Source organism: Limnohabitans sp., from assembly GCF_046052765.1.
In the GTDB taxonomy this organism is placed as follows: domain Bacteria; phylum Pseudomonadota; class Gammaproteobacteria; order Burkholderiales; family Burkholderiaceae_C; genus Limnohabitans.
The window spans coordinates 1-42,873 of record NZ_JAVLFQ010000033.1 but is presented as its reverse complement, the minus strand read 5'-3'; the positions used below and the strand labels follow the sequence as shown (position 1 = coordinate 42,873).

Sequence of the window (42,873 nt, the reverse complement as noted above, 5' to 3'; positions counted from 1 at the left end):
CAGCCAGCTAAAGACCGAGGAAACACATTTGGGCAGGTAGGTAACAAACGCTTGGTTTGATCCGGCCCCAGCAGAAGCGCTGATGTTGAAGCAACTGGTGGCGTCAACTGGTGTGTATTGTGGCATGAAAGTGCCCGAAGACATTCTAGGGTCTATGGGTCAAGTCAGCGGTACCTGGAAAAGCTCAATGCTTGGTGTCTGGCAACTGAGATTTGCTTGCAATCTAAGCCGAGTTTCAACTTGCCTTTTACATAGTGCCCTCGAGTGAGTTGATTCAAAACTACTCTGCAGACTGATAGAAAACCTGATGGCTCAATGTTTGTAATGATGCTGTATTCGGCTTATTTATTACTTGCCGCTGCTACAAATTCACTCCAAACATAAAGCCTTCACTTGAAGCAGAGATAATCCCCAGTTACCCGCCGCCACGCTGTGTGGCGCACCGTCTAGAGAGTCATTCCATGTCCCAATACGTTTTCACCATGAACCGGGTCGGCAAAATCGTCCCGCCCAAGCGCCATATTTTGAAAGATATATCGCTCAGCTTTTTTCCCGGCGCCAAGATCGGTGTGCTGGGTTTGAACGGTTCGGGTAAGTCCACGCTGCTCAAAATCATGGCCGGTATCGACAAGGAAATCGAGGGCGAGGCCCAGCCCATGCCAGGTTTGCGTATCGGTTATTTGCCGCAAGAGCCGAAGTTGCGCCCTGAACAAACCGTGCGCGAAGCGGTGGAAGGCGGTATGGAAGAAGTGATTCAAGCCAAGCAGCGCTTGGAAGAGGTGTACGCAGCCTATGCTGAAGAAGATGCCGACTTTGACGCTTTGGCTGCCGAGCAAGGCCAGTTAGAAGCCATCATCGCCGCCGCTGGCAGCGACAACAGCGAGCACCAGTTGGAAATCGCAGCCGATGCGTTGCGCTTACCGCCGTGGGACGCCGTGATCGAGCATTTGTCCGGCGGTGAAAAACGCCGAGTAGCCTTGTGCCAGTTGCTGCTCTCCAAACCCGATATGTTGCTGCTGGACGAGCCGACCAACCACTTGGACGCCGAGTCTGTCGATTGGCTGGAACAGTTTTTGTCGCGTTTTTCCGGCACCGTGGTGGCCATCACCCACGACCGCTATTTCCTTGACAACGCTGCCGAATGGATTTTGGAACTCGACCGCGGCCACGGCATTCCCTACAAAGGCAATTACACGACCTGGTTGGAGCAAAAGCAGGACCGTTTAGAGAAAGAACAAAAAGGCGAAGAGGCACGTGCCAAGGCCTTGAAGAAAGAACTCGATTGGGTGCGTCAAAACCCCAAAGGCCGTCAGGCCAAGAGCAAGGCGCGTATTGCACGCTTTGAAGAGTTGTCAGATTTCGAATACCAAAAGCGCAACGAGACACAAGAGATTTTCATTCCCGTGGCCGAGCGCTTAGGCCATGAAGTGATCGAATTCACCAATGTCAGCAAATCGTTCGGTGACCGTTTGTTGATTGACAACCTGAGTTTCAAAGTACCAGCGGGTGCCATCGTTGGCATCATCGGACCCAACGGCGCCGGTAAATCCACCTTGTTCCGCATGATTGCAGGCAAAGAGCAGCCCGACAGCGGCGAGATCAAACTCGGCCAAACCGTGAAGATGGCTTTTGTCGACCAGAACCGCGACGATTTGGCGAATGAAAAAACCGTGTGGGAAGACATTTCCGGCGGCTTGGACATTCTGACCGTTGGCAAGTTCGAGATGGCCAGCCGGGCGTATTGCGGACGCTTTAACTTCAACGGCGGCGACCAGCAAAAACGCGTGGGCACGCTCTCCGGCGGTGAGCGCGGGCGCTTGCACTTGGCCAAAACCTTGATTGCTGGCGGCAATGTGTTGATGCTGGACGAGCCGTCCAATGACTTGGACGTGGAAACCTTACGCGCGTTGGAAGACGCTTTGCTCGAATTCGCCGGCAGCATCATGGTGATCAGCCACGACCGCTGGTTCCTCGACCGCATCGCCACCCACATTCTGGCTTGCGAGGGCGATTCGCAATGGACCTTCTTCGACGGCAATTACCAGGAATACGAAGCTGATAAGAAAAAGCGTTTGGGCGAGGAAGGTGCCAAGCCCAAACGCATGCGTTACAAGGCGCTTAAGTAAAATAACAACACTTTTTTTGGCTTTCAGTTGAGGAAATCAAGAAATATTTTATTAATTCTTAAAAATTAATAAAATGGAGATGTTTTCATTTAAATTACAATTAAAATATTCATTTTTAATGACAAACATCTTTCTTGGTTAAACCAAGCTCAGCGGAGACTCCATGAGCCACAAAGCAATTCCTGATTCATCTGATGAGTATTGCGGAACCAGTTACGCTGCCAAATTGCTCAATTTGTCAGTGGGTTCTATTCAATCTCTGGTGGAAAAAAATGAACTCATCGCCTGGAAAACACAAGGTGGGCACAGGCGTATTTCCATTCAGTCTATTTACGAATACCAAAACCGGGCCAATATTTCCCCCAAGGCGCAAAGCCATCAAGGCAAATTTCTCAAGGTCATGGTGGTGGAAGATGACGACAACACGCGAGCCATGTACCAAGCCCACTTTGACGCCTGGGATTTACCCCTAGATGCCATATTGCAAGCGTCGGCCATAGAGGCGTTGCTCGATATTTCAGTGGTCAATCCTCAAGTTTTGTTGACCGATTTACGCATGCCAGGCATTGATGGTGTGGCAATGTTGCGCCAACTCAGCGCCCATCCCCAATACGCTCACATGTCCGTGATCGTGATCACAGGCTTGAATGAGGCGGAAATCAAGGCATATGGCGAATTACCTCCAGGCACGCATTTGTTGCAAAAGCCCATAGACATGGGCTGGCTCAAAGGGTATTTTGAAGCCATGTTGAGCTTGCGCACACCTGCCAAAAAACCGTCCATACAGCTCGATATCGTCTAAATCCAGCTTCATCACCCATTGTCAAGTCCGGCCTTGGTTATTGGTCTTGTTGCAGCAGTCATGCAGTGACCTGCTGGCGACATGTACTCAGTGCGTTTACTCTTGCTACTTCTGTCCACTGCCGCTAGCCTTGGCAGACATGAAAACTCACTACGCACATTGGCCGCTTCGCGTGCCGCACAGCTTGACACCTGCCCACACCACTTTGTGGGACAACCTAGAGATCAGCGCGAGACGTTTTCCTGACAAGGATGCGTTGGTATTTCTTGGCACCCGCCTCAGTTACAGCCAACTGGCACAACAGGCCGAGCGCATAGCCGCGTGGTTGTCCAGCTTAGGTGTTAACAAAGGAGACAGGGTATTGCTTTACATGCAAAACTGTCCTCAATGGGTGGTCGCACACTTTGGCATATTGCGAGCCAATGCAGTGGTGGTGCCTGTCAATCCAATGAACCGCGCCAAAGAACTTGAACATTACATCACCGATGCAGGTGCGGGCATTGCGATTACCACGGCTGATCTGGCGGGCTATATGGCGATGGCCAGCAACGATGTCGGAAGCCCTGGTTTGAAGCACATGTTGGTGACACATTACACCGATGCTTTTGATCCTCAGCATCAGTCAACTGAGCAATGGCCTGCAAGTTGGCAATCATGGTTGACTGCTACTCATGAGGATTTTGATTTCAAGCTTGGCCAAATTCACAATTGGCAAACGGTGATGGCGAATACAGCGTCTGCGCCTGACTACAACGTAAGGCCAGATGATTTGGCGGTGTTGCCCTACACCAGCGGCACCACGGGTTTGCCTAAAGGCTGTATGCACCCGCACCGCAGCATCATGCACAACGCCATGTCTGCCACCATTTGGCATAACGTGACGCAGGAAAACATCGCCTTGTGCGTGGTGCCTTTGTTCCACATCACCGGCATGGTTGCTGTGATGCACACCTCCATTTATGCCGGCGTCACCCTGGTGCTCATGCCGCGCTGGGACCGCGATTACGCAGGGCATTTGATTTCTAAGCGGCGCATCACCCATTGGACCAATATTCCCACCATGGTGATCGACCTGTTGGGCAGCCCTACGTTTGACCAATACGATTTGTCATCGTTGATCGCTATTGGCGGCGGCGGTGCTGCCATGCCGCAAGCGGTGGCCCAGCGTTTGCTGGATTTGTACGGGTTGCGTTATGTCGAAGGCTATGGATTGACCGAAACCGCCGCGCCTTCGCACAGCAATCCACCAGACCGGCCCAAGCAACAGTGTTTGGGAGTTCCGTTTATCGGTGTGGATGCCCGCGTGATTCATCCAGACACTTTGCAAGAAGCGGCGGTCGGGGAGCAAGGTGAGATCATCATGCGCGGTCCACAAATATTTGACGGTTACTGGCAGCGGCCCGACGCAACGCAGGCGGCTTTCATGGAGTTGGAGGGTCAACGTTATTTCCGTTCAGGCGATTTGGGTCATGTCGACGAGGAAGGGTATTTTTTCATCACCGACAGGCTCAAGCGCATGATCAATGCGTCAGGCTTCAAGGTCTGGCCAGCCGAAGTTGAGGCCTTGATGTTTCGCCATCCCGCAATTCAGGAGGCCTGTATCGTCTCTGCGCGGGACAGCTATCGCGGTGAAACCGTCAAAGCATTTGTGGTGCTACGCCAAGGTCAGCAAGGACAGGTGAGTGAGGCCGACATCATGGCTTGGTGTCGCGACAACATGGCAGTGTATAAAGCGCCTAAGTTGGTGGAATTCACAGACGCATTGCCTAAAAGCGGTAGCGGCAAAGTCATGTGGCGCAGTTTGCAGGAAGCGGAGATGGCCAAGACCGCTTAATCATCGCGACAGGATTACTGAATCGGTTTTCCGCTGCTGATCCATTCGTCAATTTGTTGTTCTAAGGTTGCACTGGTGGCCGAATAAGGATCGAACTCCGGATGTTGCATGACCACCATCGGGTCGGTGTCAGACAAGTTAATCAATGCCATGGACCATTGGCTGAATTTTCTTTGTTTAATTTCTTCATACTTGACCAGTTCCACGTCTTTGTGGCGCGAGTCCCGCACGATCCGTCCATACAACTGATTGACCACACCGCGATCGCCTTCGAGCATTTGCAGAAAAAAACCGTCGCCTTGACAAAGCACGCCGCTGATTTGGTTCACCCGGTTAAATACCATGGCCGTTTTGAGAATGGAACCTGTGACCACACTGGTTTGTGGACCGGCGCTGCGACTGATGTAAAAAGCTCTAACCAGCATGGATAACTCCTTTGATACTCCAACGAGAAATGAAGCTTCCGCTGTACAAGCGCATAGTAAACGCAAATGCAAGACTCAAAAGGGCAGGAAAGCCCTTAGTTAAATTGCTGTCCAAGGGATTGAATGACCTGAATTTGCAGACAAAGCTGCTTGCGTATGATCAATCCCATGTTGAAACTCTCTGTGCTTGATCAATCTGTCGTTTCTCACGGGCAACCGCAAGATGCCTCCATTCGCCAGACGCTGGCTTTGGCGCAGCGTTGCGAGGAATGGGGCTATGGGCGTTTTTGGGTCAGCGAGCACCACAACCTGCCCAGCATCGCAGGCACCGCGCCTGAGGTGTTGTTGGCGGCGATTGCGGCGCGCACCACGCGCATAAGACTTGGCAGCGCAGGTGTCATGCTGCCGCATTACGCACCATTCAAAGTGGCCGAACAATTTCGTGTTTTGGATGCGCTGGCCCCTGGTCGCATAGACCTGGGATTAGGACGCGCACCTGGCAGTGACGGGCGAACCTCGCAGTTGCTCAACCCGGACCGCTATGCCTCCGAGCGTTTTCCGCAACAGGTGATGGAATTGCAAGCTTGGGTCAGCAACCATGGTTTACCGGCGGGTCACCCTGGCCACGGCGTCATTGCACAACCGACCAGCGACACCACCCCTGCGCTTTGGATATTGGGCAGCTCCAACTATGGGGCGCAACTCGCAGCACACTTGGGTTTGCCTTATGCGTTCGCGTATTTTTTCAGTGATGGTGTTGGCTGTGAACAAGCGCTGGATTTGTACCGCAGCCAATTCAAACCCAGCGCATATTTGGACAAACCGCAAGCCACGATTTGCGTTTCTGCGCTGGCGGCTGACACCGAAGCGCAAGCGTGGTTCCAGTTTCAAAGCCGCGCACGTTGGCGACTCGAACGCAACCGGGGCAGGGTGACAGCTTTGCTGCCGCCAGATATGGCAGTAGCAGATTTGAGCCCGCAAGATGCTTTCGCCATGGAAGCCATGTGCGACGATGCATTGGTTGGAACTGCCGCCCAAACCGCTGACAAAATGCGCGCGTTGGCGGCGCATTTGGCACTCGATGAACTGGTGGTCTGCACTTGGGCGCACGACCCGCAAGTGCAACTGCGTTCATTTGAATTGTTGTCGCGGGTATTTTCTTTGACCGAAAGGGCGCATTGCTCGCCTGAGGTCGCGCTGGTTTGATATTTTTATAACGGAGACTTTCCATGTTTGCAACATCAATTGCGGGCAGCCTGCCCAAACCCGAGTGGTTGGCTGAAACGCAAAAACTCTGGCCGCAGTGGAAAGCCGAGGGCGATGCACTGCGTCAAGCCAAGGCAGATGCCACGCTGTTGTGGATCAAAGCGCAAGAAGATGCAGGACTGGACATCATCGGCGACGGCGAACAGGCGCGGCAACATTTTGTGCATGGTTTTTTAGAGCAAGTCGAAGGCATTGACTTTGAAAACAAAGTCAAGATGGGCATTCGCAACAACCGCTACGACGCCATGGTGCCGCAGGTGGTATCAGCCTTGAAACTCAAAGGCCGTGTGCACGCCATGGAAGCGCAATTGCTGCGGGCGCATACAAAGAAAAAAATCAAATTCACCTTGCCCGGTCCTATGACGATTGTCGACACCGTGGCCGACCGTTTTTATGGCGAAGGAAACGCTGGCCGCGTCAAAATGGCGATGGCTTTTGCAGAACTGTTAAACCAAGAGGCGTTGGCGTTGCAAGCCGATGGTGTGGACATCATTCAGTTTGACGAACCGGCTTTCAATGTCTACATGGAGGAAGCCGCTGACTGGGGTGTGAAAGCGCTGGAGCGTGCAGCCCTTGGTTTGACTTGCACGACGGCTGTCCATATTTGTTATGGCTACGGCATACAAGCGAATGTAGATTGGAAAAATACACTTGGCCATGAATGGCGCCAATACGAAAAAATATTTCCAGCTCTGGCCAAAAGCAGCATTGACCAAGTGAGTTTGGAGTGTTTCCATTCTCACGTGCCTATGGATTTGATTGCTTTGCTCGAAGGTAAAGACGTGATGGTTGGCGTCATCGACGTGGCGGCAGACGCGATTGAAACGCCCGAGGAAGTGGCCGACACCATCGGTAAGGCGCTGAAGTTTGTCAACAAAGAACGCTTGTTTCCATGCACCAATTGCGGCTTGGCGCCGATGAGCCGCGAAGTGGCGTTGAAGAAACTGGAGGCGTTGGCTAAAGGGGCGGCACTGGCCAGAGAGCGGATGTGATTTTGGACAGCCGAAAACGCTTTGGCGTGGCAATGGCTCGGCCGCCGAATGCAGCGAGTACATTGCCTTGTTGTAGCTCCCTCTCTCACCCCGGATAGCTACACTTAATTACCTAAATGCACAGATCACCGAGCAACATCTGCATCCACCAACAAATACCCCGTACTGCGTCCCGCCCCGTTTGACTTTTGCAGCACGCCAAGTGTCATCAGTTGGGTGATGTCGCGCAGTGCAGTGTCAGGTGAGCATTTAGCGATAGCCGCCCATTTGCTGCTGCTGAGTTTGCCTTCCAAGCCGTCGAGCATTCGGTTGAGCAGTTTCACCTGTCTTTCGTTCAACGCGACGCCTGCCAAACGTTGCCAGAAAAGCGCTTTGACAAGCACCTTTTCCAGCGTGGAATGCGAGCTCTCTATGGCGCGGTAGAGTGTGACCAGAAACCATGTCAGCCATTGGGTGACATCCAGGGTTCCTTTTTGTGTGCGTTCCAAGATGTCGTAATAGTCTTTGCGTTCTCGCTGTATTTGTGCGGACAAGCTGTAAAAGCGTTGCAGGCTGCTGTCTGCGCGAGCCAAGAAAAGATCGCCCACGGCGCGTGCCATGCGACCGTTGCCGTCATCAAAAGGATGCAAGGTGACAAACCACAGATGCGCCAAGCCTGCTTTGACCAGTGCAGGTTCTCCGGTGGCTGCATTAGCCCATGTGATGAAGTCTGCGGTTTCTTTGGGCAATGTGTGTGCGGGGGGTGCTTCAAAGTGAACCTTGCGCCGTCCCACTGGACCAGAAACCACTTGCATCGGTCCATCTGAATCATTCCGCCATTGGCCGGTAGTGATTTTGTTCAGCCCCGAATAACCGGTGGGGAACAATGCAGCATGCCAGCCAAACAGTCGCTCAGCGCTCAGGGGTTTGTCACTGTTCAGGGTTGCGTCGAGCACCATGTCGACCACGCCATCTATATGCCGATCTACCTGTGCCACTGCTCCGATGTCCACGCCCAGACGCCGCGCGACGGACGAGCGCACAGAGTCTGCGTTAAGCACTTCGCCCTCGATTTCGCTGGTCTTGACCACCTCATCTGTCAATGTAGCGATGCCGGCCTGATCTCGCACAGCCATGCCTACATCAGCCAATCGGCCCATCAGCAGACCTTGGGCATGACTGACGGTAGTCAATTGATTCGCAATTGCTGACAGGTCGTAGCGCCAGTTCGGCCAGGCATCTGATTGCCAGATATAGGTTTTTTCTCCGCTATTCATACGGAGATTAAGCACCATAATGACTGAGATAGCAAGTTATTTACCGTATAAATTGCGGTGAATAGACCGATTAATTGCCGCAATTAACTCTTTCGTATGAAAAAAAGGGCCCTCAGGCCCTTTTTTTTAAGCACGGAAATATCAAACCTGCGAACTGGCCTCATCCAAAGGCACGCCGCATTCACCGGCTTGCACGCCCTCGGGCAGCACCTGGGGTTTGTGCACGATGCGGGTGACCGGGTCGTATTGCACTTCTTTCAAAAACATGGCCAGTACCGCGTCCATGCTTTTGGCGTGGCCGTCAAACCATACGGCAAGTTCGCCGGTTAGTTGCCGCACCAGTTTCAAGTTGCCGTCTTCCTGACCGCGTCGCAGTGCTTCACGCATGACTTTCAAAATCATGTCGTGCTCGTCGGTATGGCAGCCGCCAGGTCCAAAGCTCACATCTTGCATCCATTGGTTTTCGCCGTTGAAATGCTCTTCGGTGTGGGCGATCAACTCGATGAAACTGTCTATCAACTTGTCTTCGGGGGCCAGTTCAGTGGCGGCCAGCAAGTCAACAAACTCGCGGTGCGTCTGGTCCATTTTGTCCATGTTCATCACCAAGTCGTCAGACCAGGTGAGCGTGGGTTGTTCGTCTAAGGTAGTCGTTTGAGTGTTCATGTTTTTAAATCCTTGGGTGGATGATAAACGCCTGAATTAATTGGAGTCTGACCCCAATTAAATATCCCTGACGTCGGCCACCGGGTTGTCGCCGAAGTCGGGGCGTTGCAAATAGGCCAATATTTGGGCTGCTGCGACTGTTGGCGTGGTCAAAGCACCGGTATCTTTCATCTGCACAAAACGGGTTTGGTCAGGAAATCCTGCACCGGTGGCTGAGCGCAGTTCGGTTTGCATGTCGGTATCTATCACGCCCGGGGCCAAAGACACCACTTTGGCAGGATTGGCGTGCAGGGCTTCGTCCAGCGCCAGACAGCGGGTGAAATGGTCTAACCCGGCTTTACCGGCGCAATACAAAGCGCTGGCAGCCATGGGGCGGCGACCCAGACCGGAAGAAATATTCAAGATCTTGCGCGGCATTTTCCATGTACGTGTGTGTTTCAAAAACACCGAACTCAACAACACCGGCGCTTGCAAATTGACGGCTATGCCTTGCAGCAAATGCTCGGCTGATGCATCGTTAATTGGCCCCAAATGCCCGATCAGACCAGCGTTGTTGATCAAGGTGGCTGATGCGAATTCTTCGGGATTGAGTGCGTCAAACCAATGCGACAGCTTCTCAGACACGGTGGCGGGTTGCGCCAAGTCGGCTTGCCACTGCACCAAGTGTGCGCCGTGTTTGTCGGCGATGGACGTCAACGCGTCGGACTGACCGCGCGATATGCACAACACCCATTGGTCGGCATGACAAAGCTGCTCGGCCATGGCCAAGCCCATGCCGCGTGAAGCGCCGGTCAGGATGGTGAGATGTTTTTTCATGTGGATGCTCCGTTAATTCAGTAGATTGTGGCAGTTGTTGTGAGCAGAGTGTGAGGGCGCTTCGCATGCGTCTTAAGCGCAAAGTCTGCAAAGAGTGTCAAACCGGCCAGGGTGGTTCGCATTGCCATTGCAAAGCTTGCTGCGTCAACGGGTGTATCAACCCAAGACGGCTGGCATGCAACATCAAGCCATGGTCACTGACGCAAGCTGGGGCGTACAACGCATCCCCAAGTATGGGGTGACCGATGGCCTGCATATGTACCCGTAACTGGTGACTGCGTCCGGTCAACGGGTGTAATTCCAGCAAAGAGGTGCTGCGATTGGCATGGTGTTTCAAGCAGCGCCATTGCGTCACACTGGGTTTGCCATCGGTATCTATTTTTTGCAACGGACGGTTGGGCCAATCGGCCATCAAGGGCAGGTTGATGGTTTGCCAACCGTCAGTCAACGGCAGCAAGCCGTCCACCCATGCCAGATAGTGTTTCTCTACTTGTCGTGCTTCAAACAACATGCTCAAGGCACGTTGGCTGTCGCTGTGCAAGCCAAACACCATCAAGCCAGAAGTCGCCATGTCCAGTCTATGCACCACCACGGCAGACGGGTGCATGACTTGTAATCGCGTCAGTACGCAATCTTGTTTGTCTGCGCCGCGCCCAGGCACGCTGAGCACACCGCCTGGTTTGTTCAGCACCACGAAATGCGCGTCTTCAAATAATACATTCATTGGTTTGTCAAAGCACTGACAAGCGCTTGAGTAATGCTTGCCATTGCTTTGGCAAATCGGGCTGGTCGCAGTTCAACACATGGCGATGCGGCATGCTGCGCAGCCAAGTCAATTGTCGCTTGGCCAATTGGCGACTGGCAGCCACTCCCGTCTCGCGCAGTCTGTGCAAGTCGTGTGCAGAGGGTATTTCGTTCTGAATGGTTTCCAGCAGATCCCAGCATTGGCGGTAACCGACACAACGCATCGAGGGTAATTCGCCATGCAAGTTCCCGCGCGCGCGTAATGCGCGCACCTCATCAAGCAAACCGAGTTGCAACATGTGATCAAAACGTTGTTCAATGCGCTGATGCAGCCAAGTGCGTTGTACGGGTTCGAGTGACACAACTGCAATCGCTGGACCTGCCTCTCGCGTCGCACCGAAAAATGAGGACAAGGGCTTGCCGCTGACACGCCACACCTCCAGCGCACGCGATATGCGTTGCGAATCGTTGGGCGGTAAACGCTGTGCTGTGATGGGATCTACCCTTGCTAGTTCGGCATGCAGTGAAGGCCAGCCCTTTGTCACTGCCTGCGCTTCTATTTGTGCTCTGACCGATGGAGAGGCCAAGGGCAAATCGTCCAACCCATCGACCAGAGCCTTCAAATACAGCATGGTGCCGCCGACCAGAAGAGGCAGTTTGCCGCGTTGTCGAATCTCTTTGATCAAGCGGGTGGCGTCGCGCACAAACTCGGCCGCGCTATAGCTTTGTGTGGGGTCGCGGATATCGATCAAGTGATGGGGCACCGATTTCATTTCATCGCGCGAAGGTTTGGCCGTGCCAATGTCCATGCCCTGGTAGACCAACGCTGAGTCCAGGCTGATGATTTCCAGAGGGATTTCTTGAGCCAGCGATAAGGCTAATGCGGTTTTACCGCTGGCGGTCGGTCCCACCAGCGCCAGTGCCTCATGCGTGGATTCAATCGGCCTTGACGGGTTCACCATGCCATTGCACCAGGGTCCAAGCGGTCAACGCCAACACCGTACCCCAAAAAGCCACACCATGCGCCAGAGGAAATAAAGTGCCGTCGATGCTGTGGCTGAGCCAAGCACCGGTGGCGAATGCGGCAAGCATCATCAAAAAACCATTCATCGCAGACGCAGCGCCGGCTGACAAAGGGAACGGGCCGACAGCGCCGCTTTGACCGATGGGTTGGTGCACACCATGGGCAATGATCATGGGGTACATGCCCAGCACCAGACTGACAGCGCTGGCCCAACCACCATAAATCATCCATGTCAACAGCAAGGCACTGGAGGCGCTGGATATGCCAGCCAATGCGATGGTGCGACGCATGCCGATTTTGCGAAGCAGGAATCGGCAAATGATGGTGCCTGTGATGTACATGATGGACATGGAAGACAGTATCCAGCCAAGTTGCAGGCTGGACAAATGCAGCACTTGAATAAACACAAACGAGGAAGTCGCCAGATAGACAAACAACACACCATAGCCTGCCAGCGACAAAAGCGCGAATGCGCGAAAGGTCGGATGGCACAACACCTGCCACCAGATGCGCAACATGGTCGGCAAATGCAAGGCTTGTGGATTGGGTTGCGACAAGGTTTCTTCAAACCGCCACGCCACCAAGCACAGCGTAGCGACAGCGTAAATCACCACTGACATCAATGCCACTTGCCAGCCCCAGTGTTGGCTGAGAAAACCACCCAAGGGAGGACTGGTGCAGGCCATCAGACCCAGACCAGTCATCGCTTTGGACATGACACGTGCGCCGGTTGCGGGTTCGTACAAATCGCGCACCACGGCACGCGCACTGGTGATGACTGCGCCCATGGAAGCGCCTTGCAAAATACGCCACGCCACCAATGTGTCAATGCTGGTACTCAGCACACAACCGATAGCCGCCACCAAATACAAACCCAATCCCAACAGCATGATGGGGCGCCTGCCCACCTTGTCGGAAAATGGTCCCCATAGCAACTGAGATGTACCGAAGGCCAGCAACAGTCCTGTGAGGGTGTACTGAACCATGCCGACACTGGCTTTCAAATCGGCTGCCAAACCGGGCAAGCTAGGCAAATACAAATCGGTAGATACCGGTTGTAAACCGATGGCCAATGCCAGCAGCAAAATCACCAGATTCGCATGCATCAGCGACCCCGTAAAAACAAGGCGTCAAGTTCACGCATGGTCAGTAGTCGCCAGGTGGGGCGTCCGTGGTTGCATTGATCTGCACGTTCGGTGACTTCCATTTGCCTGAGCAAAGCGTTCATCTCTTCTATCGTTAATTGACGGTTGGCCCGCACTGCGGCATGGCAAGCCATGGCGGCCAGTACGTCGTCGCGCGCACGTTGCAAAACCTGATGGGCATCGTGTTGCGCCAACTCGGTGAGTACGCTGCGAGCCAATGCGACGGCGTCGCCTTGTGCCAGCGATGCTGGCACTCGTCGCACTGCCAATGATTGGGCAGACAAAATCGAAATATCCAGACCCAGCGCAGCCAACACCTCGGCATGGCTTTCGGTGGTGGCGATTTCTTCGGCAGTAGCTGTGAAAGAAGCGGGGATCAACAGGTTTTGGCTTTGTAAAGAATGCTCGGCCAGTTGTGTTTTAAGGCGTTCGTAAACGATGCGTTCATGTGCGGCATGCATATCTACCAGCACCAAGCCTTGGGCGTTCTCAGCGAGTATGTAAACACCTTGTAATTGCGCCAACGCTTTACCCAGCGGCCATTCACCTTGAGGTAAAGGTAAAGAGTTGAAGGGCATGTAAGGCGATGGCTGCTGCTCAGTGGCTTTGACCGCCGAGGGTTGCCACAGTTGTCCCAGATCTTTCAAGGGTTGGCCAGACTGGGATTGCCAGGGCAGACTGGTCTGCTCTTCAAGCCGAGGGGTTGGTTCACCAAAATGCTCCAAGCGTGAGATGGCTTGTTGCCTGTCTTGCACAAAAGTATTTCTGGTTGACGCTTCGCTGTGGGCCATACCGTGTGGTGTTTGACCTGCACGCGACACAGACAGTGCACCAGTCAAGGCGTGTTGCACCGCTTGATGCACTTCACGACTGTCTCTGAAGCGCACCTCAATTTTGGTCGGATGCACATTCACATCGACTCTTTGCGGATCAATCTCCAGATAAAGCGCATACACCGGTTGGCGTTGACCATGCAACACATCCTCGTACGCACTTCGTGCCGCGTGAGACAGGACTTTGTCACGCACATACCGGCCGTTCACATAGGCATACTGTTGATCTGTTCGCGCACGTGCCACGTCTGGCACACCGGCGCGTCCACGCACACGTACCGCGCCGTGCTGGTGGTCTATCAACAGCGATGTCTCCAGAAAATCTGCACCCAGTACATCAGCTAAACGTAAATCCAAGCCTTTTTCATGCGCCTGCGCTCGCCATTGCGCAATGATTTTGCCGTCGTGCCACAAAGCAAAACCCACATCGGGGCGGGCAAGTGCATGACGCTTGAGCGATTCAAGGCAATGCGCCAATTCGGTGGCTGTGGACTTCAAAAATTTACGTCGCGCTGGTGTGCTGAAAAACAATTCCTTGACCTCGACGCTTGTGCCTACGGAACGTGCCACGGGTCGCAACTCGCCGCTGCTCGCGTCGAGTTGCATGGCATGTGCTTGTTCAGCGGTGCGTGAAAGTAGGCTCAGTTCGCTAACTGCTGCAATCGCAGCCAAAGCCTCGCCGCGAAAACCCATGGTGGCGACAGACTCGAGGTCATGCAGACTAGCGATCTTGCTGGTGGCATGCCGCTTGAGTGCCAGCGGCATCTCAAAGTCCAGCATACCGCCGCCGTCATCTTCCACGCTGATCAGTCGCACGCCGCCTTCCACCAAGCGCACGGTTACCTGCGAGGCGCCGGCATCCAATGCGTTATCCACCAGTTCACGCACCACGGAGGCTGGGCGTTCCACCACTTCGCCAGCGGCAATCTGGCTGATGAGTTCATCGGGGAGTTCGCGAATGCGCGAGGGGGTAGAAGAAAAATTCACCCTCAGATTCTAGGTGACAAGTACGAATGAAGGCGTTGAGAGGTCGTGCCTGAGACAGCCTTGGCGGGTCGAGACTCAGGGTTGTACAAAGCGTTGATAATGCCCGACATGGAAATACTCGCCTACTTGATTGAATTCATATTTCATATCGATACACACTTGACGCTGCTGGTGCAAGAACATGGCACGTGGATTTATCTGATCCTCTTTGTGATTGTGTTTGTTGAAACCGGTCTGGTGTTCATGCCACTGCTGCCGGGTGATTCGTTGTTGTTCATCGTTGGTGCCTTGGGCGCAACTGGTGTGTTGAATCTGCCCTTGGCCTTAGGTTTGATGCTGGTTGCAGCGATTGCTGGTGACCAATGCAATTACCTGATAGGCCGATACTTCGGGCAACGACTCTTAGCCAGTCAGACCAGATGGTTTAACCGTAAGGCGTATGACCAAGCGCATATGTTTTACGAAAAACACGGCGGTATCACCATCATTGCTGCACGCTTTTTGCCGTTCATTCGAACATTTGCGCCTTTTGTGGCCGGTGTGGCGCACATGGACAGATTGCGTTTTACGTTTTTCAATGTTTCGGGTGCTGTACTGTGGGTGGTTGGCGTGGGTGCCATCGGTTATGTATTTGGCAACATCCCTTGGGTACAACAGCATTTTGAAAAAATCATTTGGGCATTCATAGTGCTTCCTGGGTTGGTGTCCTTGTGGGCTGCATTCCAAGCGCGACGCAAGCCAGTGGCTTGATATTTACACAGCCCGGTTTCTGGCCATGGGTGGGTTGCGTAAAAAATAATTCTCAATGCCTTTCATCAAGGCATCCGCCAGTTTATTTTGGTATTGCTCGCTCAGCAGCAAGGTTTCTTCTTCAGGGTTACTGATGAAAGCGGTTTCCACCAACAGGCTGGGTATGTCCGGCGCCTTGAGTACTGCAAACCCTGCTTGCTCAACTTGAGGTTTGTGAAGTTTGCCTACCCGGCGAATTTGTCCGAGCATTTCGCTGCCCAGTTTCAAACTGTCGTTGATTTGGGCGGTGGTGCTCATGTCAAGCAATGCCCGTTGCACATGCTGGTCCTGCACTTTGATGTTCAGGCCGCCAATCGCGTCTGCACCGTTTTCTTTATTGGCCATCCAGCGTGCTGCAGCGCTAGAAGCTGCGCCTTGGCTCAGGGCAAACACACTGGCGCCGCTGGCCTTGGGTGTGAAAAAAGCATCTGCATGCAGGCTGATGAATAAATCAGCTTGCACTTGTTGTGCTTTTTGTACGCGTACATGCAACGGCAAAAAGAAATCTGCATCCCTGGTCATGAACGCGCGCAACGGCAATTCTCCGCGCCGTGTTTTCAATACGGTTTTATTGATTCTTTCGCGCAAGCGGTTGGCAATTTGCAGCACCACATCTTTTTCGCGCGTTCCGCCCGGGCCGATGGCGCCCGGGTCTTCACCGCCGTGACCCGGATCGAGTGCAACCACTGCAAAGCGTTCAACACTGGGTTCGGGGTCATTTTTGTTTAAGGCTTGTTTGGTAGGGGCCGTGGGTGGTGCTGCGTTGCCGGAATGCGTGCCTGCAGTGCTGCCAGGCTCTGGCCGGTTTTGCACAGGCGCTGTGCTTGGTGATGGGGGCGTTGGTTTGGGGATTGCTGTTATGGACGGCGGCAGTGATGGCGGCACTGATGGCGTGTCGGGCGCAGTGTTTGGTCGTGCTTGAGTGGGTGGTGTAACTGCGGCTGCTTTGGAATTCTCGTTAGGTTTTGACAAGGCATTGTTGTCTATCAGTTCGCCCAACGGGTCCTTGCTGATATTTGTTTTTTTGTCGTCCCGCAATTTTTCTGTGATCAAAGCTTCCAGCGGATCAATATCTTTGAATGGATACAAGTCCAGTACCAAGCGGTGTTGAAAATGGGCTTGCCCGGACTGCACCGGTTCCAGATTGAACACTTGCGGCTTGACGGGTTGACGCAAATCCAAAACCAATCGCACGATAGTCGGTGTGTATTGACCTATGCGTACCCCGGTTATGAACGGGTCGTCGCTGCGCACTTTGCCAACCAAGTCGCGCAATGCGGTGTTCAATTCAATACCTTCAATATCAACTGCCAAGCGCGGGGGTTGAGACACAAACGTATTTTTGGTCACCAGTGCAGTGTCTGACTCAATCGTGACGCGTGTGTAGTCGTTGGCTGGCCAGACCCGTACCGCCACAATGGTGGCGCCGCTTGCCAATTGGGCCTTGCCCAATAGCAATGCAAGCGTGCCAGTTTGCAGCAGTGTGCGTCTGTGCAAGTTCATGGTCGGTGCGCTCTGATATCTGTGGCGAAAAGGTATGTCATGCAAGCAATTTTCGTCCAATATCACTGTGGGCAGTCAAACGAACCACCCGACTTTCATCTGCGTTGACTTGCAAATCTATGTCAAGGTCAGCGGGTGGTAAAAATCCTGTCGCTTTGTCAGGCCATTCGCAGATTTTCAAGCCAGGTGCTGAGAATATGTCTCTGAACCCCGCATCTTCCCATTCCTGCGGATCCTTGAAACGGTAAAAATCAAAATGCCATGCTGAAAATGACCTTAACGCGTTGCTGAGTTCGTATGATTCGACAATGGCATAGGTTGGACTCTTGATGCGTCCAGTGACACCGAGCGCTTGCAGCAGGTAACGGGCAAAAGTGGTTTTACCGCTGCCCAAGTTGCCTTGTAAGCACAGCACAGCATCACGCAACCAAGGCTTGTCTGAAAGGCTGCGTGCATAGGACTGACACGCTTGTTCATCAGGCCAGTTCAGGGTTTTTACAATCGGCGTTTGGTTCAAAGGATTGATGTGTCCATTCAACAGCAGGGGTTACCAGAGCAATTACAGCTTTGGGGGCGACAACTGGGATTCTCCCAAATTGGCGTAGCCCCTGTGGATTTGTCCGATGCCGAGCCAGGGTTGCTGTCTTGGCTGGCCAATGGCTTTCACGGCGACATGGACTATATGCAGCGTCATGGGCTGATGCGTGCCCGACCCACGGAGTTGTTTGCGGGCACCATGAGCATCATCACTGCGCGCATGGATTACCTGCCGGCAAGCCATCTTGCTGAGTCGACGTTCAGCCAAACAACATCTGTTGCTTCAACCGACATGGATGGCAACGCTGAGTCAGTGACTGACACACACCGCTTTATCCAACACGAATGGGCGCGTTTGCAACAACCTGAGCAAGCAGTGATTTCTGTGTACGCCAGAGGGCGTGACTACCACAAGGTCATGCGCCAACGTTTGCAACAACTGGCGCACAAACTGCAAGAAGCAGTGGGTCCTTTGGGGCATCGTGTTTTCACCGACTCCGCCCCGCTGCTCGAAGCCGAATTGGCGGTCAAAAGCGGTTTAGGCTGGCGCGGGAAACACACGCTGGTATTGCAGCGAGACGTCGGTTCATTTTTCTTTTTAGGTGAAATTTTGATTGACATGGCGCTCACCCCCAGCGAACCTGCGAGTGAGCATTGCGGTAGTTGTCAGGCTTGTATCAGCGCATGTCCAACACAGGCCATCGTCGCACCTTACCGATTGGATGCACGACGTTGCATCTCCTACCTCACGATTGAACACAAGGGCTCGATACCTGTTGAACTGAGGCCATTGATGGGTAACCGGATTTACGGCTGCGACGACTGCCAACTGGTGTGTCCTTGGAACAAGTTCGCCAAGCGCAGTACCTTGCCTGATTTTGATGAAAGACATGGCCTGGGTTCGGCGCAATTGGTGGAATTGATGCAATGGGATGAAGCCACTTTTTTGCGAAAGACCGAGGGCAGTGCGATCCGCCGCATTGGCCATGTGCGGTGGTTACGCAATGTGGCGATTGCCATCGGTAATGCTTTGCGTTCAAAGCCTGGTGTACCGCAGGCAGAGCAACAGAGTTTGCGCTTGGCCGCGCAGGCTTGGGCTGGCCATCCCGACCCGGTGGTCAAAGAAAGCGTTGCTTGGGCGCTTGAAACCTGACAAAACGCACACGTTGGGCGCTGATATTCGGTCAAGCCAAGCCTGGAAGTTGACTTAGATCAAAACAAGTGCATGCATTCAGTTCTAAGCTTGGTTTCATGAGCTCAAACTACGCCTTACTCGACGAACCAGCCCAATGGTCCGCCTTTAGCACGCCTTCTCCGGAAAATAAAAATGCCGATCAAACACGTGGCCTGTGGCAGTCTCAGGTTGTGGTTGAAGGCATGCACTGTGGCTCTTGCGCCTTGAATGTAGAGAAAGCTTTGTGTTCAGTGCCGGGCGTCAAGCAAGCCACTGTCAATGGCGCCACTCACCGCGCCGAAGTGGTTTGGTCTGCCGAACAAGTCAAACCATCTCAATGGTTGAATGCCTTGCATAACGCTGGTTACGAGGCTGTTCCTGCCAATGACCATGTGGCGCGTAACGAGGGAAAGTGGGAAGTACGCCGTCAATTGTGGCGTTGGGCAGTGGCCGGTTTTTGCATGATGCAAGTGATGATGTATGCGCTCCCGCCGTATGTGTCAACTGACATCACTATGGAGATGTTGTCCTTATTGCGCTGGGCGGCTTGGGTGCTGACTTTACCCGTGATGTTTTTTTCTGCGGATGTGTTCACCGCTGCCGCTTGGCGCGATTTGAAACGTGGCGATATCAGCATGGATTTGCCGGTGGCACTTGGTATTCCGGTGTTGGTATTGCGTTAATTGGGGTCAGTTACCAATTTCCCAGTTTCCTCACGCCATGCCGGCTCGGTCGCCGCTCACCGCGGCTTTGCGGCAACGTTCGCGTCGGCCCGCCCGTCATGTCGTTTGTCCAATCGACATTATTCCTCCGACGACATTTCTGCGGTGATAGAAATTCCGCTTCAGCAAATTAATTCTTTTAAGGCCGAACAGAAGGGGGCGTTGATTCGATCGAAAGCAGAGAAAAAAATCGCACCGGACGGGTCTGCCTAAGCGTGACTTCAGAACAGCAGGAATGACCGCACCCACAAGACGATTCGGACTAAGCTATACGACCAACTTAAACGTCATCAAAACGCTGACAACCCGCGATACAACATGGTGCAGGCCAGCACATAGAGTAAAAATGCAAATCCTCGTTTGAGTTTGGCAACAGGTAGTCGCTGCGCATACCTTGCACCCATAGGTGCGGTGAACACAGTGCAAACACAAATAATGAAAAATCCAGGTAACCACACATAACCGAAACTGTGCGCTGGCGTGTTGGTCACTGACCAACCGCTGACCACATAGCCGATGGCGTTCGCGAGTGCTATGGGAAAACCTAAAGCGGCACTGGTGCCGACTGCTTGTCGCAATGGTATGTTGCACCACGCCATGAATGGCACACTGATGAACGCACCGCCTGCGCCCACCAGTCCTGAGATCAACCCAATGACGCCGCCCACTATCGATTGACCTGCAGCACCTGGCATTTGGCGCGAAGGTTTGGGTTTTTTATCCAACAGCATTTGCGTGGCTGAAAATGCGGTGAAAAAACTGAACAACAAGGCCAGCACAGAACCTTTGATCACGGCAAACAACCACAGGCTGGAGATGGCACTTCCCAACACAAGTCCTGGCGCAATCCCTTTGAATAAATCCCAACGAACAGCACCTGCTTGATGATGAGCACGGGTGCTAGCCAGCGATGTGATGACGATGGTTGACATGCCAGTGGCAATCGCCATCTTCACTGCCATGTCGGTGGATATATCCAAATGGTGAAGCAAAAAGGTGAGAAAAGGAATCATCACCAATGCGCCGCCAACGCCAAGTAAACCCGCCAAAAAACCGGCGCACGAACCTAGCGCCGCAAGAGCCAGCAACAACAACGGCCAGTTGGACATAGGCACTTAAGCGAGACCGAGTTTTTGTGCCATGCCTATGCGTTGCAATTTACCGGTGGCGCCCTTGGGGATTTCATCGAGCAGCAAAATTTTGCGCGGTACTTTGAAATCTGCCACACGGGTGGCGACGTAATCGCGCAATTCTTTTTCAGTGGCTGCTGTGCCTTCACGCAACACCACTGCAGCGCCAACTTCTTCGCCGAGTTTGTCGTGCGGGATACCGAAGCACACCACTTGAGCGACGGCCGGGTGGTCCATCAATATTTCATCGATTTCGCGCGGGCTGATTTTTTCACCACCCCGGTTGATGATTTCTTTCAAGCGCCCTGTGATGCTGATGTAGCCGTCCGCGTCCATCACGCCCTGGTCGCCGGTACGAAACCAGCCGTGGGTGAAGCCTTCAGCGTTGGCCTTGTCGTTGTTCTCGTAGCCGGGTGTGACGTTGGGGCCGCGAATCACGATTTCACCGGTCTCTCCGGCTTTGAGCAAGTTGCCGTCCAAGTCCATGATGGCGACTTCAGGGCCTGCGGCAATACCGACGGTGCCGGGTTTGCGTTGAGCAGGGGGCAGCGGGTTGCAAGCCATTTGGTGAGCGGCTTCTGTCATGCCATAGGCTTCAATCACAGGCGCGTGAAATGTGGCTTCCAACTCTGCCAACACTTGCGGCGGCAGCGATGAAGACGACGAACGAATAAAGCGCAAAGGCACGCGTGCGATCACTTCTTTGTTGTTTGCAGCGCGAGACAATATGGCTTGGTGCATGGTGGGCACTGCGGTGTACCAACTGGGCTTGACTTCGTCCATTTGCGCAAAAAATTTCAGTGCATTGAAGCCGCCGGTGCAATGCACTTCACCGCCTTGAGACAACGGTGCCAAGATGCCAGCGATCAAACCGTGGATATGAAACAAAGGCATGACGTTCAAGCCCCTGTCCGTGGATGTGAAGCGCGTGCTGGTCGCAATGTGTTGGGCTGATGCGCAGACGTTGCGTTGCGTTAAGGGCACGATCTTCGGGCGCGATGTGGTGCCGGATGTGTGAAGCACCAGTGCCACATCGTCAGGCAACGCCGCACCGGGATGCGTAGGGGCAGAAGTCGTACGCGCAGAGGTGTCCAAGGTGAATGAACCTGCGCCATGGGCAGGTGAGGGATGCAATACCAAAATAGACACGCCGAGCTTGCGTGCGACTTCAATGGCGGGAGAAATTGAACCTGCTTCGACGATCAATGCCTTGGCGTTCAAGTCGTTCAAATAAAACTCAAATTCGTCAGCCCGGTAAGAAGGGTTGAGCGGTGCAGATGTGGTACAGGCTGCTACTGTGATGAACGAGGAGGCCATGTCCGCGCCGTTGGGAAGTACCAGCGCCACACGATCGTTACGTCCAATACCGACAGCATTCAATGATTGCTCTACGTAGGAAGCCAGCTTACGCAAACCGGCATAAGTCAAACGGGCAGCGCCAGTAGCACTCAGGCAAGTGTCAGCGTCTTGGCCTGCGGCCAACCATTCGGTCAATGTTTGCATGGTGTGTCCTGTTTAATTCAAAGTGAGTCCGTGTCCACTGCGCAGCACCGATTGCTGCAGCAACAAACACAAATGGTGTACGGTTTTCAAGGTGGGGGTGGGTAAGCCGACGATGTCACCGAGTTCGATCACGCTGCCCAGCAACGCATCCAGTTCAAGCGCTTTGCCTTGTTCAATGTCTTGCAACATGGAAGTCTTGTGTGCGCCCACAGCCTGAGCGCCTGCGATGCGTTTGTCTAAGCTGATTTTGAATTGGATACCAGTGCGTTCGGCTACAACCTGCGCCTCTTGCATCATCATGGCCACGACTTCACGAGAAGGTGCAAAGCTGGCAATGTCTTCAAGCGTTGCATGCGTGAGCGCAGACACCGGATTGAAACTCAAGTTACCCCATAGCTTGACCCACAGCTCGCTGCGTATGTCGTTGGATACTGGTGTTTTAAAACCTGCACCAATCATGGCTTGTGCCAGTTGGGTCACGCGTTCGGTTTTTTCGCCGCTGGGTTCACCCAAAGTGAAGCGGTTGCCCTCAATCAGACGAACCACGCCGGGTGCAATCAATTCAGCTGCAGGGTAGACAGCAGCGCCGATGATGCGCTCGGGCTTGAGTAATTGCCACAACTGACCTTGCGGATCGAGGGTTGAAAGTTGTTTGCCGTTGTACTCGCCCGGCCATTGATGGAAATACCACCAAGGCAATCCGTTTTGCATGGTGACTATGCAACTGTTGTCATGACACAGCGCAGCGATGTCGGCAGCGACGGCGGCCACTTGGTGTGACTTGAGTGTGACCAACACATAGTCATAGGTAGCCGCACTGGATATATCACTCGCTTTGATATTGGCAGCGTGCAATACATTGCCGTCCTCTGTTTGCAATTTCATACCGTGTTGTGAGATGGCTTGCAAATTGGCTCCACGTGCAATCAGGGTGACATCATGGCCAGCCAATGCCAGTTTGACACCGAGGTAGCCGCCAATGGCACCGGCTCCGACGATAGCGATACGCAAACTCATGAATAGGTGGGGATTAAAGGGTGATCAGTGTCTAAGAAGGTGTCTGCAAGGTTCTACCGGATTGTCATCCTGAACAAAAGGTTCAGGTGGGCGAGGGCAGTAAGGTGTTGGGTTCATCTACGCGAGATGATCACGCTCACCAAACGATGTTCCAAGCCCGGGGCTCCATAGAGCATTGGTTCAAGAAATATAAACCCGGCAGACTTGCAGACAGTTACATTGTAGGAGCAAGTGTCATAACAAATGACCATCCTGTCCTAAAGCCGAGTCAAGGCGGTATAAGAGGTTGTTGAGGTTGTGGTTGGAGGTGACAGGCTCCGATGGGGCGGACGAAAAATCGGAGAGCTCAAAAGCCAGGTTGAGCGCCGCCAACACGGCGATGCGGTCGCGTGCCTTGATTTTCCCTGCATCGCGAATGCTGCTCATGGCCGAGTCAACTTTTTTGACAGCGGCGTGAAAGCGTTCTTCTGCGCCGACAGGGCAACCCAGTATGTAACTCTGCCCCATGATTTGTACTTCAACCTGGTTCATGCACCGTCCTTGACGTCAAGCGGTAACCGGTCAAGCAAACCGTCTATGCGACTGCGTGCAGCCTGGAGTCTTGACTTCAAAGAGTCGCGTTCGTGTGTCAACGTATCTACTTGAGTGACCAGTAAATCGTTGGTGCGCTTGAGTTCCTCATATCGGACAAGCAAACGTTCCACGCGCTCAAGTACGGCATCCAATGTAGTGTTTTCAGACATGGAAAGTATTTTAGGGGTCTAAACCAAGACTTGTGGCTAGAATCAACCCGTTGGTGCTCGCGGTGTGGTTCACATACCGCAGTTCAACGGGAAGCAGAAGTTTTCACTCTACCAAGTACATCTTTTAGGTACATGGCATGAGTTGATGACCAGCCTGCGCTGCCCCCGCAACGGTCAAGCGAACGAAACACGGTAACGTGTTTCCGCCCTATCCTACATAGCCACTGGATGCCTTGAACAAGCAACTGGGAAGGCGGACAAGGTTGTTTTCGCCAGCCCGGATACCGGCCAACAAAGTGGAGTCGCGCGAGTCGTGCCTCCGTAACGTCCATGCACTGTCGGGGAAGGCGGTGAGGGCACTTGGCTGGTCATTTTCATGAAAAAAACTCTTCTTTGGGGTTGCTGTTTGAGCATTCCAATTTGTGTCTTTACATTTGCATCCGCTGCAGAACCAGAAACTCCAACATTGGCACCTTTTGTAGTGACTGCGACGAAATACCCAGATGATCCTTTGAAAATCTCATCTTTCACAACGGTACTTACAGCAGAAGAAATTAAGAATTCCGGTGCAAGAAACGTCAATGAAGCAATCATGCGCCTAGGCGGCATTATTGGGCGTTCAAGCTTGTATGGAGGAAATGAATTCACCATGGATTTGGGTGGTTTTGGGGAAGCTGCTGCATCTAATATGGTTTATGTGATCGATGGGGTGGTTTTCAAGCATGGAGATGCAAGTGAAATCCGAATTGGCAACATTTCACTGGATGAGGTTGAAAGAGTTGAAATTCAAAGAGGTGGTTCAACTGTGTTGTATGGTGAGGGTGCTGTGGGCGGAGTGATCAACATAGTGACGCGCGCTTCAGGACTGTCTACAACAGCACAAAACACAGGAAAACTAGAGGCTGGTTTTGGCAGTTATGGCAACAGGGAAATAAAGACAAATGTCAACTATGGAAAAAATGGCGTGAATTTATTTGCCTCAGGTGCCAAGTCTCAAGCAAATGGTTTTAGAAGCAACTCAGCAAGTCATTCCGATAACGCTAGCCTGGGACTGCAATTGGTTGGAGACAAATCAAGAGTTGGTGTAAACATTTCAAACAGCAATGAATTTGCACAAACGCCTGGCTCGCTAACAGTCAGCGAGTATCAGGCAAACCGAAATCAAGCAGATGCGACCAATCAATCGCTGCATACATTGATAGATTCCAATTCAAAACACTACGGCTTCTTTGCTGAAACAGATTTAGCTGGACATACATGGCGAACCGATATCAAGCGCAGAGATAGAGACTATTATTTTTTAGAAAGCAATAGCGGTGCAGCAAGCACTGCTACATTTGATACTCAAAATTACACATACGCAACTACCATAAGTAACAAATTACCAACCCAATGGGGTAAGTTCAATTATTTGATCGGATTGGAAAAAAACCATTGGACCCAATCAAGAGATACTTCTGACTTTGGTATTTATAACAACAGTGCAGACAGTAAATCTGTTTTTTTTAAAAATGATGTTGACATCACAAGTCTCGAGACCAGGTTAAGTGCAGGACATCGAACCGAATCAATGGATAAACAATCCATAGGTTACAAATCCAATCCAGATGAATATTATCAAACGCGAAAGAGCATGCATGCATCTGAAATTGCAGCTACAAAGCAAATTTATTCAAATCAATCTTTTTGGGTGAAATGGTCTAAAAATTACCGATTACCAAATATTGATGAGTTTTCAAATGCCTACAACGATTCTTACGACTTCGTAACTCTGCTGCCTCAAACTTCGACGGATAAAGAAATCGGATGGCATTTGCTTCAAGGAGCAGCACAGGCGGACGTTAGATTATTTCAAAGTAATTTACAAAATGAAATTGCCTACGATGCTTCGGCCTCGGCCAAATATGGATCTAATGTCAATTTAGATCCGACCAAAAGGCAAGGCATTGAATCGAGATTCAAGCAGGAAATATCTAAAGAAATTGATATTGGCGGATTTGCCTCCTACCGAAAATCCAACTTTGTTTCTGGTAACTATGCGGGTAAAAATATCCCGCTTGCGCCACAAAATCTTTACAGTTTAAGAGCCAATTGGCGATTTGTTCCCAATCAAAGTCTGGGTTTAAACATCAACTACACAGGTAAGCAGCAAATTGGAAGTGATTTTTCAAATTTGAATGCAATTCCCTCGTTCACGGTTACTGACCTCCTTTATAAATATGTATCTCCACAGTGGGAAATGCAATTGGCAGTGAAAAATGTTTTCGATAAAAGTTACTATTCATATGCTACCGATGCGTACGAATCCCAAACTACAAGATACACGGCCATCTATCCCGACATGAGGCGTAATTTTTTTGTGAATTTCAAATATTTTTTAAAGTAATTAAATTCCATGCTACCCCAACGCATCATTTGCCTGACCGAGGAAACCACCGAGTGGTTGTATCTGCTCGGCCAGTCGCATCGCATTGCGGGCATATCGGGTTACACGGTGCGCCCCAAAATCGCACGCACAGAAAAGCCTAAGGTATCTGCATTCACCAGCGCAAAGATTGACAAGATATTGGCGCTGCAACCAGACTGTGTGTTCGGGTTTTCTGATTTGCAAGCTGACATTGCGGCTCAATTGATTCGACACGGCGTACAGGTGACAGTGTTTAACCAGCGAAGTGTGGATGAGATTTTTTCCATGCTCTACCAAGTGGCCGCCATGGTGGGTGAAGCAGAACAGGGCATGCAACTTATTCAACAGATGCAAGCGCATTTGCAAGCTATTCAAGAAACTGCCAAAGCAATGCCGCGCCGCCCGCGTGTGTATTTTGAAGAGTGGGATGAACCGCCTATCAGCGCCATCCGCTGGGTGTCTGAACTCATTCATATCGCTGGCGGGGACGATTGTTTTCCCGAGCTTGCTAAAGAGTCGCTTGGTAAAAACCGCATCATTGCCGACCCCATGGAGATTGTCAGAAGACAACCCGACATCATCATCGGTTCATGGTGCGGCAAAAAATTTCGCTCATCACTTGTGGCTGCGCGTGATGGTTGGCAAGATGTGCCTGCAGTTAAAAACGAACAACTGTTTGAAATCAAATCTGCTGACATACTGCAACCCGGCCCTGCGGCTTTGACAGACGGTGTGAATCAATTGCACCGCATCATCACAGATTGGGCCAAGCGCTATGCCTAAGCTGATGCTGTTGTTGCTCATGGCGGTGCAAAGCGCAGTTGCAGTCACGGTAGTTGATGACCGCCAAGTCAAGGTAGACCTCAGTCAACCACCGCAGCGCATCGTTACGTTATTGCCTTCATTGGCTGAAACTGTCTGCGAATTGGGGGCTTGTCAGTTGCTGGTGGGAACTGATAACCACGCCGACTGGCCTGTATCCGTCAAAGCCTTGCCCAAGCTTGGCGGACTCTACGATACGTCCATTGAAGCTATTGTCAGACTTAAACCTGATGTGGTGCTGGCGGGTAAATCAACGCGTGTGATTCAAAGACTGGAGTCACTAGGTATCAAGGTCGTAGCTTTGGAGCCGCTGTCAATGGCAGATGTGCAGCGCAGTATGCGAACCATAGCGCTTTTATTGCAAATGCCTCATGCAGAAGAAACTGCTGATCGTTTATGGCGTAAAAATATGCAGGCCATTGCGCTAGCTGCCAAAAAAATTCCTACCTCTGTGCAGGGAACGGGTTTTTATTTTGAAGCCAGCACCGGCGGTTACGCAGCTTCTGAGTCCTCTTTCATCGGCGGCATCATGCTGCAACTTGGTTTGCGAAATATTGTCACTGCTAACAAGGGTGCTTTTCCGCAAGTCAACCCTGAGTTTGTGGTGCGCTCCAATCCGCAATGGATATTTCTGGCTGAACCGATGGCACAAGCCTTGGATAAAAGGCCTGGTTGGTCTGCAATACAAGCTGTCAAAAATGCACACGTTTGTGCATTTAGCCCCTCACAGGGACATATTTTGGTACGTCCAGGTCCGCGTATGGGTGAGGCCGCAGAAATTTTGGTCTCTTGCATAGAAACAATGACTAAGCCATGAACTATTCACAGACAAAAACTTTTCGATTGACTGTCATATTGCTGCTGGCAACACTGGTTTTGTGGATGCTTGGATTGACGGCAGGAAGCGCAGGGTTTGAAACGGGTTTGGGTTGGACAGACTTGATCGTGCAACAGATTCGACTTCCGAGAACACTTGGCGCTTGGCTGGCGGGTGCATTGCTGGGTTTGTCTGGCGCTTTGGCGCAATCGTTGTTTAGAAATCCGTTGGCTGACCCTTATTTATTGGGCAGTGCATCTGGCGCTGCATTAGGTGTAGCGCTGGTATTGACGCTGGGGTCTTGGGCAGGATTTCAACTGACGTTGGACGTGCAATGGGTAGGTCCATGGGTATGGCGATTGGGTTTGACTGGAGCAGCATTCTTAGGCGCTTGGATCGCAGTGTTATTCACGCTGTTGCTTGCGCGTGGCGCCAGACACACTTTGCGCTTGCTATTGGCTGGTGTCGTGGTGGGTGTGGTGCTGGGCGCGTTGACTTCTTTATTGAGTGCTACGCAACCCCAATTGCTGCCTGCGATGCAATCCTTTTTGTTGGGCAGCACCAGCATGGTCAACGGTTCAGCTTGTGTGCTCATGGGCGTCATGTTGTTGCTGTGTTGGTTGCTTGCATGGCGTCTGAGTCCTGTGCTGGATGCTTTGGTGTTGGGTGAGGATACGGCGCACAGTTTGGGTCTCCCTGTCGCTCCCTTGCGTCTGTTGTTGTTGGCAGTCATGGCCTTGTGCACAGCGACTGCAGTGGCGCAAACCGGTTTGATTGCGTTTGTCGGACTGGTAGCGCCGCAATTGGTGCGCTCTCAATTGCGCGTGCGTTTTGCAACTTCCTCGTTGCTGTCTGCATTGACTGGCGGCGTGCTTCTGTGTGCGGCAGATATTTTTGCAAGAACCTTGCTTGCCCCTCAGGAATTGCCGGTAGGAATCTTGACTGCTGTACTAGGTGGCGGCTATTTGATGTGGCGTTTGCGCTCGTACCAACTTCTTCATGAAGGGGGCTGAATGAAGGTTTTGCGGACACAACATGTGAATGCTTGGTATGGTAATCATCATGTACTCAAGCAAATCGACGTCTCCGTTGAACAGGGCACATGGACGTGTGTGGTCGGACCGAATGGCGCTGGTAAAACAATGCTGCTCAAAGTGCTTGCCGGTTTATTTCCATTTGAAGGTGAAGTCTGGCTCAACGGGCAGTCTTTGTGTACATACCCCCTGAGCGAGCGTGCCAAACAGCTGGCTTGGTTATCTCAACACGACACTGCGGTTGATGATTTGACAGTGCAAGATGTGGTGATGTTGGGACGTTTGCCATACCAATCATGGTGGGGCTCTGCCTCACCATCAGATCGTGACATTGTTGAGGAATGTTTGCTCACGCAACATATCTCGCAATGGCGTGAACGAAGCCTGTCCACCTTGTCTGGCGGTGAAAGACAACGGGTGTTGCTCGCCCGAATGTTGGCTGTGCAAGCTCCATTGATGCTGATGGATGAACCCATCGCCAATGTCGATATTCAACATCAATCGAAATGGTTTCATGCGGTCCGAGAAACTACCCGTCAAGGCAATACGGTAGTGAGTGTGTTGCATGATTTGAATTTGGCTCTGCGTGCAGACCAAGTGATCGTCATGCAAGACGGGCGTGTGGTCTTGCAATCGACGACGGACGATCCGCAATTGCATCAGTGCTTGCAACAGACGTTTGAGCAGCGCTTGCGCTTTCATCGATTGGCTGACCGATGGGTGGTAGTGCCGGACTAAGCGCCGCCTTGAGGGTAGATGCAATCAAGCATAGTCTGATGTCTTAGTAAGTCTCAAAATTTGCTAAGCTGTGACCAGCAACGCATTGGATACCAGTGATGTCAGATTTAAATACACAGCCCAATTTTCACGACAGTCAATCCTCCGCGCGAGGCGACTTCGAACCCGGCGATGCTTTTTACGAAGCATTGATGAAGGCTCACGAAGGTTTGAACGAATCTCAAAGCCAGTTATTGAACGCCCGTTTGATATTGGTGTTGGCCAACCATATTGGCCATACCGAGGTACTTAAACAAGCCATCAAACTTGCACGTAATCATCTGGATGATTGACACCTGACAGCGACTGTTTCAGTCCCGCAAAGTTTTTGGCTTGAAATCGCACCATGCGGACACTTGGCATTGCCAGCACTGCGGTTTGCGTGCCTGGCACACATAACGTCCTAGCAATATCAACCAATGGTGTGCATCCACCAGATACGCTGTTGGAATGCGTTTGAGTAACCCCATTTCAACTTCATAAGGCGTTTCGCCCGGCGCCAACCCCGTGCGGTTACCGACCCTGAAAATATGCGTGTCCACTGCCATGGTGGCTTCGCCAAAAGCCACATTCAACACCACGTTGGCGGTCTTGCGACCGACACCGGGCAAGGCTTCTAGGGCTTCGCGGGTGCGCGGCACTTCGCCGCCGTGTTGTTTCAATAAGATGTCACAGGTTTGCATCAAGTGCTTGGCTTTGCTGCGAAACAAACCTATGGTTTGAATGTAAGACTCCAGCTTGGGCAGGCCTAAGTCCAAAATAGCTTGCGGTGTGTTGGCCACGGCAAACAAGCGTCGCGTGGCTTTGTTCACGCTCACATCTGTGGCTTGAGCGCTTAGCAAAACTGCCGCGAGCAATTCGAACACGCTGGTATATTCCAATTCAGTATTCGGCTGTGGATTGGCCGCTTTCAGCGTGGCAAAAAACCGTTCGATGTGCTCTTTTTTCATCATTCACTTTATTCGGGGCAAGACCCGATTATCTTCACATGCAATTTGCCCAACGTCTTGACAAGGTCGAAACCTCGGCCATACGTGAACTCTTTAAGTTGCTAGGCAAGCCCGGCATCATCAGTTTTGCCGGTGGCTTTCCCGACAGCGCCATGTTTGATGTGCAAGGCATTCGCGAAGCCAGCGAACGCGCTTTGCGCGATGAACCGGGCGCCGCTTTGCAATACGGTGCCACTGAGGGCTATAACCCTTTGCGCGAACAACTCGCGACCTTCATGCAATCCAAAGGTGTGACCGGTTTGCAAGCCGATGAATTGATTGTCACCACTGGCAGTCAGCAGGCGTTGGATTTGGTGGGTAAAACATTGCTCGATCCGCAAGACACGGTGTTGGTGGAGTCGCCCACATTTTTAGCCACTATTCAGTGTTTCCGTTTGTACGGCCCCACTGTCATGGGAGTACCCGTCGATGAGGATGGCGTGGATGTGGACGCCTTAGAGCAAATGATTCAACAGCACCGCCCTAAGCTTGTCTACCTCGTGCCGACCTTTGGTAACCCCAGCGGCGCCATGACTTCTTTGCCGCGGCGCTTGCGCGTGCTTGAGTTGGCAGTGAAATACCAAACCGTGGTGGTTGAAGACGACCCGTATGGCGATTTGTATTTCGCCGATGCACCACCACCATCTTTGCTGGCGCTCAGTGCGCAAGTGCCGGGCAGCCGCGATTGGCTGGTGTATTGCGGATCGCTGAGTAAAGTTTTATCACCTGGCTTGCGCATTGGTTGGATGGTGGCACCGCCAGACTTGCTGGCGCGAGCCACCATGTGCAAGCAATTCAGTGACGCACACACTTCCACATTCGCGCAAGCCACGGCTGCGCAGTATTTGCAAGCCGGGCGCATGCCGACCACTTTGCAGAATGTTCGCCAGGTTTACGCAGGGCGCGCCCACGCCATGTGCGAGGCCTTGCAACAGCATTTGGGCGAGGGATTGTCATTTCACAAACCGATGGGTGGCTTGTTTGTCTGGGCCAAACTCACCGGCCACACACGACTTACAACGGACGGCAATATGTTGGCTCAACGTGCGATTGAAAAGGGTGTGGCTTTCGTACCTGGAGCCCCATTTTTTGCCAACAACCCTGATACAAGCACCATCCGTTTGAGTTTTGCGACTGCGGATGAAAGCAAAATTGCTGAAGGAATTGAGCGCTTGGGGCAGGCTTTGCGCGAAACGTCTGCGTAATCAGGTGCGAGGTGTCTGTTGATCAAAGATAAAAAAGCCTGTTTACACAAGCCACCTTTTCATGGCGACAGACTGGAATCGCCTAGCTTATCAATGCCTGATAAGCGGCCGCATCCATCAAGCCGTCCAATTCTGCAGGGTTGCTGAGACTGACTTGGTAAAACCAGCCTGCACCCTCAGGGTCGGAGTTAGCCAAAGAGGGGTCGGCACGCAAATCTTCATTGACAGCCAATACCGTGGCCGAAACAGGCATGTGCACATCGGCTGCGGCTTTAACAGATTCAACCACGCCGGCTACACCGGCCTGCGCGAATGACTTGCCAATCTCTGCCAGATCGACAAACACGATGTCGCCCAAGGTGTCTTGCGCGTGAACGGTAATGCCGACAAACACCCTATCGCCTTCAACCCGAACCCAAGTGTGTTCTGCGTGGTATTTGTTCATGGTTACATGCCTGCATAGTTAGGGCCGCCACCGCCTTCTGGCGTCACCCACACAATATTTTGTGTGGGATCTTTGATGTCACAGGTTTTGCAGTGCACACAGTTTTGTGCGTTGATTTGCAAGCGGTCCGCGCCATCGTCTGATTTCACATATTCATACACGCCTGCCGGACAATAACGACCTTCCGGTCCATCGTATTGGCTCAAGTTGAAGGCAACAGGAACGCTCTCATCTTTAAGCGTTAAGTGGGCGGGTTGGTTTTCTTCGTGATTGGTATTACTGATGAATACGCTGGAGAGTTTGTCAAAAGACAATACGCCATCGGGTTTGGGATAGGCAATACGCTTGCTTTGCGCCGCTTGCGCTAAAGACTGGTGATCTGCTTTGAAGTTATGCGTAGTCCACGGTGGGGTGTCGATACCGATTTTAGGTAAGAACCATTGCTCGATACCCGTCATCAGCGTGCCAACGAGCTTGCCTTTTTTGAACCAGTTTTTGAAATTGCGGGTCTGGTGCAGTTCGGTGTGAAGCCAGCTTTTTTCAAATGCCTCGGGGTAGGCAGTTAATTTGTCGAACGAGCGCCCGGCTTGCAAGGCATCAAACGCTGCACTCGCGGCCAGCATGCCGGATTTGATGGCGGCATGGCTGCCTTTGATACGCGCTGCATTTAAAAAGCCTGCGTCGCAGCCCAGTAATGCGCCACCGTCAAACACCAAATCGGGCAGGGCTTGCGGTGTGCCGTTGTTGATGGCGCGTGCGCCGTAGCCCAAACGCTTGCCACCTTTTAGATGTTTGGCAATCGATGGATGCGTTTTCCAGCGTTGCATTTCATCAAATGGGCTCATGTAAGGGTTGCGGTAATCAAGACCCAGCACAAAGCCCAGAGTTACTTTGTTGTCTTCCAAGTGATAGAGAAAACCACCGCCAAAACTGTTGTCTTCAATAGGCCAACCAGAGGTATGTACCACCAAGCCGGGTTTGGCCAAAGCAGGGTCAACTTCCCAGAGTTCCTTGATGCCAATGGCAAAGGTTTGCGTGTCTTTGCCCTTGTTCAGACCGAAGTTTTGTATCAGTTGTTTGCCTAAATGGCCGCGTGCGCCTTCGGCAAACAAAGTGTATTTGGCTTTCAACTCCATGCCGAGCTGAAAATTGTCTGTAGGTAAGCCGTCTTTTCCCAGACCCACATGTCCGGTTGCGACACCAGTGACTGCACCGGCTTGGTTGTAAAGAACTTCGGCTGCTGCAAACCCAGGAAAAATTTCGACACCCAGATGTTCCGCTTGTTGCGCCATCCACTTGACCACGTTGCTGAGAGACACAACGTAGCAACCATCGTTGTGAAAGTTGCGCGGCATCAACCAAGCGGGCGTACGGGTATGGCCTTTTTCAGACAAGACCCACAATTCATCTGCGCTGACCGATTGGTTCAGTGGCGCTCCCATTTCTTTCCAGTCAGGGAACAGTTCATTCATGGCCTGCGGATCCATCACTGCACCGGAGAGAATGTGTGCGCCAGGCTCTGAACCTTTCTCTAGCACCACTACCGATACCTCTTTGGATTGAGCCGCCGCAAGTTGCTTGATATGAATGGCCGCTGCAAGTCCGCCAGGGCCGCCACCCACCACGACCACGTCATAGTCCATGGTCTCGCGCGGGCCGAATTGCTCAATGAGGGAGGTAGGTGTCATGGTGCTGGTCAGGGTATGTCAACAGAGCGACAGATTCTATGCGTTGTAGATCCATCGGGTTAGTGATAATGCAAACCTGAGGTTAAGAAATTCTTCGGGCCTTACAGAGCCCATTCAGTTCCCTGCTTTTAATTTGGAGATTCTCATGTCCTACAGCCTTGATTTATCTGGTCGTGTTGCTTTGATCACTGGCGCCTCCAGTGGTTTGGGTGCGCAATTTGCCCGTACCTTGGCATCTGCAGGAGCTGCGGTTGTGTTGGCCAGCAGACGGGTTGAGATGCTCAAGTCTTTGCGGGCAGATATCGAAGCTGAAGGTGGAGACGCGCATGTGGTTAGCCTGGATGTGACCAGCCGCAAGAGCATAGACGCAGCAGTTTCATTTGCGGAAAAGGAAGTCGGTCAGATTGATATTCTTGTCAATAATTCTGGTGTCAGTAACACCCAGCGCTTGGTTGATGTGACCGAGCAGGATTTTGATTTCATTTTTGACACCAATGTCAGAGGTGCATTTTTTGTAGCGCAAGCTGTAGGTGCACGCATGCTAGCGCGTGCAAAAGGCCTAGAGCAAGGCAGCTTTGCTGGTGGTCGCATCATCAATATTGCTTCTATGGCCGCCATGCGCGTATTGCCGCAAATCGGGGTGTATTGCATGAGTAAATCTGCCGTGGTGCAAATGACCAAGGCCATGGCTTTGGAGTGGGGCAAACACGGCATCAATGTGAACGCCATTTGCCCCGGGTATATCGATACTGAAATTAACCATCACCATTGGCAAACCGAACAAGGCCAAAAACTGGTCAATATGCTGCCGCGTAAACGTGTAGGCCATCCCAAGGATCTTGACGCTTTGCTTGTCATGTTGGCCAGCCCACAAAGTGATTTCATCAACGGCGCTGTGATCGCCGCAGATGATGGCTTTGGCATATGAGGATAGAGATTCCTGAAAAGAAAAAATGGGTCTACGAAAAAGTCATTCCCATTCGTTGGGGTGACATGGATGCCATGGGGCATTTGAACAACGCCAGTTATTTTCGCTACCTAGAAACTGTACGCATCGATTGGTTAACTCAGTTGGGGTGCTCACCCTTGCCCACGGGTCAAGGGCCAGTCATCATCAATGCTTTTTGTAGTTTTTACAAACAATTGGAGTATCCGGGTGATGTGCTCGTCAAGATGTATGCGAGCGACCCTGGCAAAACAAGTTTTGAATCATGGGCGACCATGGAACGCGTAGACATGCCTGGCGTGGTTCACGCGGCAGGTGGAGCCACAACCGTCTGGGTTGACTTTCCAGCGCAAAAGTCAGTGCCGCTGCCGGATTGGCTTCGTCGACTTATTGAATAAAAATCAAGCCACGAAAAAATGATGGAGATAAATTTAATAACAATATAGTAGCTAAATATTTTTAAATACCATCCTAAATAATTAATTTAGGTATAAGATTGTTTATCAACAGTCTACTGATGCAATCACCCTTAGCCATGCGTAAGCAACCCGTTCAAAAAAGAGCTCAACTCACCATTGAAGCTATTTTTCAGGCTACAGCCCAACTGGTCGAGCGAGAAGGCATGGCCCATCTGACCACCAACAAGATTGCGCTCAAAGCGGGCTTTTCAGTGGGTACGCTTTATCAATATTTCTCCAGCAAGGATGAAATCTTCAGGGCATTGGTTCAATTCTCCAGAGAACAGGTATTGAAAGAATTGAGCAGTTACATGTACCGTATCGAAACCAAAACCGATAAGCAATACAGAGATCCAGAAGATTTTTTCAAACACTACATAGCAATTTGTTGCAAAGGTTTTGCTTTTGGTGATGAAGATCTTCGCTGTGTTCACCGACTGTGCTGGATGGTTGAGACGCCGGAAGAGTGCATCGCCACTTTAAATCTCATGATCGAAAGATTGCATTCATGCCTGAACTACATCAAGCACCCCTATTTTTCTAAAATGTCTGGAATGAGATGTTACGTGTTGAATAGATCCCTCATGGGATGTTTACGAAGTGCATCACTGGAAAAGATGAGTTTGGAAAATGCCAAAGAGTTTGAGGATGCATTGTTGGAAATGACTTTGGGTCAACTGCAACAGTCCTTGTCAACTCATTGACGCTTATTTCACTTTGGGTACACGTCCCATGAGATAAAACTCTGGATTCGGAAGCATGCCTGAAAAATTGGCAATGCGGTTGGACATGCCAAAAAACGCAGTGATGGAAGCAATATCCCAGATATCTTCATCGTTGAAACCATGCGCATGCAACATTGAAAAATCTGTTTCATTGATTTCATGGCTGTGCAGGCAAACTTTCATCGCGAAGTCCAGCATGGCACGCTGTCGTTCTGAAATATCAGCTTTGCGGTAATTGATGGCGACTTGGTCAGCAACCAGCGGTTTTTTTTCATAAATTCGCAAAATCGCACCGTGAGCAACCACGCAATACAGACAGTGATTGGCGGAACTGGTGGTGGTGACAATCATTTCGCGATCACCTTTGCTCAGGCCTGAGTCTTCTCGCAGCATCAGCGCATCGTGATAGGCAAAAAATGCTCTCCATTCAGCAGGACGTCTGGCCAATGACAGGAAAACTTGAGGTACAAAACCGGCTTTTTCCTGAACTTCCAATATCTTCTCGCGTATGTCTTGCGGTAGGTTGTTGATATCAACTGGCGGGTAATGTTTCATGATGATTCCTAGGTGGGCGAATGGTGCAAATCGATTTCGTTCATTCGAAAAATCATGCAACGTAGAATGCAAAACTTGACTGGGAGAAATGCGATTGAACAAAGTGTACCCAAGTGCTGCTGCGGCACTCAAAGATATGGTGAAAGACAACCAAATGCTGGCCGTTGGCGGTTTTGGTTTGTGCGGAATTCCTGAGGCTTTGATCGATGCTTTACGCGACAGCGGCGTCAAAAACTTGACGGTGATTTCGAACAACGCTGGCGTCGATGATTTCGGTTTAGGCAAATTGCTCGCTACGCGTCAAATCAAAAAAATGATTTCTTCTTATGTCGGTGAGAACAAGGAGTTTGAACGCCAATACTTGGCTGGCGAACTCGAATTGGATTTCACACCGCAAGGCACATTGGCTGAAAAATTGCGTGCTGGTGGTGCCGGTATTCCCGCTTTTTTCACCAAAACCGGTGTGGGTACCATGGTGGCAGACGGAAAAGAATTGCGTGAATTTGATGGAGAAACTTACGTCATGGAACGCGCCTTGTTACCCGATGTGTCTTTGGTCAAAGCGCATACCGCCGACAAGGCTGGTAATTTGCAATTCCGATTGACTGCGCGGAACTTCAATCCAGCCGTCGCTATGGCTGGAAAATTGTGTGTGGTCGAAGTAGAGCATGTCGTAGAAATCGGTGAGTTGCAACCAGATGATATTCATTTGCCTGGCATTTATGTGCATCGCATCGTGCACAACCCGCATCCCGAAAAACGCATTGAAAAACGCACCATCACCGAGAAAGCAGGAGTCTGACCATGCCTTGGACCCAAGACCAGATGGCGGCACGTGCCGCCCATGAATTGCAAGACGGTTTTTATGTGAATCTCGGCATAGGCATTCCTACCTTGGTGGCCAACCACGTTCCCTCCCACATGGAAGTCTGGCTTCAATCAGAAAACGGCATGTTGGGCATTGGACCTTTTCCGACAGAAGAGCACGTGGATGCCGATTTGATCAATGCTGGCAAACAAACTGTGACAACATTGGCTGGAACTTCCATATTCGGCAGTCACGACAGCTTTGCCATGATCCGTGGCGGAAAAATCAATTTATCCATACTGGGTGCTATGCAAGTCAGTGCTTCAGGCGACCTGGCCAATTGGATGATCCCTGGCAAGATGGTTAAAGGCATGGGCGGAGCCATGGATTTGGTGGCTGGCGTCAAGAGAGTCATCATATTGATGGAACATGTGGCCCGTCGAAAAGACGGCGGTGAGGATTTGAAAATACTGCCCGCCTGTACCTTGCCGTTAACAGGCGTTGGCGTGGTTGATCGCATCATCACCGACTTGGGCGTGATGGATGTCACACCGCAAGGATTGAAGTTGGTCGAACTCGCTGATGGCGTGACCAGGGACTTCATCCAAAGTAAAACCGGCGTCCCCTTGATGTGATTGGGAAGTGCGGTCTAGTAGGCAAAAAACACCTTGATCAGGTGTTTTTGTGTATGCAGTTGATCAATTAATTCGTCATCACGCTGGCTTGTCCGATAAAGCTTCCCAAGGTGTTGAAGTAGTCGTAAGCCTGATCGGTCGGTCGCAAAAACTTGGTGCGTCTGTTACCCGCTTCATAAGCTGAGTAAATCATGCCGGATTCCCGTAACACATCCAGTTTGCGGTGGATGGTGGCGGGTGAGGCAATGCTGCTCATGGACATCGCGTCTGACACCGTTAAGGTTCTGCCCTCAAAATGTCTGACTGCAATCAATTCAAGCAAGCGCTTGGCATCCAGCTCCAGTGATGGCAATTCACCTTTTTCCTCAATGGCATGGATGTGTCCTAAAAATCTCAAATAAATGTGTTGGTTTGAAGTTTGCGTCATAAAAAAGAAGCATTTTTGATTAGGTTTTTAATATATCACCAATACAAATATATTTCATCTCTAAATATTCATTCATGCCGTGGCGTGACCCCTCCCGACCCAAGCCTGACTGCTTCATGCCGCCAAAAGGCACATGTTCAGTCGCCAAAATACCCACATTGACACCGACCATGCCGTATTCCAGCGCTTCACTGACCCGGTAAATACGACCGATGTCACGCGTGTAAAAGTAACTGGCCAGGCCGAACTCGGTGTTGTTGGCGGCGGCTATGGCTTCTTGCTCGGTTTCAAATTTGAACACTGGCGCGAACGGACCGAAGGTTTCTTCGGTGGCGCACAGCATGTCGGCGCTAGCGTCTGCGACCAGCGTAGGTTCGAAAAACTGACCATGCAAGGCGTTTCCTCCCGTCAATACGCGCGCGCCTTTGGCCAATGCGTCAGCCACGTGTGATTTGACTTTTTGCAAAGCCGCGTCTTCAATCAGTGGTCCTTGTGACACCCCATCTTCAAACCCGTTACCGACTTTCAAGGTTTTGACCTTGGCAGTGAATTTCTCTACAAATTCTTCATACACCCCAGACTGCACATAAAAGCGGTTCGAGCAAACACAGGTTTGGCCAGCGTTGCGGTATTTGCTGAGCATGGCGCCATCAACTGCTGAGTCGATATCGGCGTCATTGAACACGATGAACGGGGCATTACCGCCGAGTTCCAGCGCCAATTTTTTAATGCTAGGTGCAGACTGCGCCATCAAAATACGACCGACTTCGGTGGAGCCAGTGAAGCTGATGTGGCGTATTGCGTCGCTGGCGCAAAACACCTTACCGATGGCAATGCTGTTGCTGCTGTCGGCACATAACATGTTCAACACACCAGCGGGAATACCGGCGCGAACCGCCAGTTCAGCCGCAGCCAGCGCTGTCAAAGGGGTCAGCTCGGCTGGTTTGATAACCACTGGACAACCAGCGGCCAGCGCAGGTGCGACTTTGCGGGTAATCATGGCCAGCGGAAAATTCCAGGGCGTGATGGCCGCGCAAACGCCGATGGGTTGGTTGAGCACCAGCAAACGGCGGTTATTGTCAAATTGAGGCAGTGTTTCGCCATTAACGCGTTTGGCTTCTTCGGCGTACCACTCGACAAAACTCGCGCCATAAGCGATTTCACCCTTGGCTTCGGCGTAAGGCTTGCCTTGTTCGGCGGTAAGTATGCGTGCCAAATCGTCGGTGTTGGCCATCAGCAAGTCAAACCATTTGCGCAAAATTTGACTGCGCTCCTTGGCGGTTTTGTGACGCCATGCTGGCCATGCTGCATCAGCCGCAGCAATCGCTTTTTCTGCGTCTGTAGGTCCCAAGTTCGCCACATCCGCCAGCTTCAGGCCGGTGCTAGGGTCGTTGACATCAAAACGGCTACTGCCTGCGACCCATTCGCCGTTGATCAGTGCATCGGTTTTGAGCAAGGAGGGGTCTTTGAGCAAGGCAAGCGGAGAGGTTTTCATGTCCATGGGGTGACTTTCTGGGGTTTCGGGGGCGAAGGTGGCTGAGCGGAAATTATGCCCCTGAGAGGCCGCCTCACTCAAAGGCAAGGCCAATGACGGTCTTGTGCCCGACAGACAAAAGTTGAAAACCTATAATTCGGTTTCATTCGCCAAAGCTATGGCGCCTGTGGTTTGCGCTGCGCTGACTGCCCTGAATTACCGCTTTATTGACGACTCCATCACTATGAATGCAAGCACCTCTTCTCTGCCTAAACTGTCGGTGGCCGACATACGCAAAACCTTTTTGGATTTTTTTGCTGATAAAGGGCATACCGTCGTCGCCTCCAGCCCATTGGTGCCGGGTAACGACCCGACCCTGATGTTCACCAACTCGGGCATGGTGCAGTTCAAAGCTGTGTTTCTGGGCGAGGACAAGCGCTCGTATGTACGCGCGGCCTCGGTGCAAGCTTGTTTACGCGCGGGCGGCAAACACAATGATTTGGAAAATGTCGGCTATACCGCTAGGCACCACACATTTTTCGAGATGCTGGGTAACTGGAGTTTCGGCGATTACTTCAAACGCGACAGTTTGAAATGGGGCTGGGAATTGTTGACACAGGTGTACAAACTGCCGCCTGAGCGCCTGATGGTGACGGTGTATATCGACGATGACGAGGCCTACGACATCTGGCACAAAGACATCGGTTTGCCTGCCGACCGCATCGTGCGTATCGGTGACAACAAGGGCAAAAAATACGCCTCAGACAATTTTTGGATGATGGCCGACACTGGCCCTTGCGGTCCTTGCTCTGAAATTTTTTACGACCACGGTGCGCATATTCCCGGCGGCCCGCCCGGCAGCCCGGACGAAGACGGCGACCGTTTCATTGAAATCTGGAACCATGTGTTCATGCAGTTCGATATGCAGCCCGACGGCAGCCTGCACAAATTGCCCGCGCCTTGCGTCGACACCGGCATGGGCTTGGAGCGTTTGGCCGCCATCTTGCAACACGTGCACAGCAACTACGAGATCGATATTTTTGATGCGCTGATCAAAGCCGCTTCGCGTGAAACCGGTTGCGCTGATTTGCACAACAACTCATTGCGCGTGATCGCAGACCACATACGCGCGACCGCGTTTTTGGTGAGCGACGGCGTGATCCCCGGCAGCGAAGGCCGCGGTTATGTGCAGCGACGCATCATTCGCCGCGCCATTCGCCATGGCTACAAGCTCGGGCAAAAGAAACCGTTTTTCCACAAACTCGTGCCCGACTTGGTCGCGCTCATGGGCGAGGCGTATCCGAATTTGGCGGCGCAGGCCGACAAAATCACAGCCGTATTGAAAACCGAGGAAGAGCGGTTTTATGAGACGCTCGCAACCGGCATGGAAATTCTGGACGCCAGTTTGCCGCAAGGTGCGCGTGTGCTTTCAGGTGAGGTGGCTTTCAAATTGCACGACACCTACGGCTTTCCGCTGGACTTGACCAACGATGTCTGCCGAGAGCGTGGCTGGACTGTAGACGAAGCCGGTTTCCAAGCCGCCATGGAAAAACAAAAATCCCAAGCGCGCGCAGCAGGTAAATTCAAAATGGACAGGGCGCTGGAATACAGCGGTGTCAGCAACGAATTTGTCGGCTACGAACACTTAAGCGCCGAAGCCAAAGTCACGGCCTTGTATGTCGATGGTGTGTCGGTGAAAGAAATGCAAGCCGGACAAGCCGGTGTGGTGGTGTTGGACCACACACCGTTTTACGCCGAGAGCGGCGGCCAGGTCGGCGACCAAGGGCATATCAGCGGCGGCAGCGCGGTGTTTGAAGTGGAAGACACGCTGAAAATCAAAGCCGATGTGTTCGGTCACCACGGTCAATTGGCCAAGGGCAGTTTGAAAGTTGGCGACAGCGTGGAAGCGCGGGTGGACACAGCGCTGCGCGCCGCCACGGTGCGCAACCACTCGGCCACGCATTTGATGCACAAAGCTTTGCGCGAAGTGCTGGGCGCACATGTGCAGCAAAAAGGCAGTTTGGTGAACAACGAGCGCACCCGCTTCGACTTCGCGCACACCGGGCCGATCACCGACGAGCAAATCCGCGAGATTGAACACAAGGTGAACGCCGAGATATTGGCCAACGCCGACACGCAAGCGCGGGTCATGGACATTGAGGCCGCGCAAAAAACCGGCGCCATGATGTTGTTCGGCGAAAAATATGGCGACACGGTGCGCGTGCTCGACATAGGCAGCAGCCGCGAGTTGTGCGGCGGCACGCATGTGCACAGCACTGGCGACATAGGCTTGTTCAAAGTGGTGGCGCAAAGCGGCGTGGCCGCAGGCGTGCGCCGCATTGAGGCCGTCACTGGCGAACACGCGTTGGCCTATGTGCAGCAGATGGAAGATACGGTCAATCAGGCTTGCGCTGCGCTCAAAGCCACACCGGCTGAACTCAATCAGCGGCTGGCGCAATTGCTGGAGCAAATGCGCAGTCTGGAAAAAGACATGGGCGCGTTGAAAGGCAAATTGGCTTCATCGCAAGGCGATGATTTGCTGGCGAAAGCGGTCGATGTCAAAGGCGTGAAATTGCTGGCAGCGTTGCTGCCCGGTGCAGATGCCAAAGCTTTGCGCGACACCTTGGACC

42 protein-coding genes and 1 riboswitch are annotated in these 42,873 nt (G+C 52.1%); of the genes, 21 read left to right on the top strand and 21 right to left on the bottom strand.

What is annotated here, in order from left to right:
• Positions 1–461 precede the first annotated feature (461 nt).
• From ettA to AC9UG7_RS04245, 3 genes are all read left to right on the top strand, one after another.
• Complete coding sequence (gene ettA / locus AC9UG7_RS04255) at positions 462–2,126, top strand: energy-dependent translational throttle protein EttA (protein ID WP_509584615.1); 1,665 nt, start codon at positions 462–464, stop codon at positions 2,124–2,126.
• 163 nt (positions 2,127–2,289) lie between these two features.
• Complete coding sequence (locus AC9UG7_RS04250; protein ID WP_509584612.1) at positions 2,290–2,928, top strand: response regulator; 639 nt, start codon at positions 2,290–2,292, stop codon at positions 2,926–2,928.
• Positions 2,929–3,067: 139 nt separating this feature from the next.
• Positions 3,068–4,762 carry a long-chain fatty acid--CoA ligase gene (locus AC9UG7_RS04245; RefSeq protein ID WP_509584609.1) on the top strand — a complete coding sequence of 565 codons (1,695 nt, stop codon included), beginning with the start codon at positions 3,068–3,070 and terminating at the stop codon, positions 4,760–4,762.
• Between the two features lie 14 nt (positions 4,763–4,776).
• On the opposite strand, the gene AC9UG7_RS04240 is transcribed toward AC9UG7_RS04245, so the two are convergent.
• Complete coding sequence (locus AC9UG7_RS04240) at positions 4,777–5,187, bottom strand: BLUF domain-containing protein (protein ID WP_509584606.1); 411 nt, start codon at positions 5,185–5,187, stop codon at positions 4,777–4,779.
• A 171-nt stretch (positions 5,188–5,358) separates the two neighbouring features.
• Here AC9UG7_RS04240 and AC9UG7_RS04235 point away from each other — a divergent pair, with 171 nt between their 5' ends.
• Together AC9UG7_RS04235 and AC9UG7_RS04230 are read left to right on the top strand one after the other, a co-directional pair.
• Positions 5,359–6,393, top strand: a complete 1,035-nt coding sequence (locus AC9UG7_RS04235; RefSeq protein WP_509584623.1) for an LLM class flavin-dependent oxidoreductase — start codon at positions 5,359–5,361, stop codon at positions 6,391–6,393.
• Positions 6,394–6,416: 23 nt separating this feature from the next.
• Positions 6,417–7,445 carry a methionine synthase gene (locus AC9UG7_RS04230; RefSeq protein ID WP_509584603.1) on the top strand — a complete coding sequence of 343 codons (1,029 nt, stop codon included), beginning with the start codon at positions 6,417–6,419 and terminating at the stop codon, positions 7,443–7,445.
• A 125-nt stretch (positions 7,446–7,570) separates the two neighbouring features.
• On the opposite strand, the gene AC9UG7_RS04225 is transcribed toward AC9UG7_RS04230, so the two are convergent.
• The 7 genes from AC9UG7_RS04225 to mutL form a co-directional block, all read right to left on the bottom strand.
• On the bottom strand, positions 7,571–8,701 hold the full coding sequence (locus AC9UG7_RS04225; RefSeq protein ID WP_509584600.1) for a Fic family protein: 1,131 nt from the start codon (positions 8,699–8,701) through the stop codon (positions 7,571–7,573).
• A 141-nt stretch (positions 8,702–8,842) separates the two neighbouring features.
• Positions 8,843–9,364 carry a hemerythrin domain-containing protein gene (locus tag AC9UG7_RS04220; protein WP_509584598.1) on the bottom strand — a complete coding sequence of 174 codons (522 nt, stop codon included), beginning with the start codon at positions 9,362–9,364 and terminating at the stop codon, positions 8,843–8,845.
• A 57-nt stretch (positions 9,365–9,421) separates the two neighbouring features.
• Entirely contained in the window at positions 9,422–10,180 is a 759-nt protein-coding gene (locus tag AC9UG7_RS04215; RefSeq protein WP_509584595.1) for an SDR family NAD(P)-dependent oxidoreductase, read from the bottom strand.
• 97 nt (positions 10,181–10,277) lie between these two features.
• Complete coding sequence (locus tag AC9UG7_RS04210; protein WP_509584591.1) at positions 10,278–10,904, bottom strand: RluA family pseudouridine synthase; 627 nt, start codon at positions 10,902–10,904, stop codon at positions 10,278–10,280.
• 7 nt (positions 10,905–10,911) lie between these two features.
• The gene (gene miaA / locus AC9UG7_RS04205; RefSeq protein ID WP_509584588.1) at positions 10,912–11,886 is read right to left on the bottom strand and encodes a tRNA (adenosine(37)-N6)-dimethylallyltransferase MiaA; all 975 of its coding nucleotides are present in this window, start codon (positions 11,884–11,886) and stop codon (positions 10,912–10,914) included.
• On the bottom strand, positions 11,861–13,054 hold the full coding sequence (locus AC9UG7_RS04200) for a multidrug effflux MFS transporter (protein WP_509584585.1): 1,194 nt from the start codon (positions 13,052–13,054) through the stop codon (positions 11,861–11,863). The genes miaA and AC9UG7_RS04200 overlap by 26 nt, the downstream gene beginning before the upstream one ends.
• Entirely contained in the window at positions 13,054–14,913 is a 1,860-nt protein-coding gene (gene mutL / locus AC9UG7_RS04195) for a DNA mismatch repair endonuclease MutL (protein ID WP_509584582.1), read from the bottom strand. Before mutL ends, AC9UG7_RS04200 begins: the two co-directional genes overlap by 1 nt.
• 108 nt (positions 14,914–15,021) lie before the next feature.
• On the opposite strand from mutL, the gene AC9UG7_RS04190 reads away from it, so the two are divergent.
• Complete coding sequence (locus AC9UG7_RS04190; protein WP_509584620.1) at positions 15,022–15,663, top strand: VTT domain-containing protein; 642 nt, start codon at positions 15,022–15,024, stop codon at positions 15,661–15,663.
• Between the two features lie 3 nt (positions 15,664–15,666).
• Here the strand turns inward: AC9UG7_RS04190 and AC9UG7_RS04185 are convergent, their stop codons facing one another.
• Together AC9UG7_RS04185 and tsaE are read right to left on the bottom strand one after the other, a co-directional pair.
• On the bottom strand, positions 15,667–17,205 hold the full coding sequence (locus tag AC9UG7_RS04185) for an N-acetylmuramoyl-L-alanine amidase (RefSeq protein ID WP_509584579.1): 1,539 nt from the start codon (positions 17,203–17,205) through the stop codon (positions 15,667–15,669).
• Between the two features lie 37 nt (positions 17,206–17,242).
• Entirely contained in the window at positions 17,243–17,743 is a 501-nt protein-coding gene (gene tsaE / locus AC9UG7_RS04180) for a tRNA (adenosine(37)-N6)-threonylcarbamoyltransferase complex ATPase subunit type 1 TsaE (RefSeq protein ID WP_509584576.1), read from the bottom strand.
• Here tsaE and queG point away from each other — a divergent pair.
• On the top strand, positions 17,732–18,895 hold the full coding sequence (gene queG, locus AC9UG7_RS04175; RefSeq protein ID WP_509584573.1) for a tRNA epoxyqueuosine(34) reductase QueG: 1,164 nt from the start codon (positions 17,732–17,734) through the stop codon (positions 18,893–18,895). The genes tsaE and queG overlap by 12 nt on opposite strands.
• A gap of 98 nt (positions 18,896–18,993) precedes the next feature.
• The gene (locus tag AC9UG7_RS04170; RefSeq protein ID WP_509584570.1) at positions 18,994–19,599 is read left to right on the top strand and encodes a cation transporter; all 606 of its coding nucleotides are present in this window, start codon (positions 18,994–18,996) and stop codon (positions 19,597–19,599) included.
• A gap of 329 nt (positions 19,600–19,928) precedes the next feature.
• On the opposite strand, the gene AC9UG7_RS04165 is transcribed toward AC9UG7_RS04170, so the two are convergent.
• The 5 genes from AC9UG7_RS04165 to AC9UG7_RS04145 all read right to left on the bottom strand — a co-directional run bounded on the left by AC9UG7_RS04165 (position 19,929) and on the right by AC9UG7_RS04145 (position 24,031).
• Complete coding sequence (locus AC9UG7_RS04165; protein ID WP_509584568.1) at positions 19,929–20,747, bottom strand: sulfite exporter TauE/SafE family protein; 819 nt, start codon at positions 20,745–20,747, stop codon at positions 19,929–19,931.
• Between the two features lie 6 nt (positions 20,748–20,753).
• A complete protein-coding gene (locus AC9UG7_RS04160; RefSeq protein WP_509584565.1) occupies positions 20,754–22,271 on the bottom strand; it encodes an acyl--CoA ligase in 1,518 nt (505 codons plus the stop codon).
• Between the two features lie 12 nt (positions 22,272–22,283).
• A complete protein-coding gene (locus AC9UG7_RS04155) occupies positions 22,284–23,288 on the bottom strand; it encodes a 2-dehydropantoate 2-reductase (RefSeq protein WP_509584563.1) in 1,005 nt (334 codons plus the stop codon).
• Between the two features lie 234 nt (positions 23,289–23,522).
• Positions 23,523–23,819, bottom strand: a complete 297-nt coding sequence (locus AC9UG7_RS04150; RefSeq protein ID WP_509584561.1) for a cell division protein ZapA — start codon at positions 23,817–23,819, stop codon at positions 23,523–23,525.
• On the bottom strand, positions 23,816–24,031 hold the full coding sequence (locus AC9UG7_RS04145) for a DUF904 domain-containing protein (RefSeq protein ID WP_509584559.1): 216 nt from the start codon (positions 24,029–24,031) through the stop codon (positions 23,816–23,818). The genes AC9UG7_RS04150 and AC9UG7_RS04145 overlap by 4 nt, the downstream gene beginning before the upstream one ends.
• A 34-nt stretch (positions 24,032–24,065) precedes the next feature.
• Positions 24,066–24,338: riboswitch (cobalamin riboswitch) on the top strand.
• Positions 24,339–24,407: 69 nt separating this feature from the next.
• Here AC9UG7_RS04145 and AC9UG7_RS04140 point away from each other — a divergent pair.
• The 6 genes from AC9UG7_RS04140 to AC9UG7_RS04115 all read left to right on the top strand — a co-directional run bounded on the left by AC9UG7_RS04140 (position 24,408) and on the right by AC9UG7_RS04115 (position 30,181).
• Complete coding sequence (locus AC9UG7_RS04140; RefSeq protein WP_509584557.1) at positions 24,408–26,417, top strand: TonB-dependent receptor; 2,010 nt, start codon at positions 24,408–24,410, stop codon at positions 26,415–26,417.
• 9 nt (positions 26,418–26,426) lie between these two features.
• A complete protein-coding gene (locus AC9UG7_RS04135; RefSeq protein ID WP_509584554.1) occupies positions 26,427–27,221 on the top strand; it encodes an ABC transporter substrate-binding protein in 795 nt (264 codons plus the stop codon).
• Entirely contained in the window at positions 27,214–28,077 is an 864-nt protein-coding gene (locus tag AC9UG7_RS04130; protein WP_509584551.1) for an ABC transporter substrate-binding protein, read from the top strand. Before AC9UG7_RS04135 ends, AC9UG7_RS04130 begins: the two co-directional genes overlap by 8 nt.
• Positions 28,074–29,090, top strand: a complete 1,017-nt coding sequence (locus tag AC9UG7_RS04125) for a FecCD family ABC transporter permease (RefSeq protein WP_509584548.1) — start codon at positions 28,074–28,076, stop codon at positions 29,088–29,090. The genes AC9UG7_RS04130 and AC9UG7_RS04125 overlap by 4 nt, the downstream gene beginning before the upstream one ends.
• A gap of 24 nt (positions 29,091–29,114) precedes the next feature.
• Entirely contained in the window at positions 29,115–29,849 is a 735-nt protein-coding gene (locus AC9UG7_RS04120) for an ABC transporter ATP-binding protein (RefSeq protein ID WP_509584545.1), read from the top strand.
• 98 nt (positions 29,850–29,947) lie between these two features.
• The gene (locus AC9UG7_RS04115; protein WP_509584543.1) at positions 29,948–30,181 is read left to right on the top strand and encodes a DUF2783 domain-containing protein; all 234 of its coding nucleotides are present in this window, start codon (positions 29,948–29,950) and stop codon (positions 30,179–30,181) included.
• 18 nt (positions 30,182–30,199) lie between these two features.
• Here the strand turns inward: AC9UG7_RS04115 and nth are convergent, their stop codons facing one another.
• Positions 30,200–30,838 (bottom strand): endonuclease III, encoded by a 639-nt coding sequence (gene nth / locus AC9UG7_RS04110; RefSeq protein ID WP_509584540.1) that lies wholly within the window; start codon positions 30,836–30,838, stop codon positions 30,200–30,202.
• A gap of 38 nt (positions 30,839–30,876) precedes the next feature.
• Between nth and AC9UG7_RS04105 the strand changes: the two genes are divergently transcribed.
• Complete coding sequence (locus AC9UG7_RS04105; RefSeq protein ID WP_509584537.1) at positions 30,877–32,082, top strand: aminotransferase-like domain-containing protein; 1,206 nt, start codon at positions 30,877–30,879, stop codon at positions 32,080–32,082.
• A gap of 82 nt (positions 32,083–32,164) precedes the next feature.
• Here AC9UG7_RS04105 and gcvH read toward each other — a convergent pair whose 3' ends face one another.
• Both gcvH and AC9UG7_RS04095 read right to left on the bottom strand, forming a co-directional pair.
• Positions 32,165–32,527 carry a glycine cleavage system protein GcvH gene (gene gcvH, locus AC9UG7_RS04100; RefSeq protein WP_509584534.1) on the bottom strand — a complete coding sequence of 121 codons (363 nt, stop codon included), beginning with the start codon at positions 32,525–32,527 and terminating at the stop codon, positions 32,165–32,167.
• A gap of 2 nt (positions 32,528–32,529) precedes the next feature.
• The gene (locus AC9UG7_RS04095) at positions 32,530–34,215 is read right to left on the bottom strand and encodes an electron transfer flavoprotein-ubiquinone oxidoreductase (RefSeq protein WP_509584531.1); all 1,686 of its coding nucleotides are present in this window, start codon (positions 34,213–34,215) and stop codon (positions 32,530–32,532) included.
• 145 nt (positions 34,216–34,360) lie between these two features.
• Between AC9UG7_RS04095 and AC9UG7_RS04090 the strand changes: the two genes are divergently transcribed.
• The 3 genes from AC9UG7_RS04090 (at position 34,361) to AC9UG7_RS04080 (ending at position 36,323) form a co-directional block, all read left to right on the top strand.
• A complete protein-coding gene (locus tag AC9UG7_RS04090; RefSeq protein WP_509584528.1) occupies positions 34,361–35,143 on the top strand; it encodes an SDR family oxidoreductase in 783 nt (260 codons plus the stop codon).
• Positions 35,140–35,559: an acyl-CoA thioesterase gene (locus AC9UG7_RS04085; protein ID WP_509584525.1), complete on the top strand. Its 420-nt coding sequence runs from the start codon at positions 35,140–35,142 to the stop codon at positions 35,557–35,559. Before AC9UG7_RS04090 ends, AC9UG7_RS04085 begins: the two co-directional genes overlap by 4 nt.
• 119 nt (positions 35,560–35,678) lie before the next feature.
• Positions 35,679–36,323 carry a TetR/AcrR family transcriptional regulator gene (locus AC9UG7_RS04080; RefSeq protein WP_509584522.1) on the top strand — a complete coding sequence of 215 codons (645 nt, stop codon included), beginning with the start codon at positions 35,679–35,681 and terminating at the stop codon, positions 36,321–36,323.
• A gap of 3 nt (positions 36,324–36,326) precedes the next feature.
• On the opposite strand, the gene AC9UG7_RS04075 is transcribed toward AC9UG7_RS04080, so the two are convergent.
• Positions 36,327–36,899, bottom strand: a complete 573-nt coding sequence (locus AC9UG7_RS04075) for a peroxidase-related enzyme (protein ID WP_509584519.1) — start codon at positions 36,897–36,899, stop codon at positions 36,327–36,329.
• A 94-nt stretch (positions 36,900–36,993) separates the two neighbouring features.
• Between AC9UG7_RS04075 and AC9UG7_RS04070 the strand changes: the two genes are divergently transcribed.
• Together AC9UG7_RS04070 and AC9UG7_RS04065 are read left to right on the top strand one after the other, a co-directional pair.
• Positions 36,994–37,701 carry a CoA transferase subunit A gene (locus AC9UG7_RS04070; protein WP_509584516.1) on the top strand — a complete coding sequence of 236 codons (708 nt, stop codon included), beginning with the start codon at positions 36,994–36,996 and terminating at the stop codon, positions 37,699–37,701.
• A gap of 2 nt (positions 37,702–37,703) precedes the next feature.
• Complete coding sequence (locus AC9UG7_RS04065) at positions 37,704–38,342, top strand: 3-oxoacid CoA-transferase subunit B (RefSeq protein WP_509584513.1); 639 nt, start codon at positions 37,704–37,706, stop codon at positions 38,340–38,342.
• Between the two features lie 67 nt (positions 38,343–38,409).
• Here AC9UG7_RS04065 and AC9UG7_RS04060 read toward each other — a convergent pair whose 3' ends face one another.
• Both AC9UG7_RS04060 and AC9UG7_RS04055 read right to left on the bottom strand, forming a co-directional pair.
• Positions 38,410–38,769: a hypothetical protein gene (locus tag AC9UG7_RS04060; RefSeq protein ID WP_509584510.1), complete on the bottom strand. Its 360-nt coding sequence runs from the start codon at positions 38,767–38,769 to the stop codon at positions 38,410–38,412.
• 19 nt (positions 38,770–38,788) lie between these two features.
• Positions 38,789–40,270 carry an NAD-dependent succinate-semialdehyde dehydrogenase gene (locus AC9UG7_RS04055; protein WP_509584507.1) on the bottom strand — a complete coding sequence of 494 codons (1,482 nt, stop codon included), beginning with the start codon at positions 40,268–40,270 and terminating at the stop codon, positions 38,789–38,791.
• Positions 40,271–40,487: 217 nt separating this feature from the next.
• Here AC9UG7_RS04055 and alaS point away from each other — a divergent pair.
• On the top strand, positions 40,488–42,873 hold a 2,386-nt coding region (alaS, locus tag AC9UG7_RS04050; RefSeq protein ID WP_509584617.1), incomplete at its 3' end, for an alanine--tRNA ligase.

Excerpts from the sequence above, each read along its gene's own strand:
- nth (WP_509584540.1), bottom strand. The coding sequence starts at position 30,838 with ATGAAAAAAGAGCACATCGAACGGTTTTTTGCCACGCTGAAAGCGGCC.
- AC9UG7_RS04165 (WP_509584568.1), bottom strand. The coding sequence starts at position 20,747 with ATGTCCAACTGGCCGTTGTTGTTGCTGGCTCTTGCGGCGCTAGGTTCG.
- AC9UG7_RS04115 (WP_509584543.1), top strand. The coding sequence starts at position 29,948 with ATGTCAGATTTAAATACACAGCCCAATTTTCACGACAGTCAATCCTCC.
- AC9UG7_RS04150 (WP_509584561.1), bottom strand. The coding sequence starts at position 23,819 with ATGAACCAGGTTGAAGTACAAATCATGGGGCAGAGTTACATACTGGGT.
- AC9UG7_RS04225 (WP_509584600.1), bottom strand. The coding sequence starts at position 8,701 with ATGAATAGCGGAGAAAAAACCTATATCTGGCAATCAGATGCCTGGCCG.
- AC9UG7_RS04155 (WP_509584563.1), bottom strand. The coding sequence starts at position 23,288 with ATGAGTTTGCGTATCGCTATCGTCGGAGCCGGTGCCATTGGCGGCTAC.
- AC9UG7_RS04220 (WP_509584598.1), bottom strand. The coding sequence starts at position 9,364 with ATGAACACTCAAACGACTACCTTAGACGAACAACCCACGCTCACCTGG.
- AC9UG7_RS04145 (WP_509584559.1), bottom strand. The coding sequence starts at position 24,031 with ATGTCTGAAAACACTACATTGGATGCCGTACTTGAGCGCGTGGAACGT.
- AC9UG7_RS04135 (WP_509584554.1), top strand. The coding sequence starts at position 26,427 with ATGCTACCCCAACGCATCATTTGCCTGACCGAGGAAACCACCGAGTGG.
- AC9UG7_RS04200 (WP_509584585.1), bottom strand. The coding sequence starts at position 13,054 with ATGCATGCGAATCTGGTGATTTTGCTGCTGGCATTGGCCATCGGTTTA.
- AC9UG7_RS04095 (WP_509584531.1), bottom strand. The coding sequence starts at position 34,215 with ATGACACCTACCTCCCTCATTGAGCAATTCGGCCCGCGCGAGACCATG.
- gcvH (WP_509584534.1), bottom strand. The coding sequence starts at position 32,527 with ATGAACAAATACCACGCAGAACACACTTGGGTTCGGGTTGAAGGCGAT.
- AC9UG7_RS04055 (WP_509584507.1), bottom strand. The coding sequence starts at position 40,270 with ATGGACATGAAAACCTCTCCGCTTGCCTTGCTCAAAGACCCCTCCTTG.
- AC9UG7_RS04210 (WP_509584591.1), bottom strand. The coding sequence starts at position 10,904 with ATGAATGTATTATTTGAAGACGCGCATTTCGTGGTGCTGAACAAACCA.
- AC9UG7_RS04085 (WP_509584525.1), top strand. The coding sequence starts at position 35,140 with ATGAGGATAGAGATTCCTGAAAAGAAAAAATGGGTCTACGAAAAAGTC.
- miaA (WP_509584588.1), bottom strand. The coding sequence starts at position 11,886 with ATGGTGAACCCGTCAAGGCCGATTGAATCCACGCATGAGGCACTGGCG.
- AC9UG7_RS04240 (WP_509584606.1), bottom strand. The coding sequence starts at position 5,187 with ATGCTGGTTAGAGCTTTTTACATCAGTCGCAGCGCCGGTCCACAAACC.
- AC9UG7_RS04140 (WP_509584557.1), top strand. The coding sequence starts at position 24,408 with ATGAAAAAAACTCTTCTTTGGGGTTGCTGTTTGAGCATTCCAATTTGT.
- AC9UG7_RS04105 (WP_509584537.1), top strand. The coding sequence starts at position 30,877 with ATGCAATTTGCCCAACGTCTTGACAAGGTCGAAACCTCGGCCATACGT.
- AC9UG7_RS04230 (WP_509584603.1), top strand. The coding sequence starts at position 6,417 with ATGTTTGCAACATCAATTGCGGGCAGCCTGCCCAAACCCGAGTGGTTG.
- AC9UG7_RS04160 (WP_509584565.1), bottom strand. The coding sequence starts at position 22,271 with ATGCAAACATTGACCGAATGGTTGGCCGCAGGCCAAGACGCTGACACT.
- AC9UG7_RS04245 (WP_509584609.1), top strand. The coding sequence starts at position 3,068 with ATGAAAACTCACTACGCACATTGGCCGCTTCGCGTGCCGCACAGCTTG.
- AC9UG7_RS04080 (WP_509584522.1), top strand. The coding sequence starts at position 35,679 with ATGCAATCACCCTTAGCCATGCGTAAGCAACCCGTTCAAAAAAGAGCT.
- AC9UG7_RS04170 (WP_509584570.1), top strand. The coding sequence starts at position 18,994 with ATGAGCTCAAACTACGCCTTACTCGACGAACCAGCCCAATGGTCCGCC.
- AC9UG7_RS04215 (WP_509584595.1), bottom strand. The coding sequence starts at position 10,180 with ATGAAAAAACATCTCACCATCCTGACCGGCGCTTCACGCGGCATGGGC.
- AC9UG7_RS04185 (WP_509584579.1), bottom strand. The coding sequence starts at position 17,205 with ATGAACTTGCACAGACGCACACTGCTGCAAACTGGCACGCTTGCATTG.
- AC9UG7_RS04130 (WP_509584551.1), top strand. The coding sequence starts at position 27,214 with ATGCCTAAGCTGATGCTGTTGTTGCTCATGGCGGTGCAAAGCGCAGTT.
- AC9UG7_RS04090 (WP_509584528.1), top strand. The coding sequence starts at position 34,361 with ATGTCCTACAGCCTTGATTTATCTGGTCGTGTTGCTTTGATCACTGGC.
- ettA (WP_509584615.1), top strand. The coding sequence starts at position 462 with ATGTCCCAATACGTTTTCACCATGAACCGGGTCGGCAAAATCGTCCCG.
- AC9UG7_RS04250 (WP_509584612.1), top strand. The coding sequence starts at position 2,290 with ATGAGCCACAAAGCAATTCCTGATTCATCTGATGAGTATTGCGGAACC.
- AC9UG7_RS04075 (WP_509584519.1), bottom strand. The coding sequence starts at position 36,899 with ATGAAACATTACCCGCCAGTTGATATCAACAACCTACCGCAAGACATA.
- AC9UG7_RS04125 (WP_509584548.1), top strand. The coding sequence starts at position 28,074 with ATGAACTATTCACAGACAAAAACTTTTCGATTGACTGTCATATTGCTG.
- AC9UG7_RS04065 (WP_509584513.1), top strand. The coding sequence starts at position 37,704 with ATGCCTTGGACCCAAGACCAGATGGCGGCACGTGCCGCCCATGAATTG.
- AC9UG7_RS04060 (WP_509584510.1), bottom strand. The coding sequence starts at position 38,769 with ATGACGCAAACTTCAAACCAACACATTTATTTGAGATTTTTAGGACAC.
- AC9UG7_RS04190 (WP_509584620.1), top strand. The coding sequence starts at position 15,022 with ATGGAAATACTCGCCTACTTGATTGAATTCATATTTCATATCGATACA.